Genomic DNA, 56,889 nt, shown 5'->3' with positions numbered 1-56,889 from the left:
CGCCGGCTGCGACGCGCACGCCGGGCGGCCGGACCGGTCCGACGCCGCCGCGTCCGCCGCCGCCACCCCCGCCACCCCCGCCACCCCCGCCGCCGCGCAGGACCCCGCGCCGGCCCCCTCCGTGCCGGCGACGGGCAGGTACCAGGCGGGCGTCACCCTCCCGCAGCCCGCCCAGCGCAACCTGCTGGCCGTGGTGGCCGACGTCCCCGCCGCCGTGGCCGTCGGCCCGCTGCTGGCCGACCTCGGCCGGACCGTCCGCGCGCTGACCGCGGGAACCGACCCCCGGCTGCTGGGCCTGCCGCCGGGCGACCTCACCGTGACGGTCGGGGTGGGCCCGCGGCTGGTACGCGCGGCGGGACCGTCCCTGCCCGGGGCGGCCGACCTCCCGCGGTTCTCCCGCGAGCGGATCGCCCCGCGGGCGCGCGGCGGCGACCTGCTGGTGCAGATCTGCGCCGGCGACGCGCTCCTACCGGCGGTCGCGGCCACCGCGCTCCTGGACGCGGCGGGCGACCGGCTGCGCGAGCGCTGGCGCCAGTCGGGACACCGCGGCGCGAACATCCCGGTGAGCCCGGCGACCCGCTCGCAGGGGGCCGTCACCGCCCCGCGCAACCTGCTCGGCTTCGTCGACGGCATCGTGGGCCCGCACACGGCCGCCGCGCGGGACCGGCACCTGTGGCTGGCCGGACCGGCCCCGGTCGCGGGCGGCACGATCGCCGTCCTGCGCCGCATGGAACTGGACCTGCCGCGGTTCGCCGCCCTGTCCGTCGCCGAGCAGGAGGCGGTCTTCGGCCGGCGCCGGGCGGGCGGCGCCCCTCTGTCCGGCGGCACCATCGCCTCGGACCCGGACCTCGGCGCCAAGACCCCCGACGGGCGCTACCTCGTCCCGGCCGACGCCCACGTCCGCCGGGCCAACGCCAACGCGGTGGGCGCCGGCCTCATGCTCCGCCGCTCCTACAGCATCGACGACCCCGCGCCCGGCCTGCTCTTCGTCAGCTTCCAGAACGACCTGCGCACCTTCACCCGCACCCTGACCCGCATGGACGACTCCGACGCGCTCCTGGGTTTCACCACCGCCACCGCCGCCGCGACCTTCCTGATCCTGCCCGGCTTCGACGAGCGGCGCCCGCTCGGCTCGTCGCTGTTCCGCTGACGGCGGCGGCGACCGCGGCGCCCGGGTGCGGGTGACGGCCGTCACGGGATCCGGTCCGCCGGCCGGTACGAGGCGGCGCCCCGCAGGTCCGCGAGGCATGCACCGCGCCGGGGCACGTGCGTCCAGCCCTCGACGGCCGCCGGAGCCGGGCGCCGGAAACGGGCCCGGCCCGGCCGATGGGCGGCCGGGCCAGGTGAGGTGCGGCGGTGCTCGGGTGTGCTCGGGCGCCGCGGCGTGCCGGACGGCGCCTGCGTGCCGCGGAGCCTAGAGGGAGACGGCCGGGCTGCTGACCGGACCGATCTGGGTGTACGAGCTGGGGGTGCTCCAGTAGACGTCCGTCACGGCGGCGGCCTGGTAGGTGCCGGGGGAAACCGGGTACTCGGTGTCCACACCGGCCAGGTAACCGCCGTACACGGTGTTGACGTTGTAGACCACGTCCACGCCGTTCCTGAACAGGTCGACCTCGACGACGATCGCGTAGACCGCCGCGGTGCACTGGACGTTGGCCAGGCCCTCCTCGCCGCCGCCGTACGGGCCGCCGTAATAGCGGAACGGGGTGGCGACGTTGATGGTGCAGGTGACCGTCTGGGCCACCTGCTCCGGGGTCTTGGTCACCGTCACGTGGGCGCCCCGGCCCGTGGCGGTGTACGTGGCGGTGCCCGCCGGGATGGTGAACGTCCGGCTGGCCGGCCCGGTGGCCGACGGTGCGTGATGGGCCGCCACGGTGGCGTGCAGCCCGGCCGACGGTGCGGCGGCCTGGGCCGCGGGGCCGCCGGTCAGGGTGAGCGCCACGGCGCCCGCCGCGGCGGCCAGGAGGCCGGCTAAGGACTTCTTCTTGCGCATGTGACCTCGCTTCGGAGAGAGGATCATCGCTCGCGTGATCAATATCCGGAATATCCGATCACATCGGCATTCCTTGACCCCCAGAGCGTAAGTGTGCCGGCACGGGGGCGGCAGGACCGCGGAGTTGACCCGGTCACATGGCTCTGGCGTATTCGCCTCCGGCAGCCGCCGACGCGGGCGGCCGTCGCGTACGGGCGGCGGCACCGGCCGCCGACCCGGGAGATACCGCGCCACCGCACGCCGGTCCGCCCCTTGGCGTAGCGGCCGCACGCGCACGCGCTCAGCGCGGTGGGCGCGCTTACCTCCCCCGCGCCCACCTCGTCCGGGACGCGGGGCGCCTGCGTACCGCGTCTGGACTCCCGGCCCGCGATACCGCATGCACACATCACCTCCACGGATGTGGGGATCCGGTGGCAGGCGCGGATCGGTGACATCCTTTCCGGACGCGGCCATGACGAGAATATGGCCTGAAAGGCTGCCCAGCCCCCTCAATTCCGGCAGCGGAGCTCTGCGGCGGGTCCCGCCCGTCGCCCCCGGCGCCGGCCGGTGTCACCGGGCCCCGCGAAGCGTCGATGCCGCGAGCAGCGCCCAGAGGATGCGGGTCTCGCCGGGCGCCGCGCGGACTCCGCCGAGCAGTGCGTCGTACCGCCGTGGTACCTGGTCGCCGCGCCTGAACCGGCCGCCGGCCTTCCCACGGCGGGGCCGGCCCCGGCCGGCGCGGCGGTCCGGGTCGGAAACCGGGCCCGTACCGCCGGAAACGAATACCGGCGCGCCGTCGGGCCGGTGATACTGCTGCGATGACCAACGTGCCCGTCGCCGCGCTCGACTCCCTGCACGGGCTCGCCTTCGGGGACGCCTTCGGGGACCGCTGGTTCGGCATCCTGCGCCGGGAGGGGGCGGCGGCCCTGGAGGCGCGGGTGCTGCCCGCGGAGCCGCTGTGGCGGTGGAGCGACGACACCGCCCAGGCGCTCGTTCTCGTCCGGGAACTCGCCGAGGGCGGCGGCACCGTCGACCAGGGCCGGCTCGCCCTGCGGCTCGCGGCGGCCTACGCCGACGACACGCACCGCGGTTACGGGGCCTCGATGCACGACGTGCTGCGCCGGATCGGTGCGGGTGAGCCATGGCGGGAGGTGGTCGCCGGGCAGTTCGGCGGCCAGGGCTCCTGGGGCAACGGCGCGGCCATGCGCGTGGCCCCGCTCGGCGCCTGGCTCGCCGCCGACCTCGACGCGGTCGCCGAGCAGGCCGCCCTCCAGGCCGCGGTCTCGCACCACCACCCGGAGGCGGTCACCGCGGCGGTGGCGGTCGCCCTCGCCGCGGCGCTGGCGGCACGCGGCCGGGGCGGGCCGGCCCCGGTACGGCCGGACTTCCTGCGGGCGGTCGCCGAACGCCTCCCCGACAGCGACGTGCGGTCCGGGGTGCGAACGGCCGCCCGGATGCCGGAGCGCACTTCGGTCCGGCACGCCGCCGAAGTGCTGGGCTCCGGGTACCGGATGTCCGGGCCCGACACCGTCCCGTACGCCCTGTGGTGCGCGGCCGGGCACCTGGACGACCTGCACGAGGGACTGTGGTTCACGGTCGCCGGCCGCGGCGACATCGACACCACCTGCGCCATCGCCGGCGGGGTGATCGCCGCCCGCACGGGCGTCGCCGCGCTCCCCGCCGCCTGGCACGCGGCCCGCGAGCCGCTGCCCCCGGTCGACGGGGAGTACGTACCCTCGCGGTGAGCGGCCGGCTCCGACGAGGACCTTGAGGGACGAGGGACGGCGACCATGACAGGGACTCAGCAGATCTTGTTCGTCCAGGGCGGCGGCGAAGGCGTGCACGACGAATGGGACGACAAGCTGGTCGACAGCCTGAGCCGGGCCCTCGGGAACGGGTACGCGGTCCGCTACCCGCGCATGCCGGACGAGGGCGACCCGGCGTACGCCCGGTGGAGCCCGGCGATCCGGCGGGAGGTGGCGGACCTGGCGGACGGGGCCGTCGTGGTCGGCCATTCGGTGGGCGGGACGATCCTCGTCCATGCGCTCGCCGAGCAGCCGCCGGAGCGCGGGCTCGCGGCGATCGTGCTGATCGCCGCCCCATTCGTCGGCCGGGGAGGCTGGCCGGGCACGGAGTTCGAGTTGCCCGGCGACCTCGGCGCGAGGCTTCCGCACGGCACGCGGGTGCACGTCTTCCACGGCCTCGACGACGAGACCGCCCCACCGTCGCACGCCGACCTCTATGCCCGCGCCATCCCGCAGGCACAGGTCCACCGGCTGCCCGGGCGCGACCACCAGCTGAACAACGATCTGAGCGACGTGGCCGACGCGATCCGCCCCGGCGAATCCTGATAACACCGACAACCCCGACAAACCTTGCCTCCTGAACCCTCCGCCCGGCACTCCGGGACGCTGTCCCGACGCCGGATCGCCGCCGCGCCCGCCGTCCTCCACCCCGTCCGGACAGCGGACCTTCAGGCGTTCGCGTAGGAGAGGGTGACTACGCCGTTGCGGCGCTCGCTGACCGAGACCAGGCGCAGGTTCGTGCGCTTGGCGGGGTGGAACAGCGGGGTTCCGCCGCCCACCATGACCGGGTTGACGGCGAACTTCAGCGTGTCGACCAGGCCGTGGTCGAGCAGTGTCCGGGCGAGCCGGCCGTAGCCGTAGATCATCAGGTGCCCGTCTCCTTGCTCCTTGAGTTCCCGCACGGCGGGGGCCGGGTCGCCGGGGATGATCGTCGTGTTGCTCCGCAGCTGCGACGCGGTCAGGGTGGAGGAGAAGACGTACGTGGGCATGTCGTTGATCCGCTCCAGGTAGGGCCCGGAGGGCGACGACAAGAGGGGGGCGAAGTAGTCGTAGGTGTTCCTGCCCATCAGCATGGCGTCGCTGTCGAGCAGTGCGGCAAGCGACTCCTCCACGGCTTGCTCGTCGAAGTAGTCCCCGACCCATGACCGCGGGTCGGCGTGGACACCGTCGAGTGAGACCAGACTGCTCACGATCAGGCTGCGCATGGTGCCTCCTTATTGAATCGCTTTGCTGCGTTGCTTTGCCGGATCGCATTGCGTCGCTTCGCCGCCTCCGGGCCGGCGGCCGGGAGCGTGGTCGTCACGTGGTCCTGCCGCGTCGGGCCGGATGAGGAGGAACGCGACGGGGACGGCGGTCAGGGCGACGAGCCCGCAGACCCACAGTGCCTGGTGGAACCCGCCGGTCAGGGCGTCCGCCTGGGCGTGGCCTCGGCCGAGCAGGCTGCGGGAGCGCGTGGCCGTCACGGTTGACGCGACGGCGATCCCGATCGCGCCGCCGAGTTGCTGGGAGGAGTCGATGAGCCCGGAGGCGACGCCGGCGTCGCGCTCGGTGACGCCGACCAGTGCTCCGATCGACACCGGGACGAACACCCAGGTGACGCTCCCGGTCAGGAAGAACGGGCCGGCCAGGTCCGCCCAGAAGCTCCCGTGCGCGGGCGCCTGGGTCACCCCCAGGATCCCGGCACCGGTCAGGGTCATCCCGGCTGCCATGACGAGCTTGACCGAGGTGCGGGTGACCAGGAGCTGGGCCGGGCCGGCGAGCACCACCCCGGTCAGGCCGGCGGTCAGCCAGGCCAGGCCCGTCGTCATCGGGGAGTATCCGAGCACCTGCTGCATGTACAGGGTGCCGATGAAGAGGTAGCCGTAGAAGCCGGCCCCGAGCAGGAAGCCGACCGCGTTGGAGCCGGCCAGGGTCTTCAGCCGGAACAGCCGCAGTGGCAGCAGGGGTTCCTGCGCCCTGGCCTCGACGACCACGAACGCGACCAGCAGCGCGGCCGCTGCCGTGAGCTGGGCCAGGGTACGGGCGGCCGTCCACCCGGCGTCCGGCGCCTGCGAGATCGCGTAGACCCCGAGCACCAGGGCGCCGGTCACGGTGACGGCGCCCAGCAGGTCGTAGCGACGGCGTGCCGCGGGCAGCCTGCTCTCCGGTATCACCCGCCGGGTCAGCAGCAGCGCGGCACCGCCGACGGCGACGTTCAGGTAGAAGATGTCGGGCCAGCCGCCGTACCGGGTGAGGGCGCCACCGGCCAGCACGCCGAAGGTCGCTCCACTGGCGCCGACGGCGCCCCAGATGCCGAGCGCCTTGTTGCGCTCGGTCCCCTCGGGGAACATGTTCATCACGATGGACAGCGCGGCGGGCAGCACCGCGGCGGCGCCCAGGCCCTGGATCCCGCGCATGACGATCAGGAACGTACCGCTGGTGGCCAGCGCGCAGGCCAGCGAGGACGCGGTGAACACCGACAGCCCGGCTGTGAACACGCGCCTGCGGCCGAGCAGGTCTGCGGCCCGTCCGCCGAGCAGCAGGAAGCCGCCGAAGGTGATCGCGTACGCGGTCACCACCCACTGCAGGTCCGACTCGGCGAAGTGCAACTGGGCGCCGATCGTCGGCAGCGCCACGTTGACGATCAGCAGATCGACCGCTGTCATGAAGTACGCCACGGCAAGCAGCGAGAACGCCCGCCACCTGCCCGCCGCGCCGGGCGCCGCACGGGCCCTGCCGCGCAGGTCGTTCCTGGGGTCCACCGAGGTCATGTGCGCCTCCGGTCGTCACTGGTCGAAGTCCTCACCGGATGAAGCACCGGCCGTTCCGTCGATTCGCCGACGCGGCGGCGATGAATCCGCGCCGCCGCCGGTGTTGCACATGCGGAACCCGTTTCCCAGGAGCCGGATGAAGGGACATGCCCCACCATGACCGAAGCGACCCTCGCCCTCGCCCAGGCCGGGGACGGTGAGGCCTTCCGCGAACTCGTCGACCCCCACCGCCGCGAGTTGCAGGCGCACTGCTACCGGATTCTCGGCTCGGTGCAGGACGCCGAGGACGTGCTTCAGGAGGCCCTGCTGGCGGCATGGCGTTCGATCGGCCGGTTCGACGGCAGGTCGCTGCGGGCGTGGCTGTACCGGATCGCCACCAACCGCTGCCTCAACTACCTGCGGGGCGAGTCCCGCCGCCCGCAACCGGCGGGTCTGCCCGATCCCGGCGCGGGCGGGCCGGGGCAGGGTGCCGCCGACCCGTGGTGGCTCGAGCCCTACCCGGGTGATCCGGACGACCTGACCGCCGGCCCCGAAGCGCGGTACGACGCGCGGGAGTCGATCGCCCTGTCGTTCGTGGCGGGTCTGCAGCACCTGCCGCCCCGGCAGCGTGCGGTCCTGGTGCTCCGGGACGTGCTCGGCTTCGCCGCGGCCGAGACCGCCGGCATCCTCGGCACCACCCAGGCCGCCGTCAACAGTGCCCTCATCCGGGCCCGGGCCGGCCTCCCGCCCGACCGGCACCCGCACGACGTACCCGTTCCCAAGTCACCTGCCGAGGCCGCCGTCGTCGACCGGTTCGTCAGCGCTTTCCAGCGCTTCGACCTGGAAGAACTGGTGGCCCTGCTGACCGACGACGCCAGGCTGACGATGCCGCCCCAGCCCGCCGAGTACCGGGGCCCCGGGCCGATCGCCCGTTTCCTGACGTCCCATCGCCACCTGAAGCCGAAAGTGCTCCCCGCCCGGGCCAACGGCCAGCCCGCCCTGGTGCTCTACCTTCCCGATCCCGGCGCGCCGATCTGGCGGGTCAACGGCCTCACCGTGCTCACCCTGCGAGGAGACCGGATCGAAGGGCTCACCCGCTTCGGAGACCTGAGCCTCCTCGCCCGCTTCGGATACCCCCGCACACTGCCGCCCCACTGACACCGCTCCCCGGAACGCCGGCAGATCGTGGTCAGGAGTCCTGTACGAGCATGCGTCCCTGCTTGGCGTCCGGCGAGACGAACACGAACGCCACAGGCGCGGCACCGAGGTTGAGGTGGAAGGGCTTGAAGTTCGGGCTGAGCTGCAGCGTCAGCTCCCAAGGGCCGCCGTCGGGCCACTCATCGCCTTGGAAGAAGGCGGGCACTCCGCCGATCTTGTCGTTGCTGATCCGCTCCCAGTACCGATCAAGGTCGTCGGTCGGCAGCCGCGCGGAGTCGTTCTGCGGACGGAAGTCGGGGTCCTCGCCCGGCTGGAGCCGGACGGTGTACTCGGCGTCGGACCCGTCCTCGGCGTGGTACAGGCTGGGCCCGGTGGCCATGGGGAGCGTCGAACCGTCGTAGACACCACCCGGCTGCACGATGACTGCGTTCGCGCCCTCGTCCGGAAAAGCGATGTCGGGGTCGAAGAACACCTCATCGCCGTGCTCGGCGTGAGTCACGAAGACGTACGCCAGCCTTCCCTGCCCCGCCTCGCCGACCACCGGTCCGAGCTCGATCTGGCAGAGGAAGCGCATCGGCTCCCCCCAAGCGTCGTTGACCGGCCACTGCGGCTCGGAAAGCCACACCGGCTGACCCCCGAACTTGGTGACGGGGTCGGTGATCGGCGCGCGGGCGGGCACGAACGCCTCGATCCTCAACGTCGGAACCACAAACACCGTCCTCGTCGTGGTGGCCACCCGATTCTGCCACCTCCACGGCACGCGCCGCTGCCACGCAGTTTCCGTGTGCATCATGGCCAGCCGCGCCTCGGTCAGGAAATCGTGGGGCGGCTCGTCCAGGCCTTCCACGATGATGACGCGATCGTCGATCGCGACGGGCCGGTCGCGCCTAACGCGGTCGCGTGCGCGCTGACTTCCCTTAAATCGAGCTTTGACACAGGCCGCGATGTATAGGCCGGCCTGCCTCACTCGGCAGGCTATCGTCCTATTCCGTCCCAGTTTGAAACGAATTGCGCAGAGCGCTCTCCGGCGTGCTGCAACGGAAGCCTGTGTCGTCGTCGAGCATGGTGGAGGCGGCGTCGTTGAAAGCGGAGGGGGTCGCGCGGGCGAAGGGCTGGTGAAGGCGCCGGCTTTGAGTTCGTAGCGGCCCTGGGTGGTGCGGGTGCTGGTCCATTCCCAGGTGTTGCCGCACAGGTCGTAGACGCCGTAGGGGCTGACGCCGCTGTGGTAGCGGCTGACGGGGGTGGTGGTGCCGATGCCGCTTTCGCGGGAGTTGCACTTGGCGGGGCTGGTTGCCCCAGGGGTAGGTGTCGCCGCGGACTCCGCGGGCTGCCTTCTCCCACTGTTGAGCGGTGGGGAGCTGCTTGCCGGTCCACGATGCGTACGCGGTCGCGTCGTGCCAAGTGACGTAAGTGATGGGGTGGTCGAAGAGGGTGTCGGGGCATTTGCTCTTCGGCCAGTGCTGCGGGGGCTGGTGGCCGGTGGCGGCGACGAAGCGGGCGTAGTCGGCGTTGGTGACCGGGAAGATGTCGATGTAGAAGGCGGGGACCCAAGTCGGCTTGTTGTCGGGGCCGGCGAGGTACACGCCGGCGTCGACCAGGGCCATCTGCTTGCCGTCGTGGGGGTGGCACTCGTGGCGCTGGACCGGCGTTTCCTGGACGGCTGCTGTGTCGCCATGGTCGGGCGGGACGGTCGTAAAGGCATCGGTCAGGCGGATGAAGCGTTCGTGGACGTCGGGGCTGGAGACCCGCAGGGAGGTGTCCAGGGCGGCCTGGTTGACGGCGCGGATGATGATGTTCTCGCCGCGGCTTTCCCATGTGGACAGGGTGCGTTCGCTGACTCCGAGGTGGGCGGCGAAGGCTTCCAGGCTCATGCGCTTGGCCGTGCGTAAGGCTTTGGCCTCCCGGCCCGTCCAGCGCTCTACCGTGGTCACGTATCCCTCCGGCTGTCCTGATGCCCACCCTAGTGACGGGCCCGTTGTGGGGCTGTCGGTTCAGATCGGTTCGCCCGGCACGTCCAGGTATTCCTTGCGGAGGATGTCATGGAGGGGATGGTCGGCGGACAGGTGGACGTCGTCGATGCGGGTGATGGCTCGAACGCCGATGGCCGCGTTGGTGGCGAAGGCGGCCTGCATCCCCCCGAGGTCCGCAAGAGTGATGTGGGCGATGCGGTGTTCGTGGACGCCTTGGAGAAGCCGCATGGTCACGCCGGGCAGTGCGGGTGCGTCCGGCCAGATCACGTGGTCGCCATCGAAGAAGCCGATGTTCCAGGTACCGCCCTCGCTGATGACGCCGTGAGGGTCGGTGAAGAGGGCGTCGTCGTATCCGTTGAGCTGAGCGGTCCTGCGGTGGTGGAGGGTGCCGAAGAGGCCGACGCTTTTCACCTCGGGCACGTCACGCTCGTAGACCGTCGACTGCACGGCAAGGGGCGGCAGCGGGAGGGCGCCGGCGGCGCGCTGGGTAATGAGGATCTGGGGGTCGGTGGCGCGGTCGGGGTGTCCGAGGTCGGTTGACGGGTCGAAGACGGTGACACGGATGGTGACCGAACCGTTCGCGGAGGCCACTCGCCGGATGAGTTCTCGTACGCGCTCGGTGTCCAGGTCGACGCCGAAGAGGAGGCGGGTGTCGCGGACGAGCCGTTCCAGGTGCATGGTCAGGCCCCGTACGCGTCCGTCGTCCACGCGCAGGCTGGTGAACGAGCCGTAGTTGGTCAGGGCCAGGGCCTGCAGCTCGTCCAGCGCGACGGGACGTCCGTTGAGTTCAGCCATGGGATCAGCATGGCACCCGTCCGCCCGGCCGGTCGGCTCACGAGCGGCTGGAGAGGCCGGAACTGCAGTGAAACTTCAGGATCTCCTCAGCAGAACCGCATTCCGATACGTGACTGTGCGCGCCAGCCTGGTAACTCGCCGTTGAGAGCGGTGGACCCCGATGTGCGAGCGAGGGCCGATTCCCGCAGCCCGAGGAGATGTGACGATGGTCTGCGTATACGACCAGGACCACCGACCGCCGGTCCTCCGGAAGCCGTCCGAGGACGGCGAGAGCGGCCGGGGCCCGCACCTCGTCGAGGAGCTGTCGGCTGCGTGGGGGTATGCCTACCCGGATCCTTCGGCCGGCAAGGCGGTGTGGGCCACGGTCGCCACGGTGGCCGAGAGCGCAGCAGCGCAAGTACCGAAGCCTTCTTCCCTGGCTCGGAGGGCCTCGCCACAGGCGCGGGGCTGGTCATCGCGCTGCCCGCACGTAACCGCACCAGCGCGTACGCAGGCGGTGGTGGGCGCATGAGCACCGCTCTCAGCCCGTGGTCAGGTCCCCTTTCCGGGAGCCGGACCGCCCGTCTGCCGCCGACCGCCGAGCAGGACAACGGCAACCGCTGGTCAACGGGCAGGTGCTGGCTGTGGTGCGGCCGGGAGGCGGCCCGTGTCGTATGGATCGAGCCGGGCACGGTGCACCGCCTCACCACGGACCTGTTTGCCTGCGAAGCATGCGCCCGGCTTCTTGCCGACCAGATCATCAGCGCCCAGCTCTCCGCCGATCTCGGCAGCCACGGCCTTCCCGGCTACGCGGATGTCGGCATACCCGACCGCCCGGTACTCCCGCCTTTGCCTCAAGGGCGGCACCGCCGCCGCTGACAGCCGCCCAACGGCCCACGTCAATCCGCGCCAAGACCTCACCCCCCGCAAGGGAGCACCTCATGCCCACGATCCCCGTCTCCTTATCCGCCTCCAGCGTCGACTGGACGGCCCTGCACAACTTCGCCGCCCTCCGCGGCCAGCTCCGCGTCTCGTTCTCCCCGCGGTGCAACATCGCCTGCTGGTTCTGCCACAACGAAGGTGACGTCCCCCCGCCCCTGACCCGCCACGACCGGTTCCAGCAGCCGCGCCCCCGGCAGCTGGGCCCCGAGGCGTACCTCGCCCTCATCGCTTCCTTGATGGATGCCGGCCTGAAGCGGGTGTATTTCACCGGCGGGGAGCCGCTGACCTCGCCGATGGCGCGGCCGGTCCTGGAAGGGCTGAGCGAGCCCGGCCCGGACGTCTCGTACACCCTGATCACCAACGGCACACGGGTCCGTACCCACCGCTCGTGGCTGGCCAGGACGCACCTGGACAAGGTGAAGGTCTCCCTGCACTACTTCTCCGACGCCTCGCTGCGGGCCATCGCCGGGACCCGCATCGGGATCGACACGGTTCTGGACGGCATCGAGGTCGCCCGCGAGATCTTCGAACGGGTCGAGCTGAACACCCTGTTGCAGAAGGAAAACGCCCACGAGGTCCGGCAGATCCTGGACTACGCGCTGGAGCGCCGGCTGCCGGTGCAGTTCATCGAGCTGGTCGGCACGGACTTCAACGAGGCCCGTGCCACCTCGGCCGTACCGGCGGACGACATCATCGCGCACCTGCGGACCCTCACCAGCGACGAGCACACCGAAGTCGCCGGCGTCGGCCAGGGGCGCAGGGTCTTCCGCGTCGACGGAGTGGAGATCGACGTCATCCACCGCACCCTCGGCCGCCACCACGTCGGCCAGTGCGGCACCTGCCCCGTGCGCTCCCAGTGCGTCGAGGGCTTGTGGGCCCTGCGGGTCGACCACGCAGGCGGCATCCAGCCCTGCCTGCTCCGCGACGACCTGCGGCTCGACGTGAACCACCTGGTCTCCGACCCGGCCCAGCTCGCACAGGCGGTCGCCGGCCACGTGGCCGCCTTCACCGAAGGGGTCCTGTGAGCCTGCCCGCCCCGTACCGTCCGCTCTACTTGGACGGTACGGGGCATCCGTTCATCGTCCTCGAAGGCGTCTCCGGCATCGGAAAATCCACCCTCGCCCAAGCCCTGACCACGCGGCTGGGCGCGACCTCCCTGCACACCCTTCCCCCGCCCCACACCAACTGGTCCGCCCTGGTCAACGAACAACTGCGGGCCCTTCCGCAGTTCGCCTTCTACCTTTCCGGACTGCTGCACGCCGCCGACCGTGTCCGCCTCGCCCGGGCACACGGTCCCGTCGTCGCCGACCGCTACTCCTCCTCCGTGATCGCCTGCCACGCCGCCGTCCACGAGGTCCCGGTCGAGGAAGTCGCCCAGCTCCTGAAACCCTTCCGGCCCTACCTGGAGACGCCCACCCGCACCTTCTACCTCACCTGCTCCGAGGCGGCCCTGCGGGAACGCCTCGCGGTCAAGAGCGACGCCAAGCAGGACGACCTCGACCTGTTCGCCGTCCCCGGCCGACTCACGCGGCTCCTGGCCAACTTCCAGGCCGTCCAGACCACCGACCCCACCGCCGTAGCCCTCCACACCGACAGCAAGTCCCCGGCCGACCTGGCCGACTGGATCACCGCCCACCTGGAGGCCCCGCATGCTTAACCCCATCGACGCCGAGGCCGCCATCCGCGACGGCGGCGCCGTCGGCCGCTTCCCCGGCGAGATCCACGAGGGCGTGGCCTGGTGGCTCGGCGCCTGCTTCGTCGCCCTCACCTCCGCCTCGCGGCTGGCTGTGGGCGACGACGGCCGGCCGGCCACGACCGAGTTCTCCCGCCGCCTGTGCAACGGCGCCGTCAACGCCCACCACCACGCCTGCCAAGTCACCGCCATCAGCGGTATCACCGAGGACGCCTTCCTCACCCACCTCCGACGTCATCCACCGCTCGCCGGCACCTACCTGGCCACCGAGCCCGACCCCGGAGGCGCGGCGACGGTCCGCATCCGCCTCTACGGCGAGGACGGTCTGATGCTCCAGGAGGACACCGGACTCGCCCTCATCCGCCGGATGATCACCGAGGACCGCGTACCGATCCCCGTCAGCCAAAGCGCCAAGGGAACCGTCGAACACCTTCCCCCAACCGCCATGGAGAGCGCCCAGTGATCGACGCAGCCGAGATCATCCGCAGCCGCACCAGCATCCTGTTCGTCACCCTGGACTCCCTGCGCTACGACACCGCCCGCACCGCCTACGACAACGGCCTCACCCCCGCACTGGCCTCGCTGCTCCCCGCCACAGGCTGGGAACACCGCCAGACGCCCGGCACCTTTACCCTCCCCGCGCACATGGCCTTCTTCTCCGGCTTCCTGCCCAAACTGCCCCAGCCCCACCAACCGCCCAGGCTGTGGGAATGCCGCCCACCCGCCTTCAAGACCGTCCTGCCGCAGACCTTCGTCTTCGACGCCCCCAACCTGCTCGCCGGCCTCGCCCAGCACGGCTACCGCAGCATCTGCGTCGGCGGCGTCACCTACTTCTCCCGCCAGACACCCCTCGGCTCGGTCCTGCCCGACCTGTTCGACGAGGACCACTGGCGGCCCGAGTTCTGCTCACCCGAACCCGACTCCACCCGCCACCAGGTCGACCACGCCCTGGAGATCGCCGAACGGTACGAGGACCGGCCGGTGTACCTGTTCGTCAACATCTCGGCCACCCACGTCCCCCACGGCCACTACCTCGGCGACAGCCGCGACACCCTCGCCTCCCAGCAAGCCGCCCTCGCCTATGCCGACGCCCATCTCGGCCGCCTGATCACGACCCTCACTGCCGAACACCGCTGGCTGATCATTCTGTGCGCCGACCACGGCGACGCCTTCGGTGAAGACGGCTACCAGGGCCGCGGCATCGCCCACCCCGTCGTCATGAACGTCCCGTACGCCGCGATCCTCCGCTGAACCCCCGCTAACCTCGCCGGGTATGAGCCACGCGCACCCCGGCTACGGCCCCTTCCGCGACGCAGCCGTTGTCGTCGCCCGCGACGCCGACGGCCTCGTAGCCCTCCTCAGCGCCCCTTTCCCCGACCACGGAGGCGACTATCTCTTCCTCCCCGGCGGCCGCAAAGAGCCGGGCGAAACCTACGAGGAATGCGCGCGCCGGGAACTGCGCGAAGAAGCCGGCATCACCGCCACCACCTGGCGCCCTCTCGGCTCCTATGCGATCACCCTCGCCTCACGCGCCCGCATCCACCTCTACGAAGCCCGCGACCTCACCTGCGGCCCCCAAGAACTCACCCCCACCGAAAGCGACTTCAAACTCGCCTGGTGGCCCATGGACCAAGCCCTGGACGCCGCCGCAGAAGGCCGCTTCCTCCTGCCCGCAGGACCACTCGCCCTCCTGCTCGCGGACAGAACCGCATTCAGGGGATGAGCGGAAAGCAGATCTTGATCACGAGACCCGGGAGGAGCTCGACCTCTTCTACGCGGAGCCGCCTCGGCTGCGTTCACCCGACGGCTACCAGGCCCTGCGCATCGCCGAAGCCTGCGCGGCCCAAGACGTCCGCCGCCCCGCCGTACGCGACCTCGTCGCCGACATGGCCGCCCGCGACCGCCGCCGCGCACTGCCCGCCCTCCACCACTTCAGCCGCCAACTGGGAGTCCCCGCGTGACCCAATCCCCCGACCGACCTGGGAAACCGTTCTTGTACGTCGTCGTCTGCGCGGCCGGCATCGCCGGAGACGTCGCCAGGCTGATCACCGCGGCGCAGGACCAGGGATGGGGCGTCGGAGTCGTCGCGACCCCCCAGGCTCTCGGCTTCATCGACGCGACGGCCATCGAAGGCCAGACCGGCTACCCGATCAGGTCCGCCTGGCGGCTGCCCAGCGAGCCCCGGCCCCTGCCGCCCTCGGACGCCATCGCGGTCGCACCGGCCACCTTCAACACGATCAACAAGTGGGCCGCCGGAATCTCCGACACATTGGCCCTCGGGATCCTGTGCGAGGCGTACGGCTTCGGCATTCCGACGGCCGCGCTCCCCTACCTGAACTCCGCCCAGGCCGCCCACCCCGCCTACCAGCAGAGCCTCGCCCGGCTGCGGGAGATGGGCGTCCTCATCGGCTCGTACGAACCGCACCAGCCCAAGGCGGGCGGGGGCGCCGACCGGTTCCGCTGGGAGGAGGCGCTGGAATTGCTGCACCCAGTGGTGGAAGCGCGGCGGTGATCGGCTGAGAGCGCATCAGAGGCGGCGGTCGTCGTGAGGGACGGCTGCCGCCCCTTTCCGATGGCGCCTACGGGTTGCGGAGCCAATGCCCACCGGGCGGGGAAAAGGTCTGCGAACTCCTCGTCACGGAACAGCGGCCCCAACTCGTCCCGCAGCCGGATCGCCAGGCTCCCCTATGGCTGGGGCCACACCAGGTAGCCGGTGTGCGCCAGCCTCCGGCCGCGTCAGCAGGTGATTCCTACCGCGAGGCCCGAGTCGACCGTCTGCCCGTCCGGTGCGAGGCCGACGAGCACGGCCCCTGAGAAGTCGGACGGCCCAGTCCGTCTATATCCGCGACGTTGTACTCGCCCACGCGTGGCAATACGGCGGTGCGCTCAACGCCGACGGGCGCAACGACTGCCGTCAACTCGGCCCCGGCCAGAGCCGCTCGGGCGCGGATCGCGGCCGGTCCCTGCCACAGCAGCCGCGCGCCCGCTCACGCATCGCTCACGGACGCCGCCCCGACGCGACTGCGCCCCGGCCGTCTGTCGACGACCGGGGCGCGAACCCGCAGGTCAGCGGCTCCCGGAGGAGCCGAACCCGGTAGGCCGTGTGGGACTCGAACCCACAACCAATGGATTAAAAGTCCCGAAGATCCCGTCCCGGAGGGTGACGCGTAGTCCACGAAAGCGCTGCCTGTGCAGGTTGGACGGGGTTTGCATCCGGCCTGTACGGGTCAGTAGCACAGGGTCCAGCGGGGTCCGGGCTCACACGGGGCTCACATGGAGCACTCGATGACGACGTTCCGAGTTCCCACCCCTGCCTGCGCGGGAGCACGTTGGCAAGAAGTACGGCTACGGCCGGGACGCCGGTCCACCCCCGCCTGCGCGGGGAGCACACCACCCCACGCCGGGGCGACGCCGACCGCGACGGTCCACCCCCGCCTGCGCGGGGAGCACGCCGCCGGCTTCGGTCATCCACTGCAGGACGACGGTCCACCCCCGCCTGCGCGGGGAGCACTCTGGTGTCGGCGTCCAGCCGTGGTACGACGCCAGGACCGGTCCACCCCCGCCTGCGCGGGGAGCACGTGACGGCGCCGCCGACGGCCACCGCGAGTGTCGGTCCACCCCCGCCTGCGCGGGGAGCACGCCAACGGCACGGACATCGACTTCGGTATCGGCGGTCCACCCCCGCCTGCGCGGGGAGCACCCCCGTACAGAACGGAGCACCGTCATGAAGATCGGTCCACCCCCGCCTGCGCGGGGAGCACGTTGTCCAGGATTGCCCATACTCCCCTACAGCCGGTCCACCCCCGCCTGCGCGGGGAGCACAACGGCATGGAACTCCCCATCATGATCCGCGCCGGTCCACCCCCGCCTGCGCGGGGAGCACGAAATTCCACCCGTTGAGTTCCATGTCTGCCCCGGTCCACCCCCGCCTGCGCGGGGAGCACAAATCGGTGCAGTCGCACAGGATGGCGTCGGGCGGTCCACCCCCGCCTGCGCGGGGAGCACGGCGCCCCCGAGGGCACGCGCAATGACGTCCTCGGTCCACCCCCGCCTGCGCGGGGAGCACAATGCGCGGCCGATGCCGTGGGGACCCAACTGCGGTCCACCCCCGCCTGCGCGGGGAGCACTGCCCTGGCCGGAGCTCTCTAAAGCCCTGGACCGGTCCACCCCCGCCTGCGCGGGGAGCACGCGCGTCAGGCATGGCCGAGGGCTACGCCGGCCGGTCCACCCCCGCCTGCGCGGGGAGCACGTCGTCCGCCACTGGTGGGCGATCGAAGCCGACGGTCCACCCCCGCCTGCGCGGGGAGCACCGGACGCTGCCGCGCTGGCCGGCTCCCAGCGTCGGTCCACCCCCGCCTGCGCGGGGAGCACGCACACGTCATCCTGCCGGTCGAGCTCGATGTCGGTCCACCCCCGCCTGCGCGGGGAGCACCAGGACCCCGGCGGCCCAAGTCCAGCCTCTGCCGGTCCACCCCCGCCTGCGCGGGGAGCACGCGTCCAGCTCGGCCATGGGCGCCGGAAGCGCCGGTCCACCCCCGCCTGCGCGGGGAGCACGTGGTCGCGGGCGAGGGCGGCGATGGAGCGGCCGGTCCACCCCCGCCTGCGCGGGGAGCACGCGGTGACGACGCTCCAGGCGTAGACCGCCTGCGGTCCACCCCCGCCTGCGCGGGGAGCACTCTTCGCGACCTGCGGTTTCTCCAGGGCTTTGCCATACCTTGACCAGTGCGCCGGGCATCAAGCCCATGATGTCAGACCCCCGTGCTGAAGTACCGGTGAGAGTCTCAGGCAACGCACGTAGGAGGGACGAGCCGTGCTCGAACCGCGGTTATGGGGGAAGGCCAAAGGGCTGGAGGTGCCCTATCCGTTGATCGGGCACCTCGTCGATACGGCGATGATGGCCGGCGCGGTATGGGACGAGGTGCTGACCGAGGGCCAGCGGACCGCGGTCGCCGACGTCCTGGGGTTTCCCCTCAGGACCGCACGGCAGACGGTGATGTTCTGGGCCGGGCTGCACGACCTCGGGAAGATCCTTCCGCAGTTTCAGGACATGGCGGTCAAGGACCACCCGGCCCACTGCTCGTTCCTGGCCAAACCCGGCTACGCCCATGACCGCGGCAAGGACAGCCAGGCGCAGAAGATCCGGCACGAACTTGCCACGAGCCGGGCGTTGCCCCAGCTTCTGGCCGAGTTGGGGTACGCGACGGCGGGACCGCTCGCGCTGAACCTGGTGGCTCAGGTGCCGCAGCTGCTCGGCGGCCACCACGGGCGGTACCCGCACGGGATCGACGGGCGCGACCTGGCGGATCCGCGCAAGCAGATGCCGGAACTCGGGGGCGGCGATTGGGCGGATCAGCGGCGGGAGCATCTCAGGGCCGTGCACGAGGCGGTGGGGAGACCACAGGCGCCGAGCGTACGGTCGATGCCGGTGGTGGTGGCCGCAGTACTGAGCGGTCTCGTGATCGTCTCGGACTGGCTGGCGAGCCAGGAACACATCGTCCGCAGCCAGCAGGCGGCGATCGGCGAGGACGGTCTCGGGTCGCCTCAAGCCATCGCCGGGCATTCCCGGCGAGCCGCGACCCTGGCCGTGGACGCGGTCGAGGACGCGGGTCTCGGGCAAGCCTGCTTCAAGGCGCTGGGCTTTTCGGAGCTGTTTCCGGAGATAGCGAATCCCTATCCGTTGCAGGCGAACCTGGAGAAGTATCTCGGGCCGGCGTTGCGGGGGCCGGGGATCGTCCTGGTGACTGCGCCCCCGGGCGAGGGCAAGACAGAGGCGGCGCTTTACGCGGCCGCCCAGTTGGGTTCCGTATGCGGCAACAGCGGGCTCTTCTTCGCGCTGCCGACGCAGGCGACGGCCAACCAGATGTACCACCGGGTGGTGGACTTCGCGGAGCGGAATCTGCTGACCGCCGCGCAAGTGACGCTGCTCCACGGCGCTGCCGACCTGTACGAGCCCTACGCCGACGCACCCGGGGACGACGGCGCCGCTGAGCCACGGGTGCTGTCCGACCAGCATCATGCCGATCACGACACCGAGCGCGTGTCGGTGATCGCGAGTCGATGGCTGCGCCGTCAGGGCCGCGGCATCCTGGCCCCGCTCGCGATCGGTACCGTCGACCAGGCGCTCATGGCCGTACTGCCGCTGAAGCGGAACGCCTTGCGGCACCTCGGGCTGGCGGGCAAGACGCTCGTCATCGACGAAGCGCATGCCTACGACGCCTACACCCATGCTCTGCTGCTGCGCCTTCTGACCTGGATGGGCGCCATGAAGGTGCCGGTCGTACTTCTGTCGGCGACCCTCACGGGCGAAACGGCCAAGGGCCTGATGGCCGCCTATCTGGAGGGGGCCGGACGGCGACCGGGCACGTACGAGCTGCCGGCGCCCCAGTACCCGGGATGGCTGTTCGCTGACGCGGGCACCGGCGAGGTCACCGTTCCCGGGGAATCCGTCGGCAGCGTGCGAGCGCGGGATCTGTCATTCGACGTACGGCGAGTACGGCACACCTACGACGTCGCCGAAGCCGGCGGACGGATCGCCGTGCTGTTCGAGGCTCTGGACGGGGTGGTGCAGGAAGGCGGGTGCGCCGCCGTGATCTGTACCACCGTCGCCGAGGCTCAGAAGACATATCAGGCCCTGCGCGCTCGCTTCGAGCAGATCCACGGTCCTGATTACGCGGGATGGGACGACCGTCGCTCCCACGAGGGGGATACAGCGGGGCCGTTGCTACGGCTGCTGCATGCCCGGTTCCCGAACGTTCGCCGGTCCGCTGTCACGAAGGAGGCCGAGTCCTGGTTCGGGCGTACCGACAAGCCGGAAGTACGCCGCCCCAAAGCGCCGCGCGGGGCGATCCTGGTCTCGACACAGGTCATCGAGCAGTCACTCGACTTCGACTTCGACCTGATCGTCTCCGATCTGGCGCCGATGGCCCTGCTGCTCCAGCGCGCCGGCCGGGTGTGGCGGCATTCTGAGCCCTCGCCGCCCCGTCCTGGGTGGTGTACGGCTCCTCGCATGGTCGTGCTGGCTCCGGTGGGTGGCGACGGGCGGCTCGCGGTGCCCAATGCCTGGGGTGATGTGTACGCCGCTTCGCTTCTCCACCGAACCCTGGACCTTCTGGGCCGGTGCGCGGCGGAGCCGGTGCGCGTGCCGGAGGACGTTCAGAAGCTGGTGGACGCTGTGTACGACGAGGAGTTCGCCTCCGCCGACCCCGACGCCCTGCTCCAGCGGGACATCGAACGGCTCGGCAAGGAAATGGCCGCGCAGGGCCTGGCCAACATGGTCATGCTCCCGCCGCCGCCGATGGTGGGCTCCTTGCAGAAGCTGACCACCAGCGACGCCGACGAAGACCTCATAGCCACTCGCCTGGGCGTGGAATCGGTGCAGACCCTCCCGGTCTTCGAGGACGCGACGGGAGCCCGGTGGCTCGACGAGGAGTGCTCGATTCCGTTCCCCGAGCGCGGGCGACGCGGCGATGGTCGCTTCACCCGCGCCCAAGTGCGGAAAGTGCTCGGCCGCGTCGTGCCGCTGGCCCACGGCCCATGGAGGCGAGCGTGCACGGCTGAGAACGAGCCGCCTGATTCCTGGCGGGAGGAACCCCGGCTGGCACGGCTCGTCCTTCTACCGCACCGGCTGACGGACAAGGGCCCGCTAGGGGCAGTGGTCGGCAGCGACGAGCTGCGGCTCGACCGGTTCCTCGGACTCGTCCGGAGCCGCGTCTCCTGAGGGAGCGTGGTTCTCGCTTACCGCAACACCTTGAACACTTCTCGCGTGCCGTAACACCTTAGGCTGAACGGGTGGCAACGCACAGTCATGTCGTCTAATCTCACCGTTGTTTCGGACCGAAGCCGGGACGGACCTGACAGCCAGTCAGGTTCGACAGGCGGGACCGTCGCCTCCCCCGCTTGCGCGGGAAGCGGTCGCGTCCTCAAGGACTCGCATGCCGCAACGCAGGTCCACCTCCACTCTCGCGGAGATTTTTCCTCGGCATGGTCGCAGTTCCTCCGACCATTGGCCAGCACTCGCCCCTGTTCACGGCTCGAGGTGCCCTCGTGACCATCACCGACTCCAACGACCCCAACGACTTATGCGACCTGCGCACACGCCCGTGGGTGCCCGTCACCGGGCCCTCCGGCGCTACCAGCCTGGGCTTACGCGAGCTGTTCCTGACGGCTCACGAACTCGACAGCCTGGCCGTCGCCCTCCCCCCGGCCGCCTCCGGCTTGATGCGGGTGCTGTACGCCATGGCGGCCCGCATCTCCGGGCTCGACGAAGCCACCAGCAGCGAGGAATGGTCCTTGCGCCGCTACACCCTGCTGGAGAGCGGACTGGGCTTCGACCCTTCCGCCGTCGAGGACTACCTCGGCAAGCACGCGGCCGGGCTGCGTCTGCACGATCCCGTACGCCCCTTCCTCCAGGACGCGCGCCTGGCCGAGGACTCGGCGACCACCTCCGGGGTGAACAAGCTGGTCATGGCCCGCCCTGCGGGCAACAATCAGGTCTTCTTCGGCCACTTCACCGACCGCGAGCAGGTGCCTCTCTCGTCGGCGGAAGCGGTCCTGCACCTCATCGCGCAGCTGTACTACGGGCCGTCGGGGCAGTGCACGCCCCGCACGGTGAAGGGCCGGCGGTACGGCAACACGATGGCCGGTCCGCTGCGGCGAAGTCTGTCGTACCACCCAGAGGGACGGAACCTGTTCGAGACGCTTGTGCTGGGCATCCCGGCTCCCGGCGCATGGCCCGCCCCCGGGCCGGGTGAGAAGCACCTGCCCGATGGCTGCCCCTGGGAACGGGAGGAGCCGCTGGACCCCTTGGACCTCCCCGGCGGTCCCGCAGGGCCTTTGTCCCTGCTGACCGAGCAGTATCAGCACGCGGTTCTCCTCACCCCCGGCCCCGACCGGGACACCGTGGTGGACGCGACGATCACCTGGGCCCTGCGACAGAACCGGCCGGATCACAAAGACCCGTACTTCGTGTGGGACGAGCTCAGAGACGGGACTCTGCGCCCGCGCGACGCCTCAGCCGACCGCGCCCTTTGGCGTGACCTGGACGCGCTGGTGCTGATGAACCGCGGCGACGGGAGCCGACGGCCGCTGATCATGGACGGTCTGAGCGGCGATTGGCTCCCTGAGCCGGTCTTCAGCGCCCTCCGGGTCCGCGCCTACGGTTTCGATCAGGACGGGCAGACCCGCGACCGCACCTACTTCTCCGCCACCACGCCCGAGCTGTTCCCGCTGCTCGAAGGGTCCGGTTCCGAAGCCGACAGCGATCTGGCCCTCGGCGCCAAAGAGGGCCGTACGGCCGCTGAGAAGGCAGCGCGGCACCTCGCGTTCGCGCTGCGGCAGGCCTGGCGCGCGTACACCACTCCGTTCAGCGACAGCAGGCCCGCCAAGGTGCCCGACCAGACACCGGACGGCAGGCAGAAGGACGCCGGTCCCTGGCCGGCCATGGCCCTCGCCTCGTACTGGCCGGCTGCCGAGAGCCTCTTCTGGGCCGCGCTGGACGCCGCCGACTTCACCCACAGCCTGCGTGACTTCGGCCGTCTGGCCCTGGAGATCTACGACGACGTCACCCAGCCGGTGGCGCACACCCCACGCGGCGCGAAAGCCCGCGAGGGCGCTCGGGGCATCGTCCGCAGCCTGGTCGCCCGCAAGGTCACTACGCCGTAGCCGTGCCGTGGCCGCCGTACAGAATCCGTTGAAAGGATCGCATGACCTTGTCCGTCCTCTCCCAGCCTCCTGACGCGGCTGCGCCGCCGTCCCGGCACGACTCGATGAACCCGTATGACGCCTTCGTCGCCGGAGTCCTCCGGCTGTGCTCCGATGCCGGTACCCAGCAGGCGCTGCGCCGTGCTCTGGGCAGGTCACTCGCCGACATCCCCGCCCGAACCCATGCTGCCCTGCTGCGCGGTGGACTCGTCCCGGACGGGGCCGGTCCCGAGCGCCGCCGCGCCTACTACGCCGTGGCAGCGCTGATCGCCGCCCGGCCTCGCGCCCAACGTATTGCCGAGGCCGACGGCTCGGGGAAGGGTGCGGCCGCTGCGGCCGACGATTCGGCCACCCCCGCAGGCGATTCCGACGAGTCCGTGGCCGGGAGCCGCTTCCGGCCCCGGGGCACGAGCCTGGGCGAAGGCCTGGCCTCGGCCGTCGCCCGCCAGGGAGGCACCGGCGGAATCAAGCAGGACGGGGCCGAGTCCCGTTTGCACCTGATGGTGCGCCAGGACGTCGACGGGCTGCACCGCATGCTGCCCGCGGTCCTGCGCCAGGTCGCGTCCGCCGGGGTGGCAGCCGACTACGCCTGCCTGCTGCGGGACCTGATCGCCTGGCCCAAGGGCCGCGACGCGGTGAGCGTCCGCTGGCTGGAGGACTACTACCGCACCCTGCGCCGGCATGCCGCCGAAGACAAAACCGGCGAACCGCCGGCCGCGGACTGAGCGCCTCCCCACCGCATCACCTCGGCGCGCATCCGACGCCGAGCGCACCAGCACGCCCAGTACACGACAAGGAGCCGTACGCCATGCCCGACCTCACGCCCGCCCCGTCGCCGGCCGAGCCCCGATTCCTGGACATCCACGTCGTCCAAACGCTTCCCTACTCGAACGTCAACCGGGACGACCTGGGGTCTCCGAAGACCGTCGTCTTCGGCGGCACCACCCGCACCCGCGTGTCGAGCCAGGCCTGGAAGCGCCCGGCCCGGCTGAAGGTGGAGGAGCAGATCGGCGAGCAGGCCGTACGGACTCGGCGTCTGCCGCAGCAGGTCGCCACCGAACTCGCCGATCGGCGCGGGTGGCCGGCCGAGCTTGCCGCGCTGGCCGGCGCCCAGGTCATCCGCTCCAGCGACTCCAAACTCGCCCTGGAGAACAGTGACCGCACCACCGCGTCCCTGCTGTTCCTGCCCGACAAGGCGGCGGCCGAACTCGCCGACATCGCTGAGGAGCACCGCGCGGCGCTGGAGAAGGCCCTCGGCAACAAGGCGGCCTCGGCGAAGGCGCTCCTGCCCAAGGAACGGGTGCAGGAGGTGCTTCGTTCGCGCAACGGCTCCATCGCGCTGTTCGGCCGGATGCTCGCCGAGATCCCCGGTGCCGGCGTGGACGGCGCCGTTCAGGTCGCGCACGCCTTCACCACGCACGCGACGTCCGTTCAGGCGGACTTCTTCACCGCGGTCGACGATGCCGGTCAGTGGGCCGAGGACGCCGGAAGCGCCCACATGAACACCGGCGAGTACAGCAGCGGTGTCTTCTACCGCTACGCCACCCTGGACCTTGGCGACCTGGCGCGAAACGTGCCGGACGCGGACACCGCGCGGACGCTGGCCGCCGCGTTCCTCAACGCGTTCGTCCACACCATGCCGTCGGCGAAGAAGACGTCCACCGCACCACACACCGCGCCCGATCTGGTCCACGTCAGCGTCCGCTCCGACCGCCCGCTGTCCTTGGCCGCGGCGTTCGAGAAGCCGGTGTCCGCCGGGAGGGACGGTTGGGCGGAAGGCTCGCGCGACACGCTCAACGAGTACGCCACCCGTATTCACACCCTGCTGGGCGTGGAAGGAGTGCTGTACAGCGCCCACGCCGGCGTGGACGACAAGTCCCTCGACGGCCTGGGGACGAAGGTCGCTTCCTATCCGGAACTCACCGCCGCGGCGGTGCGGACCGCCGTGCCGAACCGGGAGACTCCGGCGGCATGACCGGGTTCCTGCTGCAGCTCGGCGCGCCCTTGCAGTCATGGGGTGAGCACAGTGCCTTCACCGACCGGGACACCGTCGCGTACCCGACCCGGTCGGGCCTGATCGGGATGGTCGCCTCCGCTCTCGGCATTCCCAGGGCCGAAACCGTCACCGATCCCGCCGCCGGCTCCTCCCTGAGTCCGGATTCCTTTGCCGACTTGCGGGGCCTCCGGTTCACGGTGAGGATCGACCGGCCCGGCACCCGCCTGGTGGACTTCCATACGGTAGGCGGCGGCTACCCGCACCACCGCACCGTCCCGACCGCCAAGGGCGCCCGGCGCAGCCCGGACGCCGCGACCATCGTCTCGCGCCGCCACTACCTCAGCGACGCCGTCTTCACCGTGGCCGTCACCGGCCCCGGCCTGGACCCCGCGCGGCTGGGGCAATACGCCGCCGCGCTGGCCGCCCCGCACTGGCCCCTGCATCTGGGGCGTCGGTCGTGCCCGCCCAGCGGGCTGCTCCTCGTGCGTGCCGCGGTGCCGGACCCGGTGGCGGAACTCGATCGTGTGCCCCTGGCGCGCCCGGCGCCCCGCGGCAACGGTTCACGAGAGGCCGGTGAGCCCGAGGCCACGGTCGAGGTCCGTTTCACCGCCGACACCCCGTTCCCTCAGCAGCCCGGCTCGCCGCCTTCGTCCCGTACCGCGGTGACGATGCTGAACGACGAACCGGTCCGGCACGGTGTGCGGGACCGGGTCCACCAGGCCCGTCCCTCGTACACCACCAGCAGACTCCTCCCCGCATCCCTGTGCGCCGGTTACGGCATCGAGTACCTCGAAGCGCTGGCGAACTACCTGAACGAAGTCCCGACCGGAGGCACCCCCTCATGACGCCCGCCGCTCTCGCTCCCGCACCCGCCCTGCCGGCCACCCAGGCATGGCTGACCCGGCTGAACCTCAACCTCGCTCACCGCCGTGTTCAGCAGGACCTCGCCGATGCCGCCGGTCTCCACCGCCGGGTCATGAAGCTCGTGCCCGAGGAACTGGGAGACAGCCCCCGCGCCGGGGCCGGAGTCCTGTTCCGGCTCGACACTCAGCACGTGGGGCCGCCCGTCCTCCTCGTCCAAAGCCGTGTCCCCGTGCAGCCCGAGCGCCTGCCTGCCGGATACGCCCAGGTGACCACCCGGGACATGGCCCCGATGCTCAGCGCCCTGCGGCCGGGGCTGCCCGTCCGCTACCGCCTGGTCGGCAACACCGTCCGGCGCTGCGGACGCAACAGCACCGCGGGCGCGTGGAAACAGGCCATCGCCCTGCACGGGGACGACGCCGCCAACTGGTGGGCGGAGAAGGCAACTGTCTGCGGGCTGGTCCTGCACGCCGGAACCGCCGAACCCGTCGACGCACTCGTGTCCTGGCACGCCTCCCCTGCCGCTCCTCCCGCGGCCGTTGTCAAACCCACCACTCACCGGATTGCGCGGGCCGCCACCCTCTTCGAGGGAACCGCCACCGTTCGAGACGCCGAAGCCCTCCGCGAAGCTCTTCTCCACGGCGTCGGCCGCAGCAAGAACTACGGCTGCGGCCTGCTCAGCCTCGCGCCCGCAGCAAGGTGACCGCCCCGATGACCACCAACCCCGAGGCTTCCGCCCGCCGCCGTATCGCCGCCCCCACCCTCGCCATGCTCCCGCGCATCGGCGACTCCCTGTCCTTCCTGTACGCCGACGTCGTACGCATCGTCCAGGACGACACCGGCGTCTGCGCCGAGACCACGACAGCGGAAGGCGACACCACCCGCGTCTACTTACCCACGTCAGCCCTCACCTGCGTACTCCTCGGACCCGGTACCTCCATCACCCAGCCCGCCCTGTCCACCTTCGCCCGCCACGGCACCACCGTCATCTGCACCGGTTCCGGCGGGGTCCGCTGCTACTCCGCCACGACACCGGACTCGTTGACCACGACGTGGCTCGAACACCAGGTCCGCCATTGGTCTGATGACGATCGCCGCTTGGCGGTGGCGCGCCAGATGTACCTCAAGCGGTTTCCCGGCCCGGTACCTGTCGGCACGAACCTGGAAAAGCTGCGCGGCCTGGAAGGCCAGCGCATGAAAGCCCTCTACAAACTCCTGGCCCAGCAACACGGCATCGGCCGATTCCGCCGCGCCTACGACCCCGACTCCTGGGACGGCCAGGACCCGGTCAACATGGCCCTGTCCTCGGCCAACACCTGCCTCTACGGCATCGTCCACGCCGCCATCGTCGCCCTGGGCTGCTCCCCCGCCCTCGGCTTCGTCCACCAAGGCACACAGCACGCCTTCGTCTACGACGTCGCCGACCTCTACAAAGCGGAACTCACCGTTCCACTCGCCTTCTCTCTGCACAATTCCCCTCGCCCGGAGGCCGAGGCCCGGCGCAGCTTCCGCGAGAAGTTGCGCCTCTTCAAACTCCTCCCCAAGATCGTCACGGACATCCAATCCCTGCTCGCTCCGGACGCGCCCCGGGCCGCAGCGGACGGTCAGAGCGTCGACATGGTCAACCTCTGGGATCCCGACGCCGGCTCCGTTCCCGCCGGCGTCAACTACTCCAACGCCGCCCCGCCCGAGACCCCCGACCTCGCCACCTGAGAGCGCCAGCCCATGCCTTCCCTCACCGTCCTGGCAACCACCGCTGTCCCCGACCACGTACGCGGCGCCCTCACCCGCTGGATGATCGAACCCACCCCGGGCCTCTACGTCGGCACGCTCTCGGCCAGAGTCCGCGACGAGTTGTGGACCGTCATCGCCGCCTCTGTCTCCGACGGCGCCGCCGTCCTCATCCACCCCGCCGCCAACGAACAGGGCTACGCCCTCCGCACGGCCGGCGAACGCCGCCGCATCCCGGTCGACTTCGACGGCCTGACGCTTGTCGCTCTGCGGCCCGACCAATACCAAGAACTGGCAAACCCCGCGTAGCGTCGCAGGTCGCGAAGGGTGGTCCCCGCGCAGGCGGGGGTGGACCGTACAGCAGCCCGGCCGCCGAGCGCAGCAGCGAGTGGTCCCCGCGCAGGCGGGGGTGGACCGCCGCACGGGGGGTCTGATGCCCGCCGTGCTGAGTGGTCCCCGCGCAGGCGGGGGTGGACCGACCGCGGAGACGCCGGCGGTGACGCCGGGCACGTGGTCCCCGCGCAGGCGGGGGTGGACCGCTGGAGCAGCGCATGACGCCGCGACCACGCCGGTGGTCCCCGCGCAGGCGGGGGTGGACCGGCCAAGAGGATCCCCGCGAACCCGTTCCGCGAGTGGTCCCCGCGCAGGCGGGGGTGGACCGTGGGCCGCCGCGTGCCGGAAGGCGGGCATGACGTGGTCCCCGCGCAGGCGGGGGTGGACCGCTCCTTCACGGGCGGCTGGCTTGGGGTGGCTGGTGGTCCCCGCGCAGGCGGGGGTGGACCGCCGCGATGTGGTCGGCGACCGGCGACGACGCGGTGGTCCCCGCGCAGGCGGGGGTGGACCGCCGGCGGAACAGGCGTCCAGCAAGACGCCACGGTGGTCCCCGCGCAGGCGGGGGTGGACCGTCCCACATGTCGGGGCTCAGGGTCTCCTGCGCGTGGTCCCCGCGCAGGCGGGGGTGGACCGACCAAGCCCATATGGCGAGGCGCCACCTTCTCGTGGTCCCCGCGCAGGCGGGGGTGGACCGTAGCGGTGGTTCTCCAGCCGGCCGACGATTTCGTGGTCCCCGCGCAGGCGGGGGTGGACCGGCGTCCGCTGCCGGCGCGGCCGCGGCGAAGGCGTGGTCCCCGCGCAGGCGGGGGTGGACCGCCGCGATGTGGTCGGCGACCGGCGACGACGCGGTGGTCCCCGCGCAGGCGGGGGTGGACCGCCGGCGGAACAGGCGTCCAGCAAGACGCCACGGTGGTCCCCGCGCAGGCGGGGGTGGACCGTCCCACATGTCGGGGCTCAGGGTCTCCTGCGCGTGGTCCCCGCGCAGGCGGGGGTGGACCGACCAAGCCCATATGGCGAGGCGCCACCTTCTCGTGGTCCCCGCGCAGGCGGGGGTGGACCGTAGCGGTGGTTCTCCAGCCGGCCGACGATTTCGTGGTCCCCGCGCAGGCGGGGGTGGACCGGCGTCCGCTGCCGGCGCGGCCGCGGCGAAGGCGTGGTCCCCGCGCAGGCGGGGGTGGACCGCACTCCTCACGCCAGACCCCCTCGGCTTGTACGTGGTCCCCGCGCAGGCGGGGGTGGACCGACCAGGTTCACGCCCTCGGTCGTGCCGGTGGCGTGGTCCCCGCGCAGGCGGGGGTGGACCGAACGCGGTGATGTCGTCCTCACCGATCCAGGAGTGGTCCCCGCGCAGGCGGGGGTGGACCGTTCCCCACCCGGCCCGCGTTCATGGCTGGACTGTGGTCCCCGCGCAGGCGGGGGTGGACCGGTCTTCGGCGAGAGCCAGTGCGCGGCCGGCCGGTGGTCCCCGCGCAGGCGGGGGTGGACCGTTCCTTCCTCCTCCTCCGGGGGGTGTGGGGGGGTGGTCCCCGCGCAGGCGGGGGTGGACCGCTGTCCGGTCTCCAGAAGGCGTGGAGTGACGAGTGGTCCCCGCGCAGGCGGGGGTGGACCGCGTTGAGCTCGGCATCCGCGAGGTCCGCGCGGGTGGTCCCCGCGCAGGCGGGGGTGGACCGTCCTGGCGTACGGCACCGAGGAGGAGATCAGCGTGGTCCCCGCGCAGGCGGGGGTGGACCGGACAAGGAATTCACCTCCGGCCGGGACCGCAGGTGGTCCCCGCGCAGGCGGGGGTGGACCGCCCGTCTACCGGGCCGTCATCGACTGCCAGTAGTGGTCCCCGCGCAGGCGGGGGTGGACCGACGCTGGTGACCTCCTTGCGGACGCTCATGACGTGGTCCCCGCGCAGGCGGGGGTGGACCGCTTTACAACGACACGCACAACGCCCTCGCGTTGTGGTCCCCGCGCAGGCGGGGGTGGACCGAACGCCCTCTGCTCCTCGCTGGGCGGGAACTGGTGGTCCCCGCGCAGGCGGGGGTGGACCGTCGTCGGCACGCGGAATGCACCCACCCGCAAGGTGGTCCCCGCGCAGGCGGGGGTGGACCGGACTTCACCGACCGCAAGGAAGCCGCCGAGGCGTGGTCCCCGCGCAGGCGGGGGTGGACCGAAGTTCTCGCCGAGTGGCTCGGCTTCTCCCGCGTGGTCCCCGCGCAGGCGGGGGTGGACCGGCCCCGTCACCCAGAACCACCACACCGAGACCGTGGTCCCCGCGCAGGCGGGGGTGGACCGCGGCCCGTGAAGGCGGCCCACCCCTCGGGTGTGTGGTCCCCGCGCAGGCGGGGGTGGACCGGTGTCCGGAGCCGGTCTCGACGCTGACCCGGAGTGGTCCCCGCGCAGGCGGGGGTGGACCGCAAACCCGCGTAGTGGAAGTCCAGGACATCCGGTGGTCCCCGCGCAGGCGGGGGTGGACCGCACAGCGCGTCCTGTTCGCTCTCGGCTACGGCGTGGTCCCCGCGCAGGCGGGGGTGGACCGACGGTCGAACTCCGTTGACGTGGCCAGGAAGCGTGGTCCCCGCGCAGGCGGGGGTGGACCGCCGCTGCTCACCGGCAGGGTGGTCTTGGACCAGTGGTCCCCGCGCAGGCGGGGGTGGACCGGCGATGGTGACAACCTGCTTCGCCGTGGTGCGGTGGTCCCCGCGCAGGCGGGGGTGGACCGCTGGAAGGGGCGTACGCCCGGCAGATCGTCCGGTGGTCCCCGCGCAGGCGGGGGTGGACCGATGCGGTGTGGTTGGGCGTTCGTGTAGCGGGCGTGGTCCCCGCGCAGGCGGGGGTGGACCGTGGCCGGACGCGCCGTGGACGCGGTCCCCGAAGTGGTCCCCGCGCAGGCGGGGGTGGACCGTTCGAGTTCCTGATTCTGTGCCGTCGCACGGGGTGGTCCCCGCGCAGGCGGGGGTGGACCGGTCTCCCGTCCCTCGCGCACGCCCTCGATCTCGTGGTCCCCGCGCAGGCGGGGGTGGACCGGTGCTGGAACGCTGGGACTACCTGTCGCTGCCGTGGTCCCCGCGCAGGCGGGGGTGGACCGATGGAGATCCACCGCATCACCGGGATCGCCCGGTGGTCCCCGCGCAGGCGGGGGTGGACCGGAGAAGAACCGTTCCTGGACCTGTTCCAGGCCGTGGTCCCCGCGCAGGCGGGGGTGGACCGCCCATCGCGGGCGGCGAGGCGGCCCTGAAGTCGTGGTCCCCGCGCAGGCGGGGGTGGACCGCTGGCGCTGGAGGACCTGGTCGCGCACATGCAGTGGTCCCCGCGCAGGCGGGGGTGGACCGTGGGTGTGCATGGGGACGTCGCACGGGCCCCCGTGGTCCCCGCGCAGGCGGGGGTGGACCGGTCCAGCCGGTGACGACTTCGGCCGCCGGCCGGTGGTCCCCGCGCAGGCGGGGGTGGACCGCAGCTCCAGCGCCTCGCGTACAACATGGTCACGTGGTCCCCGCGCAGGCGGGGGTGGACCGGACAACCGCGGCTTGCCGTCGGGGCCGTCCTCGTGGTCCCCGCGCAGGCGGGGGTGGACCGTGCTCGGGTGATGGCTCCGCCCGCCAGGACGTGTGGTCCCCGCGCAGGCGGGGGTGGACCGGCTGGCATCGCGCTCTTCGGTGGCCTGTGGACGTGGTCCCCGCGCAGGCGGGGGTGGACCGGAGGACTTCCGGGAACTCGCCAAACGGCTCGAGTGGTCCCCGCGCAGGCGGGGGTGGACCGGAGACGGCGACGGGGAGGACGTACGGCGGCACGTGGTCCCCGCGCAGGCGGGGGTGGACCGTATGTCGTGGGGGGCGCGGTCCAGTCGGCCCCGTGGTCCCCGCGCAGGCGGGGGTGGACCGCCGCCGCGGGCGCCCCGGGCGGCGCCGGCCCCGTGGTCCCCGCGCAGGCGGGGGTGGACCGCGCGCGCCTTCCTCAACCTGTGGGAAGGCTCCGTGGTCCCCGCGCAGGCGGGGGTGGACCGCCACGGGGCGTTGCGGCTGTAGAACGCGGACAGTGGTCCCCGCGCAGGCGGGGGTGGACCGCCCATCGGCGCCGACAGCGCCGGCTTCTGCGAGTGGTCCCCGCGCAGGCGGGGGTGGACCAGCCGGTTCGGGCTGCTTTATGCCCGGATGAGCGTGGTCCCCGCGCAGGCGGGGGTGGGCTCTGGGAGTTCAGCCCGGCCTTCTTCAGCTTGTGGTCCCCGCGCAGGCGGGGGTGGACCGGCCGGTTCGGGCTGCTTTATGCCCGGATGAGCGTGGTCCCCGCGTAGGCGGGGGCATCATGCCAAAACCTGGACGGGATGCTCGGCCCTCCGAGCAGCCCAGTAACACGATGAAAATCGGATAGCCCGCTGGAGCCACCGTCCCGGTTTCTCCCCTCCACCGTGATCATCTTGTGGCGCGGCCTGGTCTTTTTCAGCGGTACTCAACATTTCCCGCGCAGGTGGGTGATCCCAAACGTGTCCCATTCTGCGCCCATACTGCCGCGCCTTTGGGCTGATCGAGGCGTAGCGGCGTTCGGGTGACCGGCATTTGGTGCGGCCGGATTTCGTGCCTACTGTCTGGCGGCAGTCATCGAACCGGAAACGACTCCGACTCCTTGACATGCGCTGCCATGCCTCATGGCTGGGGTGTGAAGTAGCGGTCTGCCGATTCCCTCACCGCCGACGTAGAGGACGTCCACATGTACCCGCTGAGAATACGCGCGCGGCCAGCAGTTGCGCATATCCGGAATCCGTCGTCCACGAGGCACCGGAAGTCCTGAACCCGGGAGCCGCCTGCCGAGGGTGGGTCCACGTCGATTTGGTGCTGGATGGTCTTCAAAGCGACCGGCACCGCACCGCCCCCACGATCGGTCAAGGAGCTGTTCGCGTGCCGCACATCGATATCCACGCCTGCCCAGCTCGGGTCGCCGCCTCGGCCCGTACAACCTGTCGGCGAAAGCCATGAAGAAGGCGGTCGGCAGCCTTATCGTCGCTCTCGCCGCTGTCGCGTTGTTCCCGGTCCTTCCGCTCCTCGGCGTCGTGGCCGCCACCGCATCGGCGGCCTGTTCCGGCGCCGACGCGCGAGGCGTCGACGTTCGCGCCGTCGCCGTGCAGGTCAAAGCGATCCTGGCCGGCGGCCACGCGGCGAAGGTGGCGGTGGCTGGCCTGGATGACCCCGCCGACCAGGTGCCCAATGCCAAGACGATCGCGGCCACCGGCGTTGCCATGCGCGTCCCGGCCCGTGGCCAGGTGGTTGCGCTCGCCACCGCATTACAGGAGAGCGGTCTGCGCAACCTCGCCTACGGGGACCGCGATTCGCTCGGCCTGTTCCAGCAGCGGCCTTCGCAAGGGTGGGGAACCGCGGCCGAGGTGATGGATCCGGTTCACGCCTCGGCGAGGTTCTACGCGGCTCTGCGGACGGTACCCGGTTGGCAGTCGTTGACCGTCGCCCAGGCCGCGCAGGCGGTGCAGAAGTCCGCCTTCCCCGAGGCATACGCGAAGTGGGAGCCGCTGGCGACGGCGCTCCAGAAAGCGATCGAGCCGCTGCTGTCCAAGGATGGCGGCGCCCCGGACGACCCGACGGGCGCCCCCATCGCCGACGCCGATGCCGGTATCGCGAGTCGCTGCTCCGTCGGCACCACCGGCCCGGCCCCCGACGGCTCCCTGCCCGCCGCCTACGTCGTCCCCGCCAACGCCCCCGAACAAGCACAAGTCGCAATCCGGTGGGCGCTGGACCAGCTCGGCACCCCGTACCAGTCGGGCGGCCACTGCACCGACCCGCACGGACCCGACCCCATGGGCCGCTGCGACTGCTCAAGCCTTGTCCAGCAGTCCTACCGCCAGGCCGGGATCAGCCTGCCGCGGACAACATACGAGCAGGTCAAGGCGGGCCATCCGGTGTCGGTACGGGCGCTGCGGCCCGGGGACCTGGTTTTCACCGGCGGCAGCGCCGAAGCGCCCGAGCACGTCGGGATGTACGTCGGCTCCGGGCTTATCGTCCACGCCCCGCACAGCGGCTCCGAGGTCCGCGTCGAGTCCCTCGCCTCCTGGAAGCCGCGCATCCTCACCGCCCGCCGCATCCTCTGACCCTCCCCTCCCCCACCACCAGGAAGTGCGCCATGCGTCTCACGTACAAGGTCGCCCAGCTCGCCTACGACCCGGGCATCAAACCCAACGAAGGTGGCCTGCCGGGCCTGTCCGTCCTCAAGCAGGTGATGGGATCCGTCAACCTCTTCGGCATCATCGCCGTGGTCGGCGCGCTCGCCGTCAGCGCGGGCATCTGGGCCTGGGGGCACCACTCCGGCGGACATCATGCCGAGGCCAACGGCAAGAAGGGCGTCCTCGTCTGCGCCGGCGCGGCCCTCCTGCTCGGGGGTGCCAACGGCATCGTCGCGTTCTTCTCGACGCTGGGAACGCAGGTCCGCTGATGCGCCTCCGGCCGATTATCCAGCAACCAAGGCGCGTCCACAGGGCGGCGCTCGGCGTCGCCGCGTTCCTGGTCCTCGTCACCCTCAGCGTCCTGGCCGCCTACTTCGCCCGAACCGACCGCTCGACGTCGGCAGCGCCTAGGACACCCAGCCTCACCTCCCGCATCACCTCTCCCGCCACCGCCTCACCCTCGGCTCCCACCGCCCGCCGCTCCCCGCCATCCACCCACGACCCGATCGCCTTCGCCAAGGCCGCGGCCGTAACCCTGTGGTCGTACGACACCCGGGCCGGTTCCCAGGCCGACTCGCTGGCGGCGCTGCACACCTGGATGACCGGCGAGAAGCAGTACGCGGACACCGCTTCCGTCGACGCGCTTGTCCCGTCCCCGGTGCTGTGGAAGGAGATGGCCGCGGACCGCCAGTACGCCACTGCAGGGGCCGCCGAAGGGCATTTTCCGGCTTCCTTCACCCAGGCGCTGCGGGCCGACCCCGGAGCGATCACCACCGCGTACGTCTACGCGGTCACCGTCACCGGCGAGCAGTCCATCGGGTGGAAGGGGACGCCTCACGGCGAGGTCGAGCCCCGCTCCGTCACGCTCGCCGTCCAATGCCGCCCGGAGCACGACTGCGCGCTCGTCGGTGCCCTGCCGAACGTAGCGCCCTGACCGTACACCCCGCTGGAAGGAGGTAACCCCTGATGGGAGCCTGTGATCTGCCCTTGATGGACAAGGTCTGCGACGCCGTCGGCGGCGTCGTTTCCACCACCGGCAAAGCCGTCACCGACGGCATCGGCGCGTGGCTGGCCAAGTCCGCCGGGGATCTCGCGGCGAGCGCGGCCGACCTGGCAGCCAAGGCGGTCGACGAGACCACGGCCATCGACCTCAACGCACCCTGGTTCCGTCAAAACTACGAGCAGCTACTGCCCGTCGGCCTGGCGCTTACGGTCGGTACGTTCTGCCTCCAACTGGTCCTGGCCGCATGGCGCCGGGATGAACGCGCGCTGGCGCGTGCGGCGGTCGGCACCATGACCGGCATCCTGTTCTCCTTCTGCGCCATCGCCTTCACGTCCGTGGCGATCACCGCGGTCGACGCCTTGTCGAGTGGACTACTGCAGGTCAACGGCAGCTCCGTGAGTACCGCGATCAGGCGGGTCGTGCAGGTCAACGAGCTGGGCGCCATGTTCGGCCTGGGCTGGGGCGTGCCGGCGCTGGTCGCGGTCGGCATGGCATTCGGCTCGCTCATGTACTGGGGCGTGATGGTCGCGCGGAAGGTCGGCGTCCTCATCCTGGTGGCGCTGGCGGTGTTCGCCGGTGCTGGGGGCGGCTGGGAGGCCGCCAAGCGATGGCGGCGCGGCTGGATCGAGGCCACCACCACCCTCGTCGCGTCGAAGCTGCTTATGACGGTCGTCTTCGTGATCGGCGTCTCTGCCATGGGTAAGTCGGACACCCGCGACGGCCTGTCGGCCCTGTCCGACGCCCTGGCGGGGCTGGTCATCCTGGTCATCGTCCTGACGTGCCCGTACGCCCTGTACAAGTTCGTCCGCTGGGCGAGCGACGGCGGCGGCAACGACGAAATCCACCGGACCGGCACCGCCGGATTCTCGGCCGCGGCGGGCGCGGTGAAGACCGCGGGCACGCTCGCGCTGTACGCCCGTATGGGCACCCCTGCTCCGCAAGGACCGAGCCGACTGCCCGGCGTCGGCCCGGGCAGTGTCGCCACCGGCATCGACCCCACCGGCGGCCACCTGAGCAAGGAGGGGATCGACGGCACACCGCCCCCTCAGACCCGTTTCCGCTACGGCGAAGACCCGAACGCCGAAGGTGACGGCGGCAGGGCTCTCGTCCGCAGGCCGGGCCTGCCACCGCTGGTCACCCGCCCGGGCACGGCCACTGCGGACAACGCGGCGGACGGCCGTATCACCGAAGCGCACGAGCCGGACGCACCTCTCCCCTACTTGGGCGCCTCTCTGCCCACCGGTCGGGTTGCGGAAGGCGATCCGTCGATCTCACAGCCGCCCCCAGCCGGGCCGGCCGGCAGCGGGCCGCCCGAACCCCCGCTGCAACCACCGGCATGACCGCCCGACCCGCCCTTCCTCCCGACCTCTGACCTCTGGAAACCCCCATGCCCCACACCTCCCGGACCGACGCCACCGTCAAGTTCCCCCATCGCTCCAAGCGCGGCATCCTTCTCGGCCTGACCGCACCCCAACTACTCGCCTGCGCGATCAGCGGGCTCCTCCTGCTGGCCGTCGTCCTCACCCGCGGCATCATGGGCGCACTGGAACTCACCCCTCTGTGGGCGCTGGTCGCGCCGCTCATCTTCGTCCGCCATCGGGGCCGTTCCCTGGCCGACTGGGCCCCGATCGTCGCCCGCTACGTACTGCGGCGCCTGCGCGGCCAGCTCATCTGGCTGGCCCGGCCGTCCCGGCGCCCCGTACGCGAGGGCCTGCTGCACCTGCCCGGCACCGCCGCTTCCCTACGGGTGGTCACCGCCCCCGACCGCGGCTACGGAGCCGTCCACAACCCCCACACCGGCACCCTGACCGCAGTGGTCAAGGTGTCCGCACGCGCCTACGCCCTCCTCGACCCCACGACCCAGGAGGCGAACGTCGCCGGCTGGGGCCGGGCCCTCGCGGCGCTGGCCCGTACCGGCCAGGTGGCCCGTATCCAAGTGCTGGAGCGTACGGTGCCGGACTCGGGTGACGCGCTGCGCCGCTACTGGGCCGAGCACGGCGACCGCCGGGCCCACCTGGCCGGGCAGGTCTACGAGGAGCTGATCGCCTCCGCCGGGCCGACCGCGGCGCCGCACGAGGCGTACGTCGCCGTGGCGCTCGATCCGAAGGCCGCCCGACGGGTGATCAACCAGGGCGGAGGAGGGCTCACCGGAGCTTTCACCGTACTCACCCAGTTGATGTCCACCTTCGAGCACGCCGCCGGAGCAGCCGGGCTGAGCCCCGGCGGCTGGCTCACCGCGAACGAGATCGCCGCCGTCATCCGTACCGCGTACGACCCCAAAGCCGTTCCCGCGCTGGACCGCTGGTCCGACGCGGGCCGTCCGCGAGCCGATCCCGCTGCCGCCGGCCCCGTCGTGGTCGTCGAGAAGTCCGACCACATCAGCACCGACTCCGCGGTCCACACGACCTACTGGATCGAGAACTGGCCGCGCATCGAGGTCTCCACCGGCTTTCTCCACCAAGTGCTGTTCTCCGCCGGCGTGCGCCGGACCCTCACGTTGTCGTACGAGCCCAAGGGCATGGATGCGGCGCTGCGCGACGTCCAGCGCAGGAAGGCGTCGGTGCTTGCGGACGCTTCCGAACGCGCGCGCCGCGGGCAGGTCGACTCCGAGGCCGACTCGATCGAGTACCAGGACATCAAGATCCGCGAACGCCAGCTCATCGCCGGTCACGCCGATGTCGCACTCACCGGGATGCTGACCGTCTCGGCCGACACCGAGGACGAGTTGCGCGCGGCCTGCGCCGCGGTGGAGGCGGCGGCCGTCGGCGCGCAACTCGACCTGCGCCCGCTCACCTGGCAGCAGGCGGAAGCCTTCACGGCCGCCGCCCTGCCCCTTGCCCTGGCTTCCTGATGCCCCTCCCGTGAAAAGAGCGCCCCCGTGCCCCGTACCCCGCCGCCCCTGGCCCAGGACTTCGTGCCTTTCGCCACCGCCGCCCTGGACTTCCACCTCGCACTGAACCTGCCCGTCGGCCCACTCGCCGCCCCACGGCCCGAGCTGGACTCCCTCCACGCCCACCTCGTGTCCCTGCACGCCCTGCTGGACGCCCACGCCTGCCGCACCGGTCGCCTCGCCCCCGCCGAAAGCAACCACCTCGCTGCCGCCCGGCTCCGCATTTGGCAGGCCGCCGACCGCCTCCATGCCGCTTACCACGCGGCACCGCGCGGCCCGCAGGAACGCGGAACCGACCTGCCCGAAGGCCCGCCCGCGCTGACCATCTGCCGACGTCACCAGCGCGCCACCCGCCTCGCCCGCCGCCATACGACGCCCACGGACATCGCCCGCCCCTGACTCCAGTACCCAGGAGCCGCCTCATGCCCAGTGCCCGCCCGCGCGCCACCGCCACGCAGTTGTTCGTGCCGCGCCGCATGCCCCGCGCCCAGCAACGAGCCGCCCGTACCGGTTACGGGGAAGCCCGCCGCAAAGCCCGCGTAGCGACCGCACCGGCCGAACAACACCACCGCGCCCGAACCCTCGATCCCGACGCACAGCCGGTCTACCCCGCCACCGGGCGTCCCGGCCCCGCCTCCGCGCGCGGCGGGAAACTCAGCCTGCCGTCCCATCGGATGACCACGGCCACCGCCTCCGGCGCCTACCCGTTCCTCGCCGAAGGCGGCCTTGGCGCCGAGGGCATCTTCATCGGCCGCGACGTCCACGCCGAGGCCGCCTTCTGCTACGACCCCTTCTCCCTCTACGCCAGCGGCCGCGTCGAGGGCTTCACCAACCCCAACGCCGTGCTCGCCGGAATCATCGGCATGGGCAAGTCCGCCCTGGCCAAGTCCCTCGCGATCCGGTCGATCGCCCACGGATACCGCGTCTACGTCCCCTGCGACCCCAAGGGCGAATGGACCCCGGTGACGCACGCCCTCGGCGGCTCGGCGATCGCGCTGGGCCCCGGCCTGCCCGGGCGGCTCAACCCCCTCGACGCCCCCGCCCGCCCGGCCTCCGTAGGAGCGGCGGACTGGGCGGCCGAGGTACGCAAGCGCCGCCTGCTCCTCCTCGCCGGCCTCGCCCGCACCGTACTCAAACGGGACCTGCTACCGGTGGAGCACACGGCGCTCGACCTCGCGCTGGATCTGGTGACGGCCGATGCCGAAGCGTCGGGCGCCGTGCCCCTGCTCGGAGACATCGCCAACGCCCTCGGCTCGCCCGCCGGTCTCGGTCCCTCGTTCGGCGACAGGGCAGGGGGTTTCGCCCCGGCCGCCGAAGACCTCGCCCATGCCCTGCGGCGCTTGGTGCACGGCGACCTCAGCGGCATGTTCGACGCGCCCAGCACCGTCGCCTTCGACCCCAGCGCGCCGATTCTGTCCATCGACCTCTCGCGCCTCGGCGGTACCGGCGACGACACGGCTCTGGTCCTCGCCATGACCTGCGCAAGCGCCTGGATGGAGTCCGCCCTAGCCGACCCCCGCGGCGGCCGGCGCTGGGTCATCTACGACGAGGCGTGGCGCCTGATGCGCCACCTCGGCCTGCTGGAACGCATGCAGTCCCAGTGGAAGCTGTCCAGGGGTCTCGGCATCGCGAACCTGATGGTCATCCACCGCCTGTCCGACCTGCTGTCCGCAGGCGACGTCGGCTCCCGCGGCCGGGTGCTGGCGGAGGGCCTGCTCGCCGACTGTTCCACCCGCGTCATCTACCGCCAGGAACCCGACCAACTCGTCGCAGCAGCCTCCCTCCTCGGGCTGACCGGCGTCGAGACGCAGGCGGTCGCCGCCCTCACCAAGGGACGCGGCCTGTGGAAGGTGGCGGGCCGCTCCTTCGTGACGCAGCACGTCCTCCACCCGACGGAACGCGCCTTGTTCGATACGGACGCCCGAATGTCCGGCTGACGCGTTCGGCCCTCTGCGGGGCGATAGCGAATCACCCACGTGACCAGCCTCATCCTCTCCTGGAGCCGCATTGCTTCCTTCACGCACGAGCGCGCCCTCGACCCCAGGGACCGACGCCCTCCTCTGTCTCCTGGTCGGCGCGGTCGGCGCCGCCGCAACCTTCGCGTCCCTGACGTGGGTGTCCGGGAACCTCGGCAACCTCTGTACGGGTGACGGTTCATGGGCGACCTTCCACGCAACGGCTGCCGTGGTGCGGCCTGGCGTGCTGTGGCCGGGCCTGGGGCCACTCGCCCTGCTGGTCTGGGTACGGATCGTCCCCGGTCTCGCCACATTGGCCATTGCAGCCACCGCTGTGGCCACATGGCTTCGGACGCGTAACTCCGGGAACGGCCTGGCCCGTCGCGCCGAACTGGCTCCACTCCTGGCCAAAGGGGTCGCCGTCAGGGCACAGACCCTACGGCCGAGTTTGGCCGGCCGGAGCTGGAAGGAGGTTGCGCCCGACGACCGCGGCCTTCTTCTGGGCACCCGTTCTCCCGGCCGGGTCGAAGTCCGCGCCTCCTGGGAGGACGTACTCCTCGCCATCATGGCCCCGCGCTCGGGCAAGACGTCCGCCCTGGCCATTCCCTTGATCCTGGCCGCCCCGGGTCCCGTCCTGCTCACCTCGAACAAGGCGGCCAACGACGCCTTCACGGCGACTTTCGGCGCCCGTGCCGGGGTCGGCCGGGTATGGACCTTCGACCCGCAGCAGATCGCCCACCATCCACGCCGGATGTGGTGGGACATCCTGGCCGACGCCCGCGACTTCGCAGGAGCCAAACGCCTGGCCGGCCACTTCCTCGCCGCGTCCGTGGACGAGTCCCGCGGCTCGGATTTCTGGTCGACCGCCGCGGCCAACACCCTGGCCGCGCTGTTCCTCGCCGCCGCCTCCCACCGCCGACCCGTCACCGACGTGCTGGCCTGGCTGGCCTCTCCTGCGGACCGCACCCCGGTGGACCTGCTCGCAGATGCCGGCCATGACGCGGTGGCCGCCCAACTCCGGGGCACCGTCTCGGGCGCCACCGAGACGCGTGACGGCATCTACGAGACCGCCCGCCAGTACGCCAGTTGCCTGCTCGACCCGGAGGTCGCCGCCTGGGTCATCCCGGACAAGGAGGTGCCACAGTTCGATCCGTCAGCGTTCGCCACCTCCCGCGACACGCTGTACCTGCTCAGCAAAGAGGGCGGCGCCTCCGCCAAGGCCGTCGTGGCCGCAGCGGCCGACGCCGTGATGCGCGCCGCCGTCACGGTCGCCGAAGGCTCCGGGGGGCGCCTCGACCCGCCGGCCCTGTGCGTGCTGGACGAAGCCGCCAACGTCTGCCGCATCACCGACCTGCCAGACCTCTACTCCCACCTCGGCAGCCGGGGCGTCATCCCCGTCACGATCCTGCAGTCCTACCGCCAGGGCCAGACGGTCTGGGGCGAAGCCGGGATGGACGCCCTCTGGTCCGCCGCCACCATCAAAGTCATCGGCTCCGGCATCGACGACGCCGACTTCGCCGACCGCCTCTCCCGCCTCATCGGCGACCACGACGTACCCACCACATCCGTCACGGACTCCGCTTCCGGCCGCTCCACCTCCGTCAGCACGCGCACCGAACGCATCCTCCCCCCGGACGCTGTCCGAGCCCTGTCCAAGGGCAGGGCTCTGCTGTTCGCCACCGGCATCCGCCCAGCGCTGCTCACCCTCACCCCCTGGTACCAGGGGCCCGCCGCCAAGGTGATCGCCTCCGCCTCCCGGGCGGCAACCGCAGCGATCACCGAACGGGCCCGCGCGAGGACCGCCCGCCCGGACGGCCGCAGTAGCGTTTCATGAGCAGCGAACACGTCCGATCCGACACGGGAAAACGCCACGACGCCGAGGACCCGGGCCCGGAGCCGGTCCACGTCCCCGACGGCGACCTCGACGATCTCACCAGCGCACTGGCCAGGACCATGGCCGAGGTCCGCCAACACGGCATCATCCTCGACCGCCTCCGCTCCGAACCCGAGCCCGGCGAGCAGATCCAGGGCGAGGGCGAGACCGCAGCGGCGTTCATCCCCACCATGGAGGGCCAGCCATACGCAACCGAACTGGCCGCGCTCACCGATTGGGTGAACCACCTGCTCCTCCCCGTCTACGGCCGCGAAATCAGCCCCGCCCGCCCCTGGTGCGAGCGCTGGCACGAGCACCCCGAAGCGGTCGCGCGACTCCACGCGCTGTGGCTGGCCTGGCGCCACCTCACCACCTCCGAGGCGGGCCTCACGGGCCCGAGCACCTGGCACCGCGACCACCTGGACCACGCCCTGCTCCAGCTCCGAGCCCCCGACGGCCCCTTCGCGGCCTGCACCACCAACCCCGACCGCACCAGTCACCGACTGCTGCCAAGTCCAGCACCCGGCCCCACGCGAGCCGACCCGCGATCGGCGAACACAATTTCGCCACGCTATTTCTCACATTAGCTCATCCCATTTAGCGCAAACAACAAATTCTCTCGCCATGACCCGTCTCATCTCAACCTTCTCTGCAATATCAGACAACCTTACCTGGAGGACCCGTCGAGGATCAGGTGATTCAGAAATCAGCTCGATATCGCGATCAAACCAGTTATTTTCAACCCCGCGCAACGTTGACTTAATAACTCTCAACTCGGGTGCCCGAAATCCACCACTCCTATGAACGATATGGTCACAGCAATTCCAGAAATTTCCAATATTGGAATTGATCTTTCCAAACTGTTCCCGAGGTTCCAGTCCGTCCGGTGCGGCAATAAGCAGGCCGACAGCCAAGGCCGTCGCCCTATAGTAGTCCGGAAGTAGGATATCATTGCTGGAATGCAATTCACTTCGCCAATTGCGCAATGATTCAACTGCTGCACCTAGCGAATCTCCTTCTGATCCACAGGCGGCGATGATAATTCCCAAATCCGCTACGAACGGCGTGCGCAACACTTCTACGATCGGCATTATCCGCGCTAGGCACAGGGCACCGGAGACGGCAACCCTGAGCCTAGCGTTGGAACCTTCAAACAAGTCCACCGGAAGCTCACTAACGTCTCATGAGAACTCGATATCGAGTATTTCCTGTTCGCGAGAAGCCCGTACCGAGTCCGATATTTGTCGGCGAAAGACCCAGGCCAGTGCCCTCGGCAAAACACTCCTCGCACATCCTAGTGGAGGAGGCGATGCTTTCCAGCTCCCAGTCGTCCCCGAGGGCACCGATGAGAGTGGACTCAGCGTGCCCATCGCCAGAAATATACCGTGCATCAATCGTCGGCGAGCCTTCGCCTCGCCACTCCTCCGGCAGTCCTGGCTGCTCAGTCGCCACCCAGGTATCCGTAACATTCGGGTCTGAGATCCTACGCACCTTCGCAACGGCGACAGTAGACGTATCCGGGTTAGCTCGAGTCGCCGCCAAATCCCTAGCCTGCTTGTAGGCGGTTACGCACCCGTTTGAGTTGTGGACCAAGATCGGGACGCCGCCCGCCACAACATAGTACGTGTGGAGTTGCTGGACCGTGAGGTTCCACCGGTTTGCGGTGCCGGGGGTGAGCTTGATCGATTGAACGATCGGCTGGTGGCCGTGGGTGGTGGCGAGGTGGTGGCCCGGGTGGAGTTTGCCGGCAGGGACCCAGGTGTGGGTGGTGGCGTCCCAGAAGGGGTGATTGGCCGTGGTGTGGAGGACGGCTGTGTGCCCGGGGCCTGTAGTGACGGTGACGTCGAGAAGGTCGTGATCGTGGTTGATCCAGACGTGCTGGACCCCTCGGCTGCCTTCCGGTTCACCGCTCTTGGGGTCGGCTGCTTCGACCTTGTCACCGATCGTAATCGCCCCGATCGGTTTGGCTTTCCCATCAGCCAGCAGGACCGGGGTGTCCGGCGAGAAACTGCAGCCGCTCCTCGTAGTTTGATGGGTGCCGGTTGACGGCTCGCTGGGCGAGGTCTCCTTGACGGTGACGGGATCTCGGAGGGCGTCTTCCGCCTGGTTCTTGGCGTTGCGTGCCGCGTCTGCGGTGTCCGCACCAGCCGAAGTCTCCGCTTTCGCCTCGGCGCTGCCCTTGCCGGCCGGAGACAGGTCGCCGCGTTCCTCGCCAGAGCTGGGTCCTTCGCCGAAGGGGGTGTCACGAGGGCTTTCACCGTGTCCCATCGTGAGCATGTAAAGGTTTGTCAAGAAATCTGTACAGTTCGCCAGGGTCGAGAAGCTGAACCCCGACACACAGTTTTTCCCAGCACCGAATCCGAAAGTTCTTGCTGTGCTGCTGAAGAACTTGTCAAAGATGTCGGGACCGCTGGGCAGCGGCTGGTGCTGTTTGACAATGGTGTCAGTGTCCGGGCCGTACCCCGTGACCGCTTGGGTGGAACAGCCGACGTATCCGCATTGGTAGTCGTGAACGGCGTTGTTGTCGGCAACGACCTGGTCGCAGGTGTCCGTTACGTTGCAGTTGTCGGTGCCCGTGCCGCCGGTTGAGGGTCCTCCGGTCGTGGCGCATGGAGAGTCACCGTTCTGTCCGCATTCGGAGCGGAGTCCGCTGGGGTCGGAGCCGCTCGCGGGGTTGTCGGCGGCGTACGTGTAGCCGCCCATCTGGTTGGGGTCGCCGGCTTCGAAGACCGGGTCGGGGGCGAGGAAGCGTCCTGTGGCGGGGTCGTAGTTGCGGGCTCCGAGCAGGTCGAGGCCGGTGACTGTGTCAGTGGGTTGACCGAGGAAGCCGCGGTTCTCGTCGGGGGCGACCCAGGAGGCGGGTGTGGTGCCGCGGGGGTTGCCGTAGGGGTCGTAGGAGCGGCGGGTGACGGCCAGGGTGTTGGCGTCGATGGCGGTGGTGGCGGTGCCCTGGGCGTTGGCGACCTGGTAGGTGACGGTGCCGGAGCTGGAGCGGGTGATGATGGTGCCGTCCGGTCCGGTGTAGTTGCGCAGTGCGGTCCAGGTCTTGGCCGCGACGTTCTGGGTGATCTGTTCGGCGCCGCCGAACAGATACAGGATGCGGGTCTTGTCGGTGCCACCGGTGCTGCTGGTCTGCTCCAGGAGGTTGCCGTCGGCGTCGTAGAGGTAGGAGCTGGTGGTGGTCGTCGTGCCCGAGGGGGTGGCGACGGTGGCTGTGCGGCCTTCGGCGTCGTAGGTCAGGGTCTGCTTGGCGCCGGAGGGCACGGAGGTGCCGGTGCCCGGCGGGGTGTACGTCTGGCCCGTGGGATGACCGCAGTCGTAGATGACCTGTTTGGCGCCGCCTGGGGTCTGGTTGGTCGAGGGGTCTCCGAGGCACCGTCCTGATGAGACCTGCACGAGCGCGCCGGCGGTCGTGGGCTTCCACTGCTGGCTGGTTGCGCCCGAGCAGGTGGTGATGATCACGACCGTGTTGTTGACGGTTCCGCCGCCTGTGGTGTCCAGGCACTTGCCGAGGGTCTTGACCGTGCCGTCGGTGCCGATGGTCCAGGTTTCTCCGCTCGTTCCGCACCCCCACAGAACCACCGCGGTGCCGTCGGTGGTCGATGCCGAGGGGTCGGCCAGGCACAGGGCTCCGCCGTTGGTGGTCTTGACGCGAGAGACGAGTTCGCCGGTGCTGGTCACCGTTCTGCTGGTGGTGTCGCCGGCGTTCTTGTTGGCGTATGCGGGGTCGGTGGACGAGGGCGTGAGGGTTGCGGTGCCGGTCGGTCCGGTCGTGGTGGTGACCCCGGCCTGGTCGGGCAGCGAAGCGGCGGCAGTGCCGTCGGCGCCGGGATAGCTGGTGGTCTGGGTCGTGTCGTTGAGGGCGTTGCCGCTGGTGTCGTGGCCCACCATTGCTGTGCGGTCGCCGAGCAGATCGTATGCGCTCACCCTGGACCCAAGTAGCGGCCTGCCGCCTCTGCTTCACCCCAGCAACCATGCCACCCTCCCTCTGACCCTGCCTCCGAGCAAGTACCCGGTCATCGCCTCACCCGGTGACATCAACAGCCCCGTCGACCCAGGTATCCCCGGCTCCCCCGGCCCGGACGGAGTACCCGACCTGTACACCGTCGACGCGCAAGGCCAGCTCATCGAGTACCCCTACGTACAAAACAGAACAGACATATGGCCCCCGCAGTACCACTTCGCCCCGCCTCAGATCCTTGGAGCCGTCACCAACACCTCGAATCACGCTTGGGACCTCTCCGACGGCGCCGGCAGCACAGCGGCCGACACCTCCGGCGGTCTCAATGCCACCCTGAGCGGCGCATACAACTGGACCACCGACTCCGGGCGAGGCAACGTCATCAATTTCACCGGCACCACTGGTTACGCCGCCACCCAGAGCCTGGCCGTGGACACCTCGCAAGGTTGCACCGTCTCCGCCTGGGTCAAACTCACTTCTTCGGCAGCCAACTCAACATTCGTCTCGCAATCCGACAGTGCCGGCAACACCAACGGCCTTCAGCTCTACTACTCCTCGGGAGCCCAGGCCTGGGCTTTTGGCCGCCACAACGACGACACCACCAGCACGTCGTACACCTCCGTCTACGGCACGCACGCCGTCACCGGACAGTGGACCCACCTCGTTGGCGTCTTCGACGCCGACGCCGAACAGCTGAGCATCTACGTCAACGGTCACTTGGCCGGCACCAAGACATACTCCGGCACGATGTGGAAGGCCGCCGGGCCCCTCCAGATCGGCCGCCGCCTGTACCAAGGCGCGTACGGCGAGTACGCCAACGCACAGATCAGCGATGTCCGGACTTACCCCACCGCACTGCCCCCAGCCGACGCGGCCGCAAGGGGTGACAACCCGGTAGCAGTCCAACTCGACTGAGCCGCCAGAGGCGGACTGCTGGAGGCCGGGGCCGTTCACCGTGGCTGTGGTGAACGGACCCGGCCCGTCCCCCCAACCCTCACAGGCCGATCATTCTCCGTGGTCACGCCTCCCGGTCTGCGCAGGCGACCTCGGCGCAGGGTATCGGTGCCGACAGCGGGCTTGATCATCCCGTGGAGGAGCTGACTTTCCATCCGCAGCGCTCGCCGAAGCATTCATCCGCCTGACCGTGGAGCCCGCCGCTCTTCCGGCTCAGAACCGTGGCGGCCGCTGGTTCGAGGCGGGAAGGCGCGTGGCCGGGAGTGGTGAGGAGCCGGGCCACTGGTGCGGTGGCCTCCCTGGGCAGCGGCCGATGCCTGGATCTGCGGGTAGGTCGGCCAAGCGGCGGAGGCGCCAGACCAGGACGTCGTCGATGCTCTCGGCCGAGTCCAGCTCGCGCATGGCCACCGCCTTGCGCAGGAGGCTTTCGGGGTCGTGGCCTCTCCGTTCGGACTGGGCCAGCGTGGCGGCCAGGGCGTCGTGAGCGATGACCCGGCCCGTGCCCCTAGGCAAGGCGGCGCGGATGAGGGTCTCGTACGTACGGCGCTGCGCTTCGGGCAGTGCGCGGGCTTGGTGCCGCAGGGCTTCCAGGGGCGCGGCGACGGCCTGATGGTAGGCCGACCGCAGGTGGGTGGCGGCCTGGCGGGCGGCTTCGGCCTGCTGGGCGTGACCGCGGGCGGAGTGCCAGCGGGCTGCGGCCACGGTGGCCAGAACCAGGGTGGACAGAAGCATGGCGGTGGCGGCGCCGTCTTCGCCTCGGCCCAGGGCCCCGCCCGCGTTGACGATGCTGCGGGCTGCCGCCCGCAGCGCCCGGTTGTCTGCCCGTTCGGCGCGGACGTGGCTACGGGTGGCGCGTTCGAAAGCTCGGGCCGCTTCACGCAGGTCCGCGCGGGTGCTGAACGGGGTCGTCTGGACGGCCGCGTCGAGGAGTTCGCCGATGCTGGGGAGGAGCGCGGCGGCTTCGTCGCCGTCACTGGCCAGTTCCACGGCCGCACGCTCAGCGACGCCGACAGCTCGGTGGCGCTGACGGGCGGGTGCAGATTCGTGCGGACGGGACGCCATGGCGTCCGGTGTGTCGGCGACGGCGACAGCACCCGCGGAGAGGCGGTTGCGGATCTTGGGCAAGGACAGGTCGGGGGCCAAGGTGGAACCCGCGAACCAGACGGGTTCACCCGCACGGTTTCGGTCGCCACGCAGGGCGACGCTGTAGCCGAGGACATCGCCGGACGGCGCGTGGCGCAGCTTGATGCGCAGGCCGGCGTCGCGCACGCGGGTGAGGAACTCCTGCTCGTCGGCGGCTCCGGCCAACGCTTGGCGAAGCGCTTCGCGCAGCGTCTCGCGCGGGGTTTCCGCGCGGCCAGCGCGCTCGGCCTTGAAGCGTTCCGCGCTCGTGGGCTTCTTCGCCGCCGTGCCGTCTCCGGGTTTGAGCTGCCGCAGGCCCAGTTCCCGCTCGATGGTGCGGCATTCGGCCTGGGCCTTCTTGAAGTCGTAGTTCATCCGGGGCCTGCGCAGGTCGCCGCGCACTATGGTGGCCACGATGTGGATGTGGTCCTCGGCGTGGCGGACAGCGATCCACCGGCAGCCGTCCCCGTCGCCCTCGGGCGTAAGGCCGACAGCGGTGACCAGGCGGCGGGCGACGGTGTCCCACTCGGCGTCGCTCAGGTGCCGGTCGCCGGGGTCGATGCGTACGGAGCAGTGCCACACGTGCTGGGCCGGTGCGGCGGTACCGGCCTGCTTGACCCGCAGGTCCAGCCCGGCGGCCAGTCGCGACATGGCGGCCTTGGGGTCGGTAGAACGGCCGGGGTCGGGCGCGAAGCCGTCCCAGGAGCCGACGAGGTGCGGGTCTGCGTGCTCGTCGCGGCGGCCGGGCCCGTACAGATAGACGAGCAGCCCGTACGTATGTGAGCCGCGCCGGATTTTCGGCACCACTACGAGCGCCTGCTGACCAGCGCGTCGGCTGCGTCATCGATCCGTGCGAACACGCTGAGCAGGGTGCGCAGGGCCCGGTCGAGGCGGCCGGGCAGTGGCTGGCCGCCGGCGTTGTGGACGTGGGCGATCTGGTTGATGTTGTTTCCCACCCGGGAGACCGCGGTACGCAGCGCTGCCAGCTCGTCGATCGCGGCGGCCAACTGCCGGTCGGGCCGTACGGCGAGCCGTCCGCGGGCAGCGGCGAGACCGGCGGCGGCCAGGAAGCCCGCCACGGTGATCGTGTGCTCCTTCGCGGCGGCGGCGATCTCGTCGCGTTCGGTGTCGGACAAGCGGATGGTCAGCTTGTGGGGGCGCTTGCTGGGGGTGCGGGCGCGGCGGCGGGGTTTGCGGTCGGGGAAGGCGGGCGTACGTACGGTCTGCGGATCGACTTCGGTGGCTTCGGCGTCGTCGACTTCTCCCCCGGTGCCCGCTACCCCCTGGTTGCGGGCACCCGGCCGGTCCTCGTGCGCCCTCACTCGAGGACCGGCCGGGTCCTCGGAGGCGTGCGCCGGTCCGTAGGACCGTCGTACGCGACAACTTGCTCCGCCTGGGGCCGTCGTCGGTTCGCGCGAGGGTGCGGGGTGGCCGGCAAACGTGTCGTCCGTCGTCAACGGCCGGATCCGGCATCGCGTCGGCGGGCCTCGCGCAGGAGGTCCTCGATCCAGTCCATGGCCAGGACGGGATGGTGCAGTGTCCACGGCCGGTCATACGGACGGCGCTGGACGGTCCAGGACGAGTCCGGGCCGGGTTCGGCGCGGTGGAGATAGCCGCGGCTGCGCAGGACGGCGAGCCAGGTGTCCACTTCGGCGGCGCTGGCGGGGCGGGTACGCATGGTGGTGTCCTCCGAGATGGGCTTCAAGGTGCCCGGACGTGTCGTCCCGGCGATGCCGGGCTTGGCCGGTCAGTCACCCGGAGACGGTGTCCGGGGGCTCGTACTGCTGGCGCAGGCGGGCCATGAGGTGGGTGAGGGTGTCGTTGGACAGCGGGACGCCCTGACCGCGGATGGCCTGGGCGATCACCTTCCGGGTCAGCTTGTCCTCGGTCAGGACGGCCTGCCGGGCGATGGCGAGCAGCCGGTCGGTGTCCTGTCCGCGTCGCCGGTCACCAGGTGTCCGTGGGCGTCCGGACACCTCGGTGACCGTTGGAGGACCGTGGACCTCGGCCGCCGGTGTTGTCAGATCGGTCAGTGTCCGGGAGCGCTGTCCCGGTGTGCCCGGAGCGGGCGCCGGGTGTTGCGGCGAATCGGACACCCGGCGGCCGGACGGTACGGATCTCCCCCGGCGGTGTCCGATCCGGTCGGCACCTGCCGGCTGGCGTACTCCGCCCCGGCCGAAGGCGCCCGTCCGGACAGCCGCAGCAACGTCGGACTCTCCGGACAGGCCGTGGGCGGCAGGACCGTCCGGGCCTCGGGCGATGAGGATGTAGAGGTGGACGGCTCCGGCCAGGGCAAGCGGAGCAACCGTGGACAAGGCGGCCACCGCCTGGTCGCCGAGGCGCAGGGCGGTGACCGAGGTGGGCCCCTGATTGAGCCGGACGGCGTGCAGGGCGTTGGCCCAGACGCTGACGGCGGTCGCGGTCCCGAAGAGCGCCCAAACGTACAGCCGCGCCCTCAGCGGCGCGGCGCGCAGGACGAGCAAGGCGCGTACCCCGTACGAGATGAAGCCGTCGATGGCCAACGGGAAGAGCCAGCACAGGGCAGGGCGAACGTGGATCGCCACGGCCATCTGCTGCAGGGCGCTGTACGACAGCGCGCAGCCGGCCGCGCCCAGCGCGACGACGGCTGCGCGGTCCCAGGCCGTGACGTGTTCCGAGACCGGCCGACGGTTCACGCCGCCGCCCCGAAGTCGCCGCGGGCGGGGCGCTCATCGCCAGGTCTCCTGGCCTTCGGGGCTGCCTTGGCCATGCGGTGACGCTTGACGCGGCGGGTCTTCCGGTAGAGCTTCTGGGCGTGCTCTTCGCTGATCTTCAGCAGCCGGGCCAGACGTTCCTCGCTGATGCCTTGTTGGCAAGCGGTCGCCACCAGAGCGCGGCGTTCGGCTTTGGTGAGGTGGATGTCGCGGCCGGCGAGGGCCGCGGTGACGCGGGAGTGGTCCAAGCGGCGGTCGGCCTGCTCGTGGAGTGGTCCACGTTCCTCCTCTGTCAGGCCGCCACGGATGCCGTAGACATCACCGGTCTCCAGCGCTACGTCCAGGCAGGTCCGGCGCACCGGGCACTGAGCGCACAGTGCTTTCGCGGTCCGGATCTTGTCGGTCTCCTCGGGCTCGGGGAAGAACCACTCGGGGTCCACGGGGTTGTAGTCGGTGGGCTGGCAGACGGCGTCCTCCTGCCAACTGTGGTCGCCGAGCAAGCGGTGGCGAGAGGCGAGGGGTGGTGTCGTGGGGGTGGTCATGTGCTGGCTCCGATCGCTCTCCGGGTCGTGGGGCGGCCCGGCGGAGTGAGTGGGCTGTGCGGCGGGGGCGTCCGGGCGGATCGAGTGACGGCAGGTCAGCCGCGTGCGCGTCTGCGGTCGACCGGCGCGAAGGAGACGCGGGTGGTCATCTGCGCCAGGCGCGAGGTGACGCGGTCGCCGAGGTGGGCGCGCAGGTCGGCGATGGGCAGGTTGGTGGTGATGAGGGTGGGGAGCATCAGGTTGTAGCGGCGGTTGATCAGCCGGTATGTGATCTCCTCGACCCACTCACTGGCTTTGGCGGCGCCGAGGTCGTCCAGGAGCAGCAGCGGGCAGCGGGCGAGTGCCGCCAGCTCGGCCTCGCTGTCCGAGCCGGGTCGCGGACGCAGACCCGCGTACAGGTCGGCGGCCGTCGTCGCCCGCCACCGCACCCCGACTCCTGCCTGCGCCAGTGCGCGGATCGCCCCGTACGCCTGGTGGGTCTTTCCCGCCCCGGTGACGCCGGCCAGCAGCAGGCTCGGGCCGGTCGTCACCTGGCGGCGCGCTCCGGGGCTCGGGGCGGCGGCCTGGCGGGTGACCTCCTGGACCCAGTCGAGAACTTGGGGGTGGTGGGTCTCGGCGTCGCGGTAGCGCGGGGGCAGGCCGACGGACAGCGCCTCCAGCGCGGTGTAGGGCTCCGGATTGCCGGGGGCGGCGCCTGTCGTGGTCGCCGGGTTAATACCGCGGGCGGCCAGGATGCGGGACATCCGCTCCAGCACGGTGCCCTGGCCGAGGGGCTGCGGGTCGCGGGTGCGCATCACAGCTCCTCGGCGTAGGCGGCGGGGTCGGCCGGATTGGTCCAGGCGGTGTGGGCGGATACGGCGGGCCGGATTCCCGGCCGGACCGGGCCGGCGGGCGCGTTCATCGCGTCGTTGACCAGGCTCGGCAACCGGGATGGGTGGCCTTGGATCTCGGCGTACCGCCGCAGTCCGGCTCGTACGTGTTCCGGTCCGATCCCTTCGCCGAGGAGCTTTTTCACGACCCGGCCCACATGGGCGATCACGTCGCCGGGCGGGCGCTGGCCGCATGCGGCGACGTACTCGCCGATGAGTCGGTTCGCGGGGACGAGGGCGTCGGGCGCTTCGCGCCCCGAAGGGGAAGACGGTCCAGGATCCAAGATCCTGGATCCGGGGGCCGAGGGTTCGCCGAGACTGTCGCGAGGGTTCGTCGAGGCGTCGGCGAATGGCCCGTGGTCTGCGGTTTCGTTGCCGAGAGGGCCGACACCCGCCGTGCCGGGCGTGGAAGAGTTCCCCGGCCTGGTCGCGGGCTCGTCATGGTGACGTGTGTGGTCGTCTGCCCTATGCGTGTCCGACTGGTCGAGGGAGCGGGGCGTCCTCGACGAGGTCTCGTCGACGGTGCGGGGAGCCTCCGGCGATGCCTCGGCACGGCGGCCGCAGACGCCCTTGCAGGCGCCGCAGCGCTGCTCGGCATGGTGACGCGGGCACGAAGGCATCCTCGACTGGCTCGGCCGGTCGATCTTCTGGTGCTCGTACCAGGTCACGACGTGCAGGTAGCGGCGACCGTCGCAGCCGGTGTAGCGGCAGATCAGGCCCGCCTCGGCGAGCTGGGTGAGATCGTCCTCAACGTGGACGGAGGTGTGCTCCGCGCGGAGCGGCCACAGCAGCCCCGCGATGATGGCCGCATTGTCGCGGTGACGGCCGTGGTCGTCGGCCTGGGTGAGCAGGCCGAAAAATGTCCGCTCCGCCTCGACGGTCACCTCGGCGAGCGACTCCGAGACGAAGGCTTCTGGCTTGACGGTCCGGATTCGCGCCATGTCACAAGCCCCTGCCGGTGACTGTTGGGTTGCTGGGGCTGAGGGTCGCGGTGGCGAGGTCCAGGACGTGGGCGCGGGTCCAGTCGGCGTCCGACCAGGTCCGCTTGATCCACCGGGCCACCGTCGTGCTTGTCGTACGGCTCAGCTCGACGGGCCGGCCAGTCGCGCCCCTGACGACCGCGTGGGGCTGCGGCCAGGTGGATCGTGGATCGGTGAGGCTCACCCGTACGGTGGCCGCACCGGGAATCATGTCGGCCAGTTGGACGACGAGGCGCTGCTGTCGGTCCTTGTCCGGGCATGCCGGACTTCCGCTTCGCGTTTCGGGCATGCGATACTCCGTGCTTCGTGCAGCGCGCGGCGGTTCTCGTCCAAGGTCCCGCCGCACGCGAGACGTGATTCGGTGCCTTGCGCGGCGCCGACCCGGCGCCTGGGAGCTCGTAACTCCCGGGCGCCGTTCTTCTGCCACCGCGCCTGCTTCTAAGGTCTGCGGGTACGCACCGCCTCTCCCTTCCGGTTCGACTTCCGCCGGTGATCACTGCGCATGAGGCGTAAGCACCCCAGGGAGCCTCGTGCGACAGACCGAGCCGTCGTGACCTCCCACCAGGAATGGAACACTCCAGTGGAGTTGATCAACCAACAGCGCGCACCGCAGTTATCGAGGCCACGTTAACTGAAGTGTCGTCACCCGCCCGCGCAAGACACGAAATCACCACCAAAGTGGATAGAATCCGGCAGACGACGAAGGACGGGTGATGACCGAAAAGCACGAGCGCGCGTTCGCCGAGCTGCTCGACTACCTTTTCCGCGAGGTACACCCGCCGAGCCGCGGCCCTTACACCTACGCCGAAGTAGCGCAAGGCATCCGGGATACCTCCGGCGTCACCATCTCGGCGAGCGCCATCCAGCAGCTCAGAACGGGTACAAAGGCGAACCCCAAGCTGCAGACCATCAAGGCCCTGGCCGCCTTCTTCGGAGTCCCGGCCGGCTACTTCTTCGACGAAGAGGTCGCCGAGCAGACCCGCGCCGAGATCCAGGTCGTGGCCGCCATGCGCGACCAGGAAGTCCGCCGCGTCGCCCTACGCGCCAGCGGCCTGAGCACGTCGAGCCTTCAGATGCTCAGCACGGTCATCGAACAAGCGCGGCGACTGGAAGGGCTGCCGGGCGAGGAAGACTCGGGACTGCTCGACGACCGCTGACCCAGCTCTGGGTCAGCGAAGTCGGCCCATCGGCGCCCGTCGCCTCCCTGTCCCGCGCGAAGGTTCCTCAGTGGCCCCTGGCAAGGGGCCCGAGCCCGTCTGGCGTCGTCCGACGGCCGCTTGCCGCACAGTCGTGCTACCCAGCGGTGGGCGGAGCACCGCCGGCACCGCTGCGTCCCCTAACGGACAGGACCGGTATCGTCACGCCGCCGGCCGTCCAGGCTGAGGTACTCAACCGACGGGAGGATGATCGTGGCGACGGACATCTGGGGCGTCTTGCACGAGAAGCAGCGTCTCGCGTGGACGTTCACGCCCTTCGAACGGGTTGGGCCACTGGAATTCGGGATGACGCATGAGCAGGCGCAGTCGGCACTTGATGGCGTCCTTCGGACGGCTCTTCGGGAGGGCGCGGCCGGGAACGAGGTTCGGGCCGACTTCTGGCTGGAGCAGCGACCTGATGCCAGGTTCTCCGGACCGGCGGTAACTGTGTATTACGACCGGTCGATCGGACTGGCGGGCATTGCGGTCAACGCGCTGCGTGGCCCCCAGGTGACCCTCGACGGGATAGGACTCGTAGGGCAGGTGCCCTCACGCCTGGAGGATCGGTTCGCCGACTTCCTCCAGACGCACGACAAGGAACTTCGGTACTCGCAGTGCGCCGATCCTTGCTCGGCGCAGCTCGGCTTGGTACTTCGGGTCCAGCGGGCTGGCGACCTTGTACTGAGCCGCCCAGTGATGGTGGCTGAGGCCTGGTCCGAACATTGCTGGGACACCACGGAGGGCAGCATCCCCCAAGAGGAGTGGAAGACTTTCGAGTGGTAAGGACCGACTGCAAGGCACGCCGCCAATGCCTACGCGAGCCCTGCCTTCCTCCGACGTCACGCTTTGAAGTTGGGCAGCGCAGCCACGGCGGCCTCGACGCCGCCATTCCCGTCACTGAGTCCCGCCACCGCCCCTACCCGGCCGGTCCGTCCACCGGCCGGCGCCTCGCTCGATGTCCTGGACCGTCCCCAGTGAGACACCGAGTGCGGCAGCGATCTTCCGGTACGAGACCTTCTGTGCCCGGAGGGCGAGGACAACCTCCCGGCGCTTTTCGTAGAAGCGCTTGTTGCGCTCTGACTGTTCCTTCAGCACCTGCCCGATGACGCGGGCTTGGGTGACCGGGTCGGTCATGGCCTCGACTGCGTCCAGCGCCGCGCGGACGCGGCGCACCACTTCCTCGGCTTCCTGCTCCTCGGCTTCCTGCTCCTCGGCCATCCCGGTCCTCGTCTTCGGGTGTGTCCGCTTGCACCACCGTATGGGCGCCCATACAGTGACAAATGGTCCTCGAACTACCAGCAAAGACCCTGGCCGGGTGGTGACACACGCGACCGGGGTTTGCCAGAGGCCGGGCCCGGTGGTGACACACCGGGCCCGGACAACCCCGATCCGGTGGTGACACACCGGGCCGGGCCAGCCAGTCCCTGCTCACGACAGGAGCCTGACCAATGTCGAATCTATCCATCCTGCAGTCGCTGGAGCATCCGCGCCGCGTACTCGTCATCGGATCCGTGCGCCGCACGGCGAACGGCCGGACGATCACCGCCACCGTGACCGAAGCCGGAGGCCGCGGCCGCATCACGCCCGCCAGGAGCGCTCGGTGAAGGGCGCCGTCCACGACCCGAAGACGTGTCCGCTGTGCGCCCGCCTGCGGCACCCCTCACACGTCGGCACCCGTACCGCCCCAACCCCGCGCCGCCCGCTGCCCGTGAAGGAAACGGACGGTCGTCGCTGATGTGGGCCGACGACGCGAACGACCGTGCCATCCCGATCATCCCGGCTCAGCGCGTCCCGGCCGAGGTGCCCGCCTGCTGCGGACGGCAGATGGAACGGGATCGGGGCCAATGGGTGTGCCGCAAGTGCCGTGGCTACTACCACCCGTTGGAAGGAGAGATGACCGCGCTGCACGACACGGACGCGGGCCGCCACACCACGGGACCCCGAGCCGAGACGACGCACGGGGACGTAGCCCGGGTGTCCCGCCTCCGCCGGGCTGCGCGCTTCCTGACTCGTCGCCCCTCCGCAGGTGCTCAGTCCTGGCAGTGCTCCCAGTGCGGCCGCTGGTTCGACAGCGACCGGCCGGCGCAGGTCTGCCCGGACTGCTCGTAGTACCCGCCCCTGACCGGGCCGGGCCCGCACCCGGCGGGCCCGGCCAAGTTGTTGTCCCTGAGCGGCATGACAGACAGCCAACTGATTCGTGGCCCCTGCGGCACCATCCGGTGAGACATGGCTCGTTCCCGCTCTGGCGTTGACGGCGTCGTCCACGTGACCCTGGCCGTGGGGGGTGGTCAGGTGGTTCGTCCGTGGGTGCGCCGGAACATCGGAGAGCAGCGTCTGTGGGTCTGGATGCCCTACCTGAACGGCTCCAACCGGCACTGGCTCCTGGAAGAGCTGGGCGCGAGAGTACGACCTGAGTGGAACCGGACCGCGAGCCCCAGACGGTGGGAGATCGCCAGGCCACACCTTCGGACAATCGTCGACGCAATGGCGCAACGCTTCGGCGAGGTCGAGGTGATCCTGCAATTCTCCGTCACGGAGCGCTGCGACACCCGCTGCCGTGACGCGGCCGGTGACGACTGCACCTGCTCGTGTCTCGGCGAGAACCACGGTGGCACCGCCTACTGGCGGAACTGGATTCTCGTCGGTGACACGACACTCGTCGATGCCGCCCGCCACGAGCGACGGCTCCTTGTGCGCCGCCAGGGCTGAGGGCCGCTGATGTCGGCCTTGTGGGGCCCGGTGGCTGCGTCCCTCGGAGCTGTCCTCACGACGTTGGTGGGGGTAATCGCCGGCGCAGCGGTCAGCAAACGGTCGCAGAACGAGCACTGGGCCAGAGACCAGGCAGCACGGGCTTGCGTGCGGCTCCTGGAGGAGTCGTCGCAGGTGATCATAGGCCTGGTTGAAATGGAGCGGGCGCGGCCGGCCGGCGTGCCCCAAGGCGTGGTTGTCCCGACGACAGTGGACTGGCGCCCATGGAACCAAGCACTGAACATGATCAACCTCGTGGCCGACCGCGGGATCGTGGATGCCGCACTCGCCC

Annotated in this window: 51 protein-coding genes, 2 pseudogenes and 2 CRISPR repeat arrays (2 of these 55 running past the window's edge); of the genes and pseudogenes, 35 read left to right on the top strand and 18 right to left on the bottom strand. The window is 70.8% G+C overall.

Features of this window, described 5'->3' with window-relative positions:
* Window positions 1-1,150 carry the 3' portion of a Dyp-type peroxidase gene (locus K7G61_RS20015; RefSeq protein WP_225848268.1) on the top strand. The gene continues 77 nt to the left of window position 1, outside the view, so 1,150 of the gene's 1,227 nt are visible here — the last part of the coding sequence; the start codon falls outside the window, past its left edge; it ends in the stop codon at window positions 1,148-1,150.
* A 264-nt stretch (window positions 1,151-1,414) separates the two neighbouring features.
* On the opposite strand, the gene K7G61_RS20010 is transcribed toward K7G61_RS20015, so the two are convergent.
* Window positions 1,415-1,993 (bottom strand): hypothetical protein, encoded by a 579-nt coding sequence (locus K7G61_RS20010; protein ID WP_225848267.1) that lies wholly within the window; start codon window positions 1,991-1,993, stop codon window positions 1,415-1,417.
* A 797-nt stretch (window positions 1,994-2,790) separates the two neighbouring features.
* On the opposite strand from K7G61_RS20010, the gene K7G61_RS20005 reads away from it, so the two are divergent.
* Both K7G61_RS20005 and K7G61_RS20000 read left to right on the top strand, forming a co-directional pair.
* Window positions 2,791-3,717: an ADP-ribosylglycohydrolase family protein gene (locus K7G61_RS20005; protein ID WP_225848266.1), complete on the top strand. Its 927-nt coding sequence runs from the start codon at window positions 2,791-2,793 to the stop codon at window positions 3,715-3,717.
* Between the two features lie 45 nt (window positions 3,718-3,762).
* Window positions 3,763-4,323: an alpha/beta fold hydrolase gene (locus K7G61_RS20000; RefSeq protein WP_225848265.1), complete on the top strand. Its 561-nt coding sequence runs from the start codon at window positions 3,763-3,765 to the stop codon at window positions 4,321-4,323.
* A 122-nt stretch (window positions 4,324-4,445) separates the two neighbouring features.
* Here K7G61_RS20000 and K7G61_RS19995 read toward each other — a convergent pair whose 3' ends face one another.
* Together K7G61_RS19995 and K7G61_RS19990 are read right to left on the bottom strand one after the other, a co-directional pair.
* Window positions 4,446-4,982 (bottom strand): dihydrofolate reductase family protein, encoded by a 537-nt coding sequence (locus tag K7G61_RS19995; protein WP_225848264.1) that lies wholly within the window; start codon window positions 4,980-4,982, stop codon window positions 4,446-4,448.
* Between the two features lie 9 nt (window positions 4,983-4,991).
* Window positions 4,992-6,527, bottom strand: a complete 1,536-nt coding sequence (locus K7G61_RS19990; RefSeq protein ID WP_225848263.1) for an MFS transporter — start codon at window positions 6,525-6,527, stop codon at window positions 4,992-4,994.
* A gap of 156 nt (window positions 6,528-6,683) precedes the next feature.
* On the opposite strand from K7G61_RS19990, the gene K7G61_RS19985 reads away from it, so the two are divergent.
* A complete protein-coding gene (locus K7G61_RS19985; protein WP_225848262.1) occupies window positions 6,684-7,664 on the top strand; it encodes an RNA polymerase subunit sigma-70 in 981 nt (326 codons plus the stop codon).
* Window positions 7,665-7,695: 31 nt separating this feature from the next.
* On the opposite strand, the gene K7G61_RS19980 is transcribed toward K7G61_RS19985, so the two are convergent.
* The 3 genes and pseudogenes from K7G61_RS19980 to K7G61_RS19970 all read right to left on the bottom strand — a co-directional run bounded on the left by K7G61_RS19980 (window position 7,696) and on the right by K7G61_RS19970 (window position 10,429).
* On the bottom strand, window positions 7,696-8,511 hold the full coding sequence (locus tag K7G61_RS19980; protein WP_225848309.1) for a DUF1963 domain-containing protein: 816 nt from the start codon (window positions 8,509-8,511) through the stop codon (window positions 7,696-7,698).
* 363 nt (window positions 8,512-8,874) lie between these two features.
* Window positions 8,875-9,268: pseudogene (locus tag K7G61_RS19975) on the bottom strand (formylglycine-generating enzyme family protein); the annotation flags it as partial.
* A gap of 387 nt (window positions 9,269-9,655) precedes the next feature.
* The gene (locus K7G61_RS19970; RefSeq protein WP_225848261.1) at window positions 9,656-10,429 is read right to left on the bottom strand and encodes an aminotransferase class IV family protein; all 774 of its coding nucleotides are present in this window, start codon (window positions 10,427-10,429) and stop codon (window positions 9,656-9,658) included.
* A gap of 507 nt (window positions 10,430-10,936) precedes the next feature.
* On the opposite strand from K7G61_RS19970, the gene K7G61_RS19965 reads away from it, so the two are divergent.
* From K7G61_RS19965 to K7G61_RS19845, 25 genes and pseudogenes are all read left to right on the top strand, one after another.
* A complete protein-coding gene (locus tag K7G61_RS19965) occupies window positions 10,937-11,287 on the top strand; it encodes a hypothetical protein (protein WP_225848260.1) in 351 nt (116 codons plus the stop codon).
* Between the two features lie 62 nt (window positions 11,288-11,349).
* Window positions 11,350-12,375 (top strand): radical SAM protein, encoded by a 1,026-nt coding sequence (locus tag K7G61_RS19960; protein ID WP_225848259.1) that lies wholly within the window; start codon window positions 11,350-11,352, stop codon window positions 12,373-12,375.
* The gene (locus tag K7G61_RS19955; RefSeq protein WP_225848258.1) at window positions 12,372-13,007 is read left to right on the top strand and encodes an AAA family ATPase; all 636 of its coding nucleotides are present in this window, start codon (window positions 12,372-12,374) and stop codon (window positions 13,005-13,007) included. The genes K7G61_RS19960 and K7G61_RS19955 overlap by 4 nt, the downstream gene beginning before the upstream one ends.
* The gene (locus tag K7G61_RS19950; RefSeq protein ID WP_225848257.1) at window positions 13,000-13,506 is read left to right on the top strand and encodes a hypothetical protein; all 507 of its coding nucleotides are present in this window, start codon (window positions 13,000-13,002) and stop codon (window positions 13,504-13,506) included. Before K7G61_RS19955 ends, K7G61_RS19950 begins: the two co-directional genes overlap by 8 nt.
* Window positions 13,503-14,294 carry an STM4013/SEN3800 family hydrolase gene (locus K7G61_RS19945; RefSeq protein WP_225848256.1) on the top strand — a complete coding sequence of 264 codons (792 nt, stop codon included), beginning with the start codon at window positions 13,503-13,505 and terminating at the stop codon, window positions 14,292-14,294. Before K7G61_RS19950 ends, K7G61_RS19945 begins: the two co-directional genes overlap by 4 nt.
* 22 nt (window positions 14,295-14,316) lie before the next feature.
* On the top strand, window positions 14,317-14,766 hold the full coding sequence (locus K7G61_RS19940) for an NUDIX hydrolase (RefSeq protein ID WP_225848255.1): 450 nt from the start codon (window positions 14,317-14,319) through the stop codon (window positions 14,764-14,766).
* Window positions 14,765-15,004 (top strand): annotated as a pseudogene (locus K7G61_RS19935) (hypothetical protein); the annotation flags it as partial. The gene K7G61_RS19940 and the pseudogene K7G61_RS19935, both read left to right, overlap by 2 nt.
* Window positions 15,001-15,555: a flavoprotein gene (locus K7G61_RS19930; protein ID WP_225848254.1), complete on the top strand. Its 555-nt coding sequence runs from the start codon at window positions 15,001-15,003 to the stop codon at window positions 15,553-15,555. The pseudogene K7G61_RS19935 and the gene K7G61_RS19930, both read left to right, overlap by 4 nt.
* A gap of 788 nt (window positions 15,556-16,343) precedes the next feature.
* A CRISPR array of direct repeats spans window positions 16,344-17,719; the repeat unit is 29 nt; unit sequence CGGTCCACCCCCGCCTGCGCGGGGAGCAC.
* A 134-nt stretch (window positions 17,720-17,853) separates the two neighbouring features.
* Window positions 17,854-20,760 carry a CRISPR-associated helicase Cas3' gene (gene cas3 / locus K7G61_RS19925; protein ID WP_225848253.1) on the top strand — a complete coding sequence of 969 codons (2,907 nt, stop codon included), beginning with the start codon at window positions 17,854-17,856 and terminating at the stop codon, window positions 20,758-20,760.
* 326 nt (window positions 20,761-21,086) lie between these two features.
* A complete protein-coding gene (casA, locus tag K7G61_RS19920; RefSeq protein WP_225848252.1) occupies window positions 21,087-22,703 on the top strand; it encodes a type I-E CRISPR-associated protein Cse1/CasA in 1,617 nt (538 codons plus the stop codon).
* Between the two features lie 41 nt (window positions 22,704-22,744).
* Window positions 22,745-23,467: a type I-E CRISPR-associated protein Cse2/CasB gene (casB, locus tag K7G61_RS19915; RefSeq protein WP_225848251.1), complete on the top strand. Its 723-nt coding sequence runs from the start codon at window positions 22,745-22,747 to the stop codon at window positions 23,465-23,467.
* Between the two features lie 83 nt (window positions 23,468-23,550).
* Window positions 23,551-24,717, top strand: a complete 1,167-nt coding sequence (gene cas7e, locus K7G61_RS19910) for a type I-E CRISPR-associated protein Cas7/Cse4/CasC (protein ID WP_225848250.1) — start codon at window positions 23,551-23,553, stop codon at window positions 24,715-24,717.
* On the top strand, window positions 24,714-25,583 hold the full coding sequence (gene cas5e, locus K7G61_RS19905; protein WP_225848249.1) for a type I-E CRISPR-associated protein Cas5/CasD: 870 nt from the start codon (window positions 24,714-24,716) through the stop codon (window positions 25,581-25,583). Before cas7e ends, cas5e begins: the two co-directional genes overlap by 4 nt.
* Window positions 25,580-26,302: a type I-E CRISPR-associated protein Cas6/Cse3/CasE gene (locus K7G61_RS19900; RefSeq protein WP_225848248.1), complete on the top strand. Its 723-nt coding sequence runs from the start codon at window positions 25,580-25,582 to the stop codon at window positions 26,300-26,302. The genes cas5e and K7G61_RS19900 overlap by 4 nt, the downstream gene beginning before the upstream one ends.
* Window positions 26,303-26,310: 8 nt before the next feature.
* Entirely contained in the window at window positions 26,311-27,312 is a 1,002-nt protein-coding gene (cas1e, locus tag K7G61_RS19895; RefSeq protein WP_225848247.1) for a type I-E CRISPR-associated endonuclease Cas1e, read from the top strand.
* 12 nt (window positions 27,313-27,324) lie between these two features.
* Window positions 27,325-27,639, top strand: a complete 315-nt coding sequence (gene cas2e, locus K7G61_RS19890) for a type I-E CRISPR-associated endoribonuclease Cas2e (protein WP_225848246.1) — start codon at window positions 27,325-27,327, stop codon at window positions 27,637-27,639.
* Window positions 27,640-27,657: 18 nt separating this feature from the next.
* Window positions 27,658-31,953: direct repeats of the CRISPR family, unit length 29 nt; unit sequence GTGGTCCCCGCGCAGGCGGGGGTGGACCG.
* Between the two features lie 661 nt (window positions 31,954-32,614).
* The gene (locus K7G61_RS19885) at window positions 32,615-33,739 is read left to right on the top strand and encodes a C40 family peptidase (protein WP_225848245.1); all 1,125 of its coding nucleotides are present in this window, start codon (window positions 32,615-32,617) and stop codon (window positions 33,737-33,739) included.
* A gap of 32 nt (window positions 33,740-33,771) precedes the next feature.
* A complete protein-coding gene (locus tag K7G61_RS19880; RefSeq protein ID WP_225848244.1) occupies window positions 33,772-34,080 on the top strand; it encodes a DUF6112 family protein in 309 nt (102 codons plus the stop codon).
* Entirely contained in the window at window positions 34,080-34,745 is a 666-nt protein-coding gene (locus K7G61_RS19875; RefSeq protein WP_225848243.1) for a hypothetical protein, read from the top strand. The genes K7G61_RS19880 and K7G61_RS19875 overlap by 1 nt, the downstream gene beginning before the upstream one ends.
* Before the next feature lie 32 nt (window positions 34,746-34,777).
* Window positions 34,778-36,154, top strand: coding sequence for an ATP-binding protein (locus K7G61_RS19870; RefSeq protein ID WP_225848242.1), 1,377 nt, complete (start codon window positions 34,778-34,780; stop codon window positions 36,152-36,154).
* A 47-nt stretch (window positions 36,155-36,201) separates the two neighbouring features.
* The gene (locus K7G61_RS19865) at window positions 36,202-37,665 is read left to right on the top strand and encodes an SCO6880 family protein (protein WP_225848241.1); all 1,464 of its coding nucleotides are present in this window, start codon (window positions 36,202-36,204) and stop codon (window positions 37,663-37,665) included.
* Window positions 37,666-37,692: 27 nt separating this feature from the next.
* A complete protein-coding gene (locus tag K7G61_RS19860; RefSeq protein ID WP_225848240.1) occupies window positions 37,693-38,103 on the top strand; it encodes a DUF6238 family protein in 411 nt (136 codons plus the stop codon).
* Window positions 38,104-38,126: 23 nt separating this feature from the next.
* Entirely contained in the window at window positions 38,127-39,641 is a 1,515-nt protein-coding gene (locus K7G61_RS19855; RefSeq protein ID WP_225848239.1) for an ATP-binding protein, read from the top strand.
* 70 nt (window positions 39,642-39,711) lie between these two features.
* Window positions 39,712-41,493: a type IV secretory system conjugative DNA transfer family protein gene (locus K7G61_RS19850; protein WP_225848238.1), complete on the top strand. Its 1,782-nt coding sequence runs from the start codon at window positions 39,712-39,714 to the stop codon at window positions 41,491-41,493.
* Window positions 41,490-42,119, top strand: a complete 630-nt coding sequence (locus K7G61_RS19845) for a DUF4913 domain-containing protein (protein ID WP_225848237.1) — start codon at window positions 41,490-41,492, stop codon at window positions 42,117-42,119. Before K7G61_RS19850 ends, K7G61_RS19845 begins: the two co-directional genes overlap by 4 nt.
* Here the strand turns inward: K7G61_RS19845 and K7G61_RS19840 are convergent.
* Both K7G61_RS19840 and K7G61_RS19835 read right to left on the bottom strand, forming a co-directional pair.
* The gene (locus K7G61_RS19840) at window positions 42,111-42,695 is read right to left on the bottom strand and encodes a hypothetical protein (RefSeq protein ID WP_225848236.1); all 585 of its coding nucleotides are present in this window, start codon (window positions 42,693-42,695) and stop codon (window positions 42,111-42,113) included. The two genes, K7G61_RS19845 and K7G61_RS19840, sit on opposite strands and share 9 nt — an antisense overlap.
* A 10-nt stretch (window positions 42,696-42,705) precedes the next feature.
* Window positions 42,706-45,423, bottom strand: a complete 2,718-nt coding sequence (locus tag K7G61_RS19835) for a polymorphic toxin-type HINT domain-containing protein (protein ID WP_225848235.1) — start codon at window positions 45,421-45,423, stop codon at window positions 42,706-42,708.
* Between K7G61_RS19835 and K7G61_RS19830 the strand changes: the two genes are divergently transcribed.
* Window positions 45,371-46,408: a LamG domain-containing protein gene (locus tag K7G61_RS19830; RefSeq protein ID WP_225848234.1), complete on the top strand. Its 1,038-nt coding sequence runs from the start codon at window positions 45,371-45,373 to the stop codon at window positions 46,406-46,408. The genes K7G61_RS19835 and K7G61_RS19830 overlap by 53 nt on opposite strands.
* 252 nt (window positions 46,409-46,660) lie before the next feature.
* On the opposite strand, the gene K7G61_RS19825 is transcribed toward K7G61_RS19830, so the two are convergent.
* The 8 genes from K7G61_RS19825 to K7G61_RS19790 all read right to left on the bottom strand — a co-directional run bounded on the left by K7G61_RS19825 (window position 46,661) and on the right by K7G61_RS19790 (window position 52,942).
* A complete protein-coding gene (locus K7G61_RS19825) occupies window positions 46,661-48,376 on the bottom strand; it encodes a relaxase/mobilization nuclease domain-containing protein (protein WP_225848233.1) in 1,716 nt (571 codons plus the stop codon).
* Complete coding sequence (gene mobC, locus K7G61_RS19820; protein WP_225848232.1) at window positions 48,376-48,891, bottom strand: plasmid mobilization relaxosome protein MobC; 516 nt, start codon at window positions 48,889-48,891, stop codon at window positions 48,376-48,378. Before mobC ends, K7G61_RS19825 begins: the two co-directional genes overlap by 1 nt.
* A gap of 131 nt (window positions 48,892-49,022) precedes the next feature.
* Window positions 49,023-49,247 carry a hypothetical protein gene (locus tag K7G61_RS19815; protein ID WP_225848231.1) on the bottom strand — a complete coding sequence of 75 codons (225 nt, stop codon included), beginning with the start codon at window positions 49,245-49,247 and terminating at the stop codon, window positions 49,023-49,025.
* A 73-nt stretch (window positions 49,248-49,320) separates the two neighbouring features.
* Window positions 49,321-50,244: a DUF2637 domain-containing protein gene (locus tag K7G61_RS19810; protein ID WP_225848230.1), complete on the bottom strand. Its 924-nt coding sequence runs from the start codon at window positions 50,242-50,244 to the stop codon at window positions 49,321-49,323.
* On the bottom strand, window positions 50,241-50,804 hold the full coding sequence (locus K7G61_RS19805; protein WP_225848229.1) for a WhiB family transcriptional regulator: 564 nt from the start codon (window positions 50,802-50,804) through the stop codon (window positions 50,241-50,243). Before K7G61_RS19805 ends, K7G61_RS19810 begins: the two co-directional genes overlap by 4 nt.
* Before the next feature lie 95 nt (window positions 50,805-50,899).
* Window positions 50,900-51,598: an ATP-binding protein gene (locus K7G61_RS19800; protein WP_225848228.1), complete on the bottom strand. Its 699-nt coding sequence runs from the start codon at window positions 51,596-51,598 to the stop codon at window positions 50,900-50,902.
* Entirely contained in the window at window positions 51,598-52,614 is a 1,017-nt protein-coding gene (locus tag K7G61_RS19795) for a hypothetical protein (RefSeq protein WP_225848227.1), read from the bottom strand. Before K7G61_RS19795 ends, K7G61_RS19800 begins: the two co-directional genes overlap by 1 nt.
* Before the next feature lies 1 nt (window position 52,615).
* Window positions 52,616-52,942, bottom strand: a complete 327-nt coding sequence (locus K7G61_RS19790; protein ID WP_225848226.1) for a transcriptional regulator — start codon at window positions 52,940-52,942, stop codon at window positions 52,616-52,618.
* A 424-nt stretch (window positions 52,943-53,366) separates the two neighbouring features.
* Between K7G61_RS19790 and K7G61_RS19785 the strand changes: the two genes are divergently transcribed.
* A complete protein-coding gene (locus K7G61_RS19785) occupies window positions 53,367-53,810 on the top strand; it encodes a helix-turn-helix domain-containing protein (RefSeq protein WP_225848225.1) in 444 nt (147 codons plus the stop codon).
* Window positions 53,811-54,062: 252 nt separating this feature from the next.
* Window positions 54,063-54,632 carry a hypothetical protein gene (locus K7G61_RS19780; protein WP_225848224.1) on the top strand — a complete coding sequence of 190 codons (570 nt, stop codon included), beginning with the start codon at window positions 54,063-54,065 and terminating at the stop codon, window positions 54,630-54,632.
* Between the two features lie 111 nt (window positions 54,633-54,743).
* Here K7G61_RS19780 and K7G61_RS19775 read toward each other — a convergent pair whose 3' ends face one another.
* Window positions 54,744-55,067 carry a helix-turn-helix domain-containing protein gene (locus K7G61_RS19775; protein WP_225848223.1) on the bottom strand — a complete coding sequence of 108 codons (324 nt, stop codon included), beginning with the start codon at window positions 55,065-55,067 and terminating at the stop codon, window positions 54,744-54,746.
* Window positions 55,068-55,297: 230 nt separating this feature from the next.
* On the opposite strand from K7G61_RS19775, the gene K7G61_RS19770 reads away from it, so the two are divergent.
* Window positions 55,298-55,453 carry a hypothetical protein gene (locus K7G61_RS19770; RefSeq protein ID WP_225848222.1) on the top strand — a complete coding sequence of 52 codons (156 nt, stop codon included), beginning with the start codon at window positions 55,298-55,300 and terminating at the stop codon, window positions 55,451-55,453.
* 426 nt (window positions 55,454-55,879) lie between these two features.
* Here K7G61_RS19770 and K7G61_RS19765 read toward each other — a convergent pair whose 3' ends face one another.
* On the bottom strand, window positions 55,880-56,026 hold the full coding sequence (locus tag K7G61_RS19765) for a hypothetical protein (protein ID WP_225848221.1): 147 nt from the start codon (window positions 56,024-56,026) through the stop codon (window positions 55,880-55,882).
* Window positions 56,027-56,333: 307 nt separating this feature from the next.
* Between K7G61_RS19765 and K7G61_RS19760 the strand changes: the two genes are divergently transcribed.
* Complete coding sequence (locus K7G61_RS19760) at window positions 56,334-56,558, top strand: hypothetical protein (RefSeq protein WP_225848220.1); 225 nt, start codon at window positions 56,334-56,336, stop codon at window positions 56,556-56,558.
* Window positions 56,559-56,732: 174 nt separating this feature from the next.
* On the top strand, window positions 56,733-56,889 hold the beginning of the coding sequence (locus K7G61_RS19755; RefSeq protein WP_225848219.1) for a hypothetical protein. The gene runs 203 nt beyond the window's last position; 157 of the gene's 360 nt are visible here — the first part of the coding sequence; it begins with the start codon at window positions 56,733-56,735; the stop codon falls past the right edge of the window.

The sequence above is a fragment of the Streptomyces sp. HPF1205 genome, from assembly GCF_020400825.1.
GTDB lineage: Bacteria > Actinomycetota > Actinomycetes > Streptomycetales > Streptomycetaceae > Actinacidiphila.
The sequence above is the reverse complement of the archived record's forward strand: the minus strand, read 5'-3'. Positions and strand labels throughout refer to the sequence as shown.

Coding starts and splice junctions, on each gene's coding strand:
- K7G61_RS20010 (WP_225848267.1), bottom strand. CDS start 1,993: ATGCGCAAGAAGAAGTCCTTAGCCGGCCTCCTGGCCGCCGCGGCGGGC.
- K7G61_RS20005 (WP_225848266.1), top strand. CDS start 2,791: ATGACCAACGTGCCCGTCGCCGCGCTCGACTCCCTGCACGGGCTCGCC.
- K7G61_RS20000 (WP_225848265.1), top strand. CDS start 3,763: ATGACAGGGACTCAGCAGATCTTGTTCGTCCAGGGCGGCGGCGAAGGC.
- K7G61_RS19995 (WP_225848264.1), bottom strand. CDS start 4,982: ATGCGCAGCCTGATCGTGAGCAGTCTGGTCTCACTCGACGGTGTCCAC.
- K7G61_RS19990 (WP_225848263.1), bottom strand. CDS start 6,527: ATGACCTCGGTGGACCCCAGGAACGACCTGCGCGGCAGGGCCCGTGCG.
- K7G61_RS19985 (WP_225848262.1), top strand. CDS start 6,684: ATGACCGAAGCGACCCTCGCCCTCGCCCAGGCCGGGGACGGTGAGGCC.
- K7G61_RS19970 (WP_225848261.1), bottom strand. CDS start 10,429: ATGGCTGAACTCAACGGACGTCCCGTCGCGCTGGACGAGCTGCAGGCC.
- K7G61_RS19965 (WP_225848260.1), top strand. CDS start 10,937: ATGAGCACCGCTCTCAGCCCGTGGTCAGGTCCCCTTTCCGGGAGCCGG.
- K7G61_RS19960 (WP_225848259.1), top strand. CDS start 11,350: ATGCCCACGATCCCCGTCTCCTTATCCGCCTCCAGCGTCGACTGGACG.
- K7G61_RS19950 (WP_225848257.1), top strand. CDS start 13,000: ATGCTTAACCCCATCGACGCCGAGGCCGCCATCCGCGACGGCGGCGCC.
- K7G61_RS19940 (WP_225848255.1), top strand. CDS start 14,317: ATGAGCCACGCGCACCCCGGCTACGGCCCCTTCCGCGACGCAGCCGTT.
- casB (WP_225848251.1), top strand. CDS start 22,745: ATGACCTTGTCCGTCCTCTCCCAGCCTCCTGACGCGGCTGCGCCGCCG.
- cas7e (WP_225848250.1), top strand. CDS start 23,551: ATGCCCGACCTCACGCCCGCCCCGTCGCCGGCCGAGCCCCGATTCCTG.
- cas5e (WP_225848249.1), top strand. CDS start 24,714: ATGACCGGGTTCCTGCTGCAGCTCGGCGCGCCCTTGCAGTCATGGGGT.
- K7G61_RS19900 (WP_225848248.1), top strand. CDS start 25,580: ATGACGCCCGCCGCTCTCGCTCCCGCACCCGCCCTGCCGGCCACCCAG.
- cas1e (WP_225848247.1), top strand. CDS start 26,311: ATGACCACCAACCCCGAGGCTTCCGCCCGCCGCCGTATCGCCGCCCCC.
- cas2e (WP_225848246.1), top strand. CDS start 27,325: ATGCCTTCCCTCACCGTCCTGGCAACCACCGCTGTCCCCGACCACGTA.
- K7G61_RS19885 (WP_225848245.1), top strand. CDS start 32,615: ATGAAGAAGGCGGTCGGCAGCCTTATCGTCGCTCTCGCCGCTGTCGCG.
- K7G61_RS19880 (WP_225848244.1), top strand. CDS start 33,772: ATGCGTCTCACGTACAAGGTCGCCCAGCTCGCCTACGACCCGGGCATC.
- K7G61_RS19875 (WP_225848243.1), top strand. CDS start 34,080: ATGCGCCTCCGGCCGATTATCCAGCAACCAAGGCGCGTCCACAGGGCG.
- K7G61_RS19870 (WP_225848242.1), top strand. CDS start 34,778: ATGGGAGCCTGTGATCTGCCCTTGATGGACAAGGTCTGCGACGCCGTC.
- K7G61_RS19865 (WP_225848241.1), top strand. CDS start 36,202: ATGCCCCACACCTCCCGGACCGACGCCACCGTCAAGTTCCCCCATCGC.
- K7G61_RS19855 (WP_225848239.1), top strand. CDS start 38,127: ATGCCCAGTGCCCGCCCGCGCGCCACCGCCACGCAGTTGTTCGTGCCG.
- K7G61_RS19845 (WP_225848237.1), top strand. CDS start 41,490: ATGAGCAGCGAACACGTCCGATCCGACACGGGAAAACGCCACGACGCC.
- K7G61_RS19835 (WP_225848235.1), bottom strand. CDS start 45,423: ATGGTGGGCCACGACACCAGCGGCAACGCCCTCAACGACACGACCCAG.
- K7G61_RS19815 (WP_225848231.1), bottom strand. CDS start 49,247: ATGCGTACCCGCCCCGCCAGCGCCGCCGAAGTGGACACCTGGCTCGCC.
- K7G61_RS19805 (WP_225848229.1), bottom strand. CDS start 50,804: ATGACCACCCCCACGACACCACCCCTCGCCTCTCGCCACCGCTTGCTC.
- K7G61_RS19800 (WP_225848228.1), bottom strand. CDS start 51,598: ATGCGCACCCGCGACCCGCAGCCCCTCGGCCAGGGCACCGTGCTGGAG.
- K7G61_RS19795 (WP_225848227.1), bottom strand. CDS start 52,614: ATGGCGCGAATCCGGACCGTCAAGCCAGAAGCCTTCGTCTCGGAGTCG.
- K7G61_RS19790 (WP_225848226.1), bottom strand. CDS start 52,942: ATGCCCGAAACGCGAAGCGGAAGTCCGGCATGCCCGGACAAGGACCGA.
- K7G61_RS19785 (WP_225848225.1), top strand. CDS start 53,367: ATGACCGAAAAGCACGAGCGCGCGTTCGCCGAGCTGCTCGACTACCTT.
- K7G61_RS19775 (WP_225848223.1), bottom strand. CDS start 55,067: ATGGCCGAGGAGCAGGAAGCCGAGGAGCAGGAAGCCGAGGAAGTGGTG.
- K7G61_RS19770 (WP_225848222.1), top strand. CDS start 55,298: ATGTCGAATCTATCCATCCTGCAGTCGCTGGAGCATCCGCGCCGCGTA.
- K7G61_RS19765 (WP_225848221.1), bottom strand. CDS start 56,026: ATGCCGCTCAGGGACAACAACTTGGCCGGGCCCGCCGGGTGCGGGCCC.
- K7G61_RS19760 (WP_225848220.1), top strand. CDS start 56,334: ATGGCGCAACGCTTCGGCGAGGTCGAGGTGATCCTGCAATTCTCCGTC.